Raw genomic sequence first — 51,043 nt, forward strand, 5'->3', positions numbered from 1 at the left:
GTGGTCGGCGTCCACATGGTCGGCGACCGCATGGGCGAGCAGGTCGGCGAGGCGCAGCTGATCTACAACTGGGAGGCACTGCCCGCCGAGGTCGCCCAGCTCATCCACGCCTACCCGACGCAGAACGAGGCGCTCGGCGAGGCCCACCTGGCCCTGGCCGGCAAGCCCCTGCACGTGCGGGGCTGACAGCGACTCTCCAACCCTCCACAGGGCCATTGATCCTGCATATTGCTGGATGCATTGGTTGCGACGAAAGCCGGCGTGAGACGGCTGGGTCCTACTTCTTGTCCGTACGGGAATTCGGAGGAAATAGTGAGCGGTACTGACTCTACGGTGCGACAGGATGCTCAAGTAGCGCTTTTCGAAGCCATCGCGTCTCAAGCACGACAGCAGGCGGAGCACAAGGACCATGGAGCGGTCGCAGCAGCTTTGAAGGACCTGGCAGAGGCGTATGCCTGGGCTGCGAACCAGCACGAGAACCCGAGCGATCAGTGAGGGCTGCCACCCATTTGAAGGGTCGGCACCTATTCAAACTAGGAGAGACGATGTCTGAAGCCGCTGACGACGATGAGTGGGGCCCGCACACTCCAGATGCGGTTCTCCACACGGGAACGGAAGAATTGCCCGACCCCGAAGACGTAGTACTCGCATCCGGCCATGACGTCACGCCGGAGAGGCTTGAACAGGCGCGCCGCCTTCTCGATGAAGAGGGCGCTGCGGGTGTGGAGAAGTTGCTTCCTTGAAGGAGCAGCGCCGCGGCATCCGGGAGCAGCCGGGCTGATCCCGGCCTGCACCGCGTCAGAGAGGAGTAATGAAAGCAATCGGAGTCACCGCACCCGCGGTGACCGACATCGTCCTCCTCGACCTCCCCGAACCTCCGCCGCCCGGCGAGGGTCAGGTAGTCATCGAGGTCGAGGCCGCCGGCGTAGGTCCCGGGGACCGACTGCTGAACACCGGCGGCCGGGATGTCGGTCTGCGGCCCCCGCCGCACGCATCAGGCCCCGCTACCGGGCGGCAGCGGCTTCTGGGCCGAGCAGGTCCTGGTCACCGCCCCCCACACGGCCCCCGTCCCCCGACTCACTGGAATCCGTCGTGGCGGCTGCACCCCGTCAACGGCCTCACCGCACTGCAAGCTCTGGAGGCACTGGGACTCACTACAGGGCAACGCCTCCTGATCACCAACGGAGGCGGCAGTGCCGGCGCCCTGGCCGTTCAACTGGCGGCGGCCGTCGGTGTGGAGGTGACGGCAGCTGCCTCGCCCTCCGCTGCGGAGCGCCTCCGCACGTTCGGAGTAACCGAGATCATCGACTGCCACGACCCGGCGTGGCCCGAGCGAGCACGAGCCGGGTTCGATGCGGCCCTGATCGCCGCGCCCGGCACAGTGGCGAGCGCGTTGCCGCTCGTCCTTGACGGCGGACAACTGTGCTCGGTGACCTCCGACGCGCCGGATCCCGAGCGAGGGATCAACAGTACTGACCTTCTACGTACGTCCTGACGCCGCGCAGCTCACTCAGCCCACCACCGACCTCGCACAAGGGCGGCTCCGCCTCGCTCCCGAACCTGTGCCCCTGACGGACGGACCGGGCGCGTACGACCGGGTGATCACGGGCCGGACGGCAGGCCGCAAGCTGGTGCTCGTCCCCTGATCCGGCTTGCGTCTGTCGGTCACGTGTTGGCGTCGGGCGGCAAAGGGACGTAAGGAATCCGCGAGTCGTGCAGCCAACCATCGTGGGCGCTGCACGACCGCTGTCACAGTGCCCAAGCATGAGGTCACCGTGTCGGACGGACGCGGCCCGGGCCAGAGCACGCTGCACGCGTTCTGGCCCATCGGGTCGAGACGGCGGATTTCACAGGAGGGATTCACAGACATGGCACACCAGAGGGCGATTCTGGCGGGCGGGTGCTTCTGGGGCATGCAGGAGCTCTTTCGGGCCCTGGACGGTGTGGTCTCGACGCGTGTCGGCTATACGGGAGGCGAGACGTCGAACCCGACGTACCGCAACCACGGCAGCCACGCGGAGGCCATCGAAGTCACCTACGACCCTGACCGGACGGACTACCGAGCTCTCCTCGAGTTCTTCTTCCAGGTGCACGACCCCACCACGCTGAACCGGCAGGGCAACGACGTCGGCCTCAGTTACCGGTCGGCCATCTTCTATCTCGGTGAAGAACAGCGGCGCATCGCCGAGGCCACGATCGCGGAGGTCGACGCCTCGGGCCTGTGGCCGGGGAAGGTCGTCACAGAGGTGATGCCCGCCAGCGCCTTCTGGGAGGCCGAGCCTGAGCACCAGGACTATCTGCAGCGCTATCCGAACGGGTACACCTGTCACCGCATCCGCCCGGAATGGCGTCTGCCCGAGGCGTCGTAAATTCGACGCGAACCGGGCCTCATGCAGCCCTGCGGCAGCCGGGCAGCGAACAGATCAGCGTCGTGTGCCGTTCCGAAAGTGGCCCGGGCCACGCAATAGGCCGGGCCGACACAGGAGCCTTCGCTGGCCAGCAAGAGTTCCCCGAGACGCTCACGGAACTCGGTCCGGCGGGAGACGGCTACGAGCCGAGCCGCAGTTCTTCGTTCGCGTCAGCCGCCCGCAAGGAGCGTGGTGATTGCATCTGCGATGCAGATCGATCAGCGAGAGGCAGCACTGTCAGGGCGTGGGCGGGTGCATCGGCTGGCACTGGCCGACGGCTCCCTCGACTCGAGTGAAGCGGACGAGTTCCCTGTGCGGCAGAGCATGTCGTACGCAGGATCTCACGGTAGATGTCGTAGAGACTCGGGCGGCCGTACGCCTTGGCCCGCCAGGTGAAGATCCGCCTGGCGTTCGCCGGGAGGAGATCCATCGCCTCGTTGAACCGGTCGAGTTCGTCGGCGTCGAGCACCGCCCTCAGTTCGGGCGACAGCAGCGCGTGCCACGCTACGGACACGTCGACCACTCCACCGTCGATCACCGCGGCCGCAAAGCGATGCTCGAACACCAGGGCGCGCGGGCCCCAGTAGCCGCTCTGGCTGACAGCGTGGGGAGGGGGCGAGTCGCTGCGGATCGACGTCCGGGCGGTGTACCACCGCGTCGGCGACCGGCCCGATGATGTGTTCCCCGTCGTGCCGGAACGGGATGCCCCGCTCGAACAGCATGCGCCGCTGGCCGGGCCCGGCCAACAAGACGACGTTGTAGCCACGCGCCGCCGCCTCGCTGCCGTAGCCGGGCCACAGATAGCTCAACGCCTCGTCTGAACCGTTGATGACCACCAGCCTCGGCTTCGGCCCATCGCCCCCGGCGGCGAGGAACCAGCCGGGCTTGGTTGTGCTCTCGTAAGGGCCGGCGATCCGTTCGGGCGGACTGTCCAGCGGGCCGAGACCCCGTTCCCGGCACCGCGGGTATGCGGCGAACGTCCGCGCCAGCACGGTCTCCGGCTCTTCACGCGCGTCGACGAGCTCTTCCTCCCCCTCGTTAACGACCAGCACGACGCGGCAGGGACAGACGGAACCGGCCTGACCCATACCCCGAGTGGGTTTGGAGCTCGTCGAGTGACATGCACGTCGTCGTGAGGTAAGGGAACGACGGCCCGTGACGCGAAGTCCGAGAAGGGCTGATGCGGCCACACCCCCAGGAGGCACCTATGTCGGAATACACGAAGAGCTCTGAACGCCTCGCGCAGCTCACAGAACTCCAGTACCGCGTAACCCAGCAGGATGAGACGGAGCCCTCGTTCGCGAACGCCCTGTGGGACAACAAGGCCCCGGGCATCTATGTGGACATCGTGTCGGGAGAGCCGCTGTTCTCCTCCGCGGACAAGTACGACAGCCGCACAGGGTGGCCCAGCTTCACCAAACCGCTGGAGCCCGGCCACGTCGTCGAGCGGCCCGACACCAGCCACGGCATGATCCGTGTCGAAGTCCGGTCGATGAACGGAGACAGCCACCTCGGGCACCTGTTCCCCGACGGACCCAGTGACAGGGGCGGACTGCGGTACTGCATCAACTCGGCCTCCTTGCGCTTCATCCCCGTCGGGGAACTGGAGAAGGAGGGCTACGGCCAGTATCTGAGCCTGTTCCAGATGTCGGAAGAGAGCGCTGCCGAAGCAGAGTGAGCGGTTGCGCAGACGGTGCGAGAGCGGCAACACCACTCCGCTCTGCCGACACCCGTCTGCGCGACCACCTGCCGCCCCGCACCAACTCAGCTCGCAAAGGCCCGCCCGGGGCCATGGGAGGTTCCCGCAGTGAACAAGAAACTTGACGGCGTATCAGTCGAGGACGGCGCACCTGTACCGGCCGGGGAGATCGCCGCCGCTGTCACCGCAGGCCGTCTCGTCTACAGCGACGGAGCGACGCAGACCTTCGACTCCGACGGCACCACGCGCTACGTCGAGGGCGGACGTGAGACCAAGGGAACATGGTCCGTCGACGACACCGGCCACTTCTCCTCGTTCTGGCCGCCGTCCTACCGGGCCTCGTACGACCTGCGCTGGATGGTGGAGGGGGGAGAGGCCGTCGGCCTCCGCTTTTCGGATCTGCGCAGCGGAAGCCGCTTCGACGGCCGATACCAGTGAACGCCGGACACACCCCTGGAGGAAGAGCGACACATGGCCGATGAGACGTCGGCACCGACGCCGCAGACGGTGCTGTGCCCTCTCACCAGCGCGGCGATCTTTCTCGTCGTCACGATCGACCCCGGCGGGGAGGCGGTGGCGCGGGACGTCTTGTCCGACCTCAACTCCCTGCAGCGGTCCGTGGGCTTCCGCGCCGAACCCGAGGGCAGGCTCAGCTGTGTCACCGGTATCGGCTCACAGGCGTGGGACCGGCTGTTCGCCGGACCCCGCCCGGCGGAACTGCATCCGTTCCGTGAGCTGAACGGTCCGGTGCACCGCGCGGTGTCGACACCGGGCGACCTGCTCTTCCATATCCGCGCGGCACGCCTGGACCTGTGCTTCGCCCTCGCTTCGGAGATCATGAGCCGGCTGGGGAAAGCGGTGACCGTACGCGACGAAGTGCATGGCTTCCAGTACTTCGACAAGCGTGACCTGCTCGGTTTCGTCGACGGCACCGAGAACCCCGCCGGCGTGGCGGCGAGCGCCGCCGTTCTGATCGGGGACGAGGACTGCGAGTTCGCGGGCGGGAGTTATGTGATCGTGCAGAAATACCTGCACGACCTGGCGACTTGGAACGCGTTGCCGGTCGAGGCGCAGGAGAGGATCGTCGGCAGGACGAAACTGTCGGACATCGAACTGGACGACAGCACCAAGCCGGCGGACTCGCACGTTGCCCTCACCAGCATCACCGGTCCCGACGGCACGGAGCGCGAGATCCTCCGCGACAACATGCCCTTCGGAACCGTGGGGCGTGGCGAGTTCGGCACGTACTTCATCGGCTACGCCCGTACCCCATCGGTGACGGAGGCGATGCTGGAGCGGATGTTCCTGGGCACGCAGGACGCCGCCCACGACCGGATCCTGGACTTCTCCACGCCCGTCACGGGATGCCTGTTCCATGTCCCCACGGCGGACTTCCTGGACGACCTGCCCGCACCACCCGGCGCGGAATCAGGGGTCACGGACACCGGTCTCCATACCGTCGTCGTCACACCCGGGAATCAACCACGTTCTTCCGATGCCTCATTGAGGATCGGCAGCCTGAAGCGGAGCACCTCCCGATGAACAATCTGCACCGTGGACTTGCTCCCCTCTCCGCTGTCGCGTGGAGCGATCTGGAGGAAGAGGCGCGCCGCACTTTCACCACGCACGCTGCGGCACGGCGCATCGTCGACGTCCCCGAGCCGTGCGGGGTCGAGTTGGGAGGTGTGGCGACGGGGCACCTCGACCGTGTGGCTGCCCCTGCCGATGGCGTGATCGCCCACCTGCGCCGTTTCCAGCCGCTTGTCGAACTGCGCGTCCCGTTCACCCTCGACCGCCGCCAGGTCGACGATGTCGCGCGGGGGGCCAAGGACGCGGACTGGCAGCCCGCCAAGGACGCCGCCCGGAGGCTCGCCTTCGCGGAGGACCGGGCAGTCTTCGAGGGATATGCGGCCGCTGGCATCGCCGGCCTGCGGGAAAGCTCCTCCAACGCACCGGTGAACCTGCCCGCCGACATCCGCGACTACCCGGACGCGATCGGCCAGGCGGTCTCGGCCCTGCGACTGGCAGGTGTTGACGGCGCGTACTCGCTGGCCCTGAGCGCCGAGGCGTACACGGCGGTCAGTGAGACTTCCGATCACGGCTATCCGATCATCGAACACATCGCCAGAATGCTGGTCGGGGACATCGTCTGGGCGCCCGCCATCGACGGCGCCTTCCTGATCTCGACCCGTGGCGGCGACTTCGAGATGCGCCTTGGCCAGGACGTGTCGATCGGGTACCTCTCCCACGATGCGACCAGCGTCACCCTGTACTTGGAGGAGACCTTCACCTTTCTGGCGCACACCAGCGAGGCGGTTGCGGCCCTCGTGTCGCTGCCGACCGACGGCTGACGGGGGAGAAGCCGGTCGATCGCAGCAGCTGGCGTCAGGGACCAGGGACGAGTTCGGCACACCGAGGGCGCAGCCGCCACATGCCGTGGACCGGCAGCGCCCTGGTCACTCCTCCAGGTGTTCGGAGAGTCCCGGCCATTCGTCCGGACCACCTCCCTGCCACTCGATGAGTTCACTCTCCTCGACCTCGATCCGATCGAGGTCGGCAAGTCGGAGAATTTCGGTGACGTCATCCAGGTGGGAGGCGACCCCCAGGATCACCTCACCCTCGGTGACCCGACGGGAGCCGTCCAGCGCCGGGGTGTGCACCACGATGTGCGGAAGCCGGGGCGATATCTGTGTCATGACCAACCTCGTCGTTTCTGAAGCGCTCGGAACGGGGACCTGTGGGACCTGGCAACGGACACTTGCGCATGGATCGTGCGCGATGAGGAGCCGACGTCCCCTCGCGCTCGGCCTCTCGTCGCGCCCGGCCTCTGCAGCCCCCGGCGAGCTTGCGGCCCAGAGAGTGCACCTCATCCCTCCGGCCGCGGGCTCTCGGCACTGATGATGTCGGCCGCGTCGGCTTCCTCGGCTGCGATGTCCTCCGCGATGTCGAGGACCCGATGCAGGCTCGCCGAAGGGATCACAACGCCGCCGGCGCTGTCCATGTGGACGTAGTCGCCGGGGCTCACGCACACGCCGCCGACCTCGACGGCCACTCCGAACGCGTGGGGCATCACCGTGTCGCCGCCCCAGCGGACCGCTTCTCCCGTGCACCAGGTGGCGAAGCTGTACGCGCGCAGCTGGTCGAAGTCCCGCAGGCGGCCGTCGGCCAGGACACCGGCGAGGCCGACGCTGTGCGCCCTGGCCAGCTTGGTGCCCCCGCCGTGCGACACGTCGGGATAGCCGCCGCTGGAGAGCACAAGAACCTGGCCCGAGGCAGGCCTTTGCCCGAGCGCCCCGTAGAAGTAGTGCTTGAAGTTGCGACGCGCTCCTGCCAGGTCTTCACGGTACGGCAGGAACGAGATGGTGGCCGCGCGCCCGAACAGGGGGCGCAGAGGGTCGGGGCTCGACATGGCGGCAATGTGGGCCCGGTGACCGTAGACCCGGCCCACGGCGTCGACGAGCGTGGCGCATCCTAGGCGGACAGCCCGTGCGGCCAAGGCGTCGTCCTCCATCAGCTTCCTTTCGAAGGGCCACCGGCCTTGATCAGTAGGGGAGTTGGGCATCACGTGGGCTCACAGCACGCGATCCCGTACCCGCGCCCGTGCGCTATGTATGTCAGCGTCCTGCTGCAGCGTGTTCTTACCGCCCGGTCCCCGCACCGGTCGCCTCGGGGCGTGGCGCCGCCGGGCTCCGAGTACCGGAACGTCCACAGTTCATCTACGTCGCATCGGCCCGCCGATCCTGGCCGGGCGTGAGATGCAGGACAACAGCCAACAGGGCCGGCAGTGGACGCCGGTTCGTGGATCCGGCGTCTACCGGACGTCTACCGGTGTTCCGCGGTGCCGGCGCGGCACGCAACACTGGCCGGTGTTACCGGCACTTGAGAGGAAGTCGACTCTGTGACGCTTGGTCTGCCTGCTGAGATACGGGCCTGCCTCTTCGACCTTGACGGCGTGATCACCGACACGACCTTCCTGCACGTCGCCGCGTGGAAGGAAGCCTTCGACACGTTGTTGCGACAGCACGAAGGCAACGGGTTCCGCCCCTTTGCCGCGGACACCGACTACGCCGAGTTCATCGAGAGCCGGCCGAGCGCCGAGGGTGCGCGGTGCTTTCTGTCCTCGCGTGGGATCGAACTGCCCGACGGCAGCCCCGACGACTCTCCGGGCCTGGACACCGTGCACGGCCTGGTCCGCCGGAAGAACGGCCTGTACGAGGCCAGGATCCGCTCGCAGGGGGCCGAGGTGTGCCCAGGCACCATCGCCTACGTCAAGGCGGTCCGTGAGCAAGGACTGCTGACCGCTGTCGTCACATCCAGCGCCAACTGCCGCGAGATCCTGCGGGCGGCAGGTGTGGAGACGCTCTTCGACGCGTGGATCGACGGTGTCGTGGCTGCCAGCCGGAACCTGCGGCGCAAGCCCTACCCCGACATGTTTCTGGCAGCCGCCCGCGATCTGGGCCAGCACTCGACTCAGTGCGCGGTCTTCGAGGACGCGCAAGCGGGCATGGACGCCGGACGATCGGGTCACTTCGGTTGGGTGGTCGGTGTCGCCCGGACAGGCCCGGCCGGCGCGCTGTACGCGCATGGCGCGGATGTGGTCGTCAAGGACCTGGGAGATCTCGCCGGCACCCCTGAACGGCGCTCCCGGCCGTGATCGGCCAACCGTTCTGAACCGTTGCACCGCCGAGCCCGGGGCGCCGAGGGAGAACGCGTCCGGGCTGGAAGGAAAAGAGGACCTTGAGGTCCATTCCGAAACATGCTACGGTCCGCAGCGGTAACCTGGCCAATGTGGCGGAACAGGCACGCGTCAAGAACGACTCCCGACTGACCGAGCGCGGGCGGGCGACTCGAGAGCGCATCTTGAGGGCGGCCAGCGACATGATGTACGTCAAGGGCGTCTCCCTCACGACCCTCGACGACGTCAGGGCGGCCAGCGGAACGAGTAAATCCCAGCTCTACCGCCACTACCCCGACAAGGATGCGCTGGTGCGGGACGTCGTCGCGTTGCAGGCCGCTGAAGTGCTCGAACGCCACTCTCAGCTCCTTCGGCGGCTCAATTCCTTCCGCGGGCTGGAGCGCTGGCGGGACGCGGTGGTGGAGCGCAACGCGCTCCGAAACGGGGCGTACGGCTGCCCGCTCGGCTCCCTCGCGAGCGAGCTGGCTGATCAGGACGAAGAAGCACGTAAGGCCATCGCGCGGTACTTCGCCACCTGGGAAGGGCTTCTCGAGGCCGGACTGGTGCGCATGAAGGACTCGGGAGTCCTCCGCGCGGATGCGGACGCGAAAGAGCTCGCCACCGGTCTGATGGCCGCCCTTCAAGGTGGGTACCTCCTCGCGCAGACCACTCAGGACGTCAAACCCATGAGGATCGCCCTCGACATGGCGATCGCCCACGTCAGGACCTATGCCGTGCCCGCCGAGGATGGCCCTGCGCCTGACGGGGACGCTGGAGACGGCTGAGCGTCCGGGGGTGGGGGCGAGGCGGTAGCGGGACGTCCTGGCGCCGCCAGGACCCCTGTGCCGCGATGCGGCACACAAGTGTTTGCGCCGCGGTTCCCCATTCCGCTGGACCTCACCGTCCTCCTGTCGGCGGCCGGGGTGTGATCTAGCCGCCGGACGCATTCGTCCGGCATTCTGTGCCGCCACCCTGGTTCAGCCAAGGGCGAAACGTGTCAATCCTCTCCCCAAAAGACACACGGCTCGACGATAAGAGGACCATTTAGTCCTGAAAAATCGTCCGACCTAGGGTACGTTGAGGGAGGCGTTCCCTCGCGGACGGCCAAGCAGTCAAGCTTCACAAGGGTCCCCAGGGCGGTAGGCACGATGTATACGGGCGTCCAGTTCTCAGTTCTCGGCCCGGTCCGGCTGCACAGGCAGGGGGTCGAGGCCGGCGCTGGTCAGCCGAGGCAGTGCGCGGTGTTGGCCTCGCTGTTGCTCAGGGCGGGCAGACCCGTCAGCCTCTCGAAGCTGGTGGAGGACGTGTGGGGCGATGAGGCCCCACCGTCGGCCATCGGCTCCGTGCGCACCTACATCTACAGACTCAGACAGGCACTGGGGGACCACTGCGACAGCTCCGTACACCTGGTCGACGGCGGCTATCGGCTGCACATCCCATCGGACGCTCTGGACCTGAACAGGTTCAAGGAGAAGGCGGCAAGGGCGCGGGAGGCACGTAGTACCGGTGACCTGGCGTCCGCGGCGAGCCTGCTGACCGAGGGCCTTGAGATGTGGAAGGGAGTAGCCCTCGCCGGGGTCCCGGGGCCGTTCGCGGACCAGCAGCGCAGCGTCCTCGGCGAGCTGCGTCTCGCCTGTGCCGAGGAACAGCTCGCCTGCGAGGTGGAGAAAGGGCGCTATGCCGAGGCCGCCGCAGAACTGTCGGCCCTGCTTGTCGAGCACCCGCTGCGGGAGCGCGTATGCAGCCTCCTCATGACCGCGCTGTACGGCGCGGGGCGGCAGTCCGAGGCCCTGACGATCTACCACACGACCAGTCACCTGCTGCGTCAACGCCTCGGCGTCAGCCCATCGCCTGAACTGCAGCAAGTCCACGAGCGCATCCTGTCCGGGCGATTCGAGCTCCCGCAGAGCGCCGACCGACCGAAGAGCGCGCCGCGCGCACCCTCGCCGCATGCCCCGGCCCAGCTCCCGGCCGCCCTGCCGAGTCTCGTCGGCCGCGAGAGGGAGCAGGAGCAGGTCGAGCGCTTGGTCGCCGATGCCGAGGCATCGTCCTCCGTGGCCATCTGCACGATCGGCGGGCTGGCCGGAGTGGGCAAGACAGCCTTCGCCACCACCGTCGCCCACCGTCTTGCCGACCGCTTCCCGGACGGGCAGCTCTTCGCGGATCTGCAGGGAACCGGACCGGAGGCCGAGCCGCGGGACCCCGGGCGCGTGCTTGAGGACTTTCTGCAGTCCTTGGGAGTCCGCCCCGAGGACATGCCCGAGACCGCCCAGGCTCGGGGGCTCATGTTCCGCGGCCTGTTGGCCAACCGTCGCGTGCTCGTCGTGCTCGACAACGCATGGAACACGGACCAGGTCAAGCACCTTCTCCCCGGGGGGCCGGGTTCCATGGCGCTCGTCACCAGTCGTATGCAACTGCACGCGCTCGTCGCCGCCTACCAGGCGCTTCCCCTGACGCTCATGCCCCTGAGCCAGGCGGACGCACGCAGTCTCCTCGCCCGCCGACTCGGCGCAGCCAGGACAGCTGCCGAGCCAGAGGCCGTCGACCGCATCATCCGGCTGGCCGGGCAGCTCCCTCTGGCCCTGGCCAACGTCGCAGCCCGCGCGGCCTATCGACCGCAGCTGCGCCTGTCGAGCCTGGCCGACGAGTACGAGGCGCCCGAGCACAGAACCCTGGACGCATTCGCGAGCGAGGAGGACCAGGCCCTCGACGTCCGCGCGTCCATCACGCGCTCGTACCGTCTGCTCGACACGGAGACTGCCGCGCTCTTCCGCGAGCTCAGCGCCTGCCCGGAGCCCTTGTTCGCGGCATCGCAGGTCGCAGACCTGGCCGGGCGACCCGAGAATCGGGTCCGCAAGGTCCTGTCGCGTCTCATACGGGCGCACCTCGTCTCGGAGGTCGGCCCGGGCCGGTACAGCTGGAACCGGCTCGTGGCCGCGTACGCAGCGGAGCAGGCGCGGGAGGGGGGCCTTGGCCAGGGTGAATTGGCCGGTTGGTAGAGCGAGCGGACGTCGGCACCATCCTTGCCGGGCACTGTACGACAACGATGTCGCGGACACCGGTCCTGGCGGCTGCCGAACCGGAGCATCCCGTACCGGGTGGTGCAGCCTTACAAGGCGACGGCCGGAAGATCGACAGTCCCCGCTTCCTGCGCCGGGCCGAGAAGAAGCTCAGGCGGCTTCAGCGGGAGCTGTCCCGCAAGGCCAAGGGGTCGAAGAACCGGGCCAAGGCCCGGATCAAGATCGCACGCCAGTACGCCCGCGTGGCGGACCGGCGCCGGGACTGGCACCACAAGGCATCCACGCAGATCATCCGCGACAACCAAGCGGTGTATGTGGAAGACCTCGCGGTGTCCGGCCTGGGCCGTACCCGGCTTGCCAAGTCCGTGCACGACGCGGGATGGTCCGCGTTCGTCGGCATGCTGGAGTACAAGGCGGCCAGGCACGGGCGTACCTTCGCCAAGGTGGACCGGGCCTTCCCGTCCTCGCAGCTCTGCTCGGCCTGCGGATTCCGCGACGGACCCAAGCCCCTGCACGTCCGGGAGTGGACGTGCGGCGAGTGCGGTGCCGTGCACGACTGCGACCACAACGCAGCCCACAACGTCCTGTTCGAAGGACGCCGTATCGTCGCCGCCGGATGGGCGGAGACGCCAAACGCCTGTGGAGCGCCGGTAAGACGGGCACCCGTGCCCGCACAGCGCGGTGAAGCAGGAAGCCCCCGGAAGGGTCACACGACCCAGGCCGGAATCCCTGGACCCTAGGCCAGGGAGCACGTCAAGACATCCTCAAGAGCGCCGTGTGGCTCTCCGCCTGACCGAGGCGATCACGCACGTGCCGGACGGATACGTCAGCGACGAGGACTACGACGCTGCCGCGGCCGTGCTCACCGCGGGCCAGATCTCCGCGGTCGCCTGGCCGGCAACCGTGAGGGAGGCGTTCCATCGCGTCGCGATCACCAGCCGGTACCCCGTCGGCGTCTGACCTTCTTCTGTCCCTGGAGGGGAGCAGACCTCGCACGGCCTGGTGCGGTTGGCGTTGTAGAGGCCTGGTAGAGCTGCTGTAGACCCTGCCGTGGAAGGGTCGCAATCACAACAAGGAGTGTTCGTTCACCATTCAATGGAGTGTGATTCCCATGGCCACGGACTTCGAAGGCAGGAAAATCGTCGTGATCGGCGGTGCCAGCGGTATGGGCCTCAAGGTCGCCGAGAACGTGATCGCCGGAGGCGGCAGCGCGGTGATCGTCGGCCGCCCGGGGCAGAAGCTCGACGACGTCGTGGAGGCACTGTCGCGCTCCGGCAGCGCCTGGTCGGTCGCGGCCGACCTGGCCGACCAGGACCAGGTCGTCGAGGCGCAGAAGCAGTTGGCGGAGGACCACCCCGACGCCACGCTCCTCGTCAACGCCGCGGGATTCTTCAAGCCCAAGCCCTTCCTCGACTACGAGGTCGCGGACTACGACTCCTACCACGACCTCAACCGGGCGACTTTCTTCCTGACCCAGACCATCGTCCGGAGCATGATCGCCAACGGCCAGGGCGGCGCCATCGTGAACGTGGGCAGCATGTGGGCGCACCAGGCCCTCGGCGTGACACCGTCGTCGGCCTACTCGATGGCCAAGGCGGGCCTGCACGCCTTCACCCACAACCTCGCCATCGAGCTCGCCGGCGAGGGTATCCGAGTGAACGCCGTGGCTCCGGCTGTCACCAGGACGCCCCTGTTCGAGAAGGTCTTCCCGGCAGACCAACTGGACGCCGCGATGGACCAGTTGAGCGGCCTGCACCCGCTCGGCCGGGTCGGCACCCCTCAGGACCTGGCCTCGGCGATCGTCTTCCTCCTCTCGGATGCCTCGAGCTGGACCACGGGTGCCATCCTCAATGTCGACGGCGGCGTCATGGCCGGCCGTAATTAGGGTTCGTCTGCAAACGGATCTTGCCCACAGCGGGAACGACGCGAGTGTGACCGCGGCTTCGTAGGAGGCGGCGGTCCTCTCGTAGCAAGTTGCGATGCCGCGGAACCCCTTGAGCCGGTTGAAGCACCGCTCAGCGATGTTGCGTTGTCGGTAGATGAGCCGGTCGACCACGGGTGTCGCCCGCCTTGGCGACCGCGGTTGTACCGGTGTCGCTGCTGGTCGCTCTTCTCCGGGATGGTGCGCGCGATACCGCGTCGGCGCAGGTGGGCGCGGAAGCCGCGGGAGCTGGAAGCCTTGTCCGCGACGACGTGGTCGGGTCTGCAGCGTGGTCGGCCCAGGCCCGCCCGTGCGCGGGACCCGGATGCGTTCCAGGAGAGGGCGGGCGCAGACGCTGTCGTGGCGTTGCCCCGGTGTCACCAGGGTAGCTGGGGGCCGTCCGTGACCGTCGCAGGCGAGATAGACCTTGGTGGTCAGGCCCTCCTCGGGTCGGCCGAGGACGTGATCGTCCGGTTCGTCCGGCCTGCTGATCCCCCTCTTCGGCCAGTGGCGGCGGCGTGCGGCAGCGTCAGCCCGGGCTTGGATCTGCCGCAGGGCCTGGGTGAACACGCCGTCCAGGGCATAACGGGCGGAAGCGGGTGTAGACCGTAGACCGTCTGCCACGGCCCGTGGCGGTCCGGCAGGTTGCGGAGTGAGTAACCCTCACTCCTGGTCGGTGAGTTCATGACGGTGTATCACCTCACCATGATCCACCATCCGATGATCTTTGAGGACGGGCCCTAGAAGCACCCTCACGACCCGCCCGGCACAGCCGCTTACAGCTGCGCCGGGCGGGGCCACCCCAAAGCATCGATCCATGCCGAGAGCGCACGAAGGAGCCCGCATGGCCGAGTGGTGCGGTCCGTGCCGTCTGGTGAGGCCGGTCCTGGAGGCGCTCGCCGCCGAGCACAGTGAAACGGTGGTCGGGGCTCGCCCCAAGCACGCCCTGGAGCAGGAGCTGCGGGAGTTCTTGAGGTGAGCAGGGTCTGAAAATGTGCGCCCGCCCGCCGTGGCGCCTGCCGTGCCCCACAACGGCAGGCGCCACGGCGGCTCAGGCCGGTATCCGGGGCAACTTCCAGTTCACCCGGATGTATTGGCTCATGCGTGCGTCCGGATGGCGCTGAAGGTAGTTCTGATGCTCAGGCTCCGCCTCCCAGAACGTGCCGCACGGGACAATCTCGGTGACCAGCTTCCCCGGCCACAATCCGGACGCGTCGCAGTCCGTGAGCACCGCGAGTGCGATACTTCGCTGCTCCTCGTCCAGATAGAAGATGGCCGACCTATAGCTCAGGCCCACGTCCTCGCCCTGCCGGTTCAACGTGGTGGGATCGTGGATCTGGAAGAAGAACTCCAGGATGCTGCGGTAGTCCGTCCCGGACGGGTCGTAGGTGACCTCGGCCGCCTCCGCGTGGTTCCCGTGGTTTCGGAGAGTCGGTTGCACCACTTCGCCACCGGTGTAGCCAACACGGGTGCCCACCACACCCGGCAAGCCGCGGAACAACTCCTGCACACCCCAGAAGCACCCGCCCGCCAACACGGCATACGCCCTTGCCGTTAACACGCTGCATTCCCTTCTGTGACACCGGAATCGGTCGAGACCCTCCGGGTGCTGGAGCAGCCCCGACAGACAAGACCCGCGCCTCCGCCTGGTCGTGGCAGTTGGACAGGGCCCCAGTGGTGCTGGACCGGCTGAATGGTTCACCATTAGCTGCGGCGATCGCGGAGTCCTTACCCCGTTCGTGAGGACTACGTCACAGGGCAGACGGTCGCTCAAGTCAGGGGAGCGTGCGCGCCGAGCTCGGCCTTGCCAGGCGCCTCAGCACCCGGTATCTCTCGACCGACGCCACCGGTCACGGTCACAAACAATCGGTTGCTCACCAAAAGCACACTCAACGCCACACGTGCGTCGCTCTTCGAAAAGCAATGGAACCTTGTTCGTGAAATCAAGGGGTGCGTGCCGGACGACAGCGAGAATCAGCGACTCCGCGTAGACGGCCTGTAGATGGTCCCGTGGTTGCCTCGTTCGTGAGAGATGACTTGGAGAATGAAGGCAGGCCATGCACTCTACGGATGTCAGAAAAACGCGCCGCGCGGCTCCGAGTGGACCTGCCGGAACCAACGGCAGCGCCTCGGCAACGCGGCCCGTCCATGGGCGAGGGCAACTCGATCCTGAGTCCGCTGCCTGGGTGGACGCGCTGGAGGACGGTTGTGGACCTGAGTACGAGCAGGCCTGCACACGGCTGCACGCGCTGCTGGTGCGGATTGCCATGGACGAGGTGTTCCGCCGCGGTTCGCGTTACCGAATTGCAGGGCCCGAACTGGACGATCTCGCCCATCAGGCGGCCGCTGACGCGCTGATGAGGATCACGCAGAAAATCCATGAATTTCGAGGCGATGCCAGATTCACCACATGGGCGTACCGGTTTGTCGTTCTCGAAGTGTCCAGCAAGCTGGGCCGCCATTTCTGGCGTGTTTCGCATGCCCGTTTCGACTTGGAGGAATGGGCGCAGGTGCCCGACCGTGTCGGCGTGGACCCCGTCAGCTACTGGCAGGCGCGCGAGCTGGTCGATGCCGTGCGCAACGCGGTCGCGACAGCACTGAGCGCCCACCAGCGCAAGGTCTTCGTCGCCGTCGTCAACGGTGTTCCGCTGGAAACACTCGCCAGCGAGCTGGAGACGAACCGGAACGCGCTCTACAAGACGATGTTCGACGCCCGTAAGAAGCTGCGGGCTCAGCTCATCGCCGGCGGACACCTCAGTACCGCGGGCTGACATCCCCAGCGGTCCGAGGTAAGAAGCCACGCCCTACGGACGCTCACCTCCGAAGGGGCCCGCAGGGGCCCGCCCCGGACTGACAAGGACGGCGAGCATGGCGTTCATCTCGCGCGGGTTCCACGGCCGAAGGCCGTCGGCGGGTACGAAGCTGCCGCCCGGGCAGTACGAGACGACCGGCTTCCCGGTGCTGTCCGCCGGACCGACCCCCCGCATCCGGAAAGACGACTGGCAGCTGTCGGTGACCACGGAAACCGGGAAACGGCACGTGTGGGACTGGGCGGGCCTGATGGCACTCCCGGCCGAGTCCCCGACCGTGGACCTGCACTGTGTGACGAAGTGGTCGAAGTTCGGCACCGAGTGGCAGGGTGTGTCCCTGGACGTTCTGCTCGCGGACGTGGAGACGGCAGCAGAGCATGTCCTGGTCACCTCCTACGGCGGCTACACCACGAACATCCCCCTCGCCGACCTGCTCGACGGGAAGGCGTGGATCGTCTACGGCTACGGGGGCAGCGAGTTGGCGCCCCAACACGGTGGCCCCGCCCGGCTGCTGGTCCCGCACCTGTACCTGTGGAAGTCCGCGAAGTGGGTGCGCGACATCGAACTGCGACAGACAGACGTACCCGGCTTCTGGGAGAGCGCCGGTTACCACAACTACGGAGACCCATGGCGAGAGCAGCGGTACCAGGGAGACTAGGCGACAGGCTCCGGTGGCGGACCGCCGAAGTGACGGGCCGACGCGTGGAGTCGGCGACGGCCGTCACCCTGACGCTGGACGTGCCGGACTGGCCGGGGCACGTGGCCGGTCAGCATGTGGATGTCAGGCTGACCGCGGAAGACGGTTACAGCACCGAGCGCAGCTACTCGATCGCCTCCGCCCCCAATGGCCGCAGCCTCGAACTGACCGTCCAGCGCACGCTGGGCGGGGAAGTGTCCCCGTACCTCGCGGACGAGCTCGGGCCCGGAGACCAGTTGGAGCTGCGCGGGCCCGTCGGCGGCTGGTTCGTGTGGACGCGGCAGCAGACGGAGCCGGTTCTCCTGGTGGCGGGAGGATCGGGACTCGTGCCCCTGATGTGCATGGTCCGCACACGGGATGCGGCCGGCAGCCGGGCCCCGTTCCGGCTGCTGTACGCGGTACGCAGCCCGTTGGACATGCTGTACAAGTCGGAACTGCACAAGGGAGCGCCGGGGCTGGACACGACGTACCTCTACAGCAGGCAGACCCCCGCGGACTCACCGCGTCCACCCGGACGCATCACCCCCGAGGATCTGGTCAACGGCGGCTGGCCGGCCGGCTCCGAGCCGACCTGCTACATCTGCGGGCCCACGGCGTTCGTCGAGAAGACGGCCGCCTACCTGGTGCTCCTGGGGCATGCACCTGATCGAGTACGTACTGAACGCTTCGGCTGACACAGGAGGTTGAGATGACGTCTGTAGAGGCCGACGGCCCCGACGCGGACGATGGCCACACCGGGTACGTCGACGGGAACGCTCTGGCGGGACCTCTGTCCGAGGTCTTCGCCGTCGACGTGACCGCGGCGACGAGCCGATGCGCCAACTGCGGCTGCACAGGGCCCGTCGCTCGCCTGCACGTGTACGGGCACGCACCGGGCCTTGCCGCACGCTGCCAGCGGTGCGGGAGAGTGGTGCTGCGCACGACACGCACGAGGGACGCGATCTGGCTCGACATGAGCGGCGCGGCCTCACTGTCAATTCCAGTGTCCGAAGGCTGAGTTCGCCTTGGCGCCGCGCTAAGGGTGCCGACCACGCGGCTGACTGATCGTTTGAGAACGGGGCGGACGGTCGTTCGTCGTTGAAGCGCTGAAGGACCTGCGCGAGGTCACCACCATCGAGCGGTCCGGTCAGCAGCTGCGTGATGTTGTCGATGCGTGCGTCTCGAACGATGAAGCGTCGGAGCACCAGAAGCAGCGACCGTTCAAGTCTTCGCCGTTCCGGGAGCCCTTCTCCATGAGGAGTTCGGCCTCGGCAAGGGTGAACACGGTCGCGCTCCAGCGTGACTCGTCCGCCGTCGGCGGGAGCTCGACGTCGACGTTACGGACGGCGTCCGGAGGCTCGCCCGGGCTGGGCAGGAATGATGCCTGGAACCGATCTGTTCGGACGCGATACCAGGCCAGCGTCATTTACGTGCTGCGCAAGGGCGTGGCCTGGCGTGACGTACCGAGCACGGTCGTCGATTGCTTCGGTGTGACGGCCCGGCGCCGGCTGGGGACTGGACCGAGGCCGGTGTCTGGCCGCGCCCGCACACCGCCCTGCCGGGCGAACTGCGCCGCGCGGACACGCTGGACCTGGACGAGGGCGCCGTGGACGGCTCGCACGTCCGGGCCCTCAAAGGGGGGACCACGTCGGTCCCTCGCTCGTCGACCGTGCCCGTCCCGGATCCAAGCACCACCTGATCGTCGACCGCCACGGAACCCGCTCGCCGTCACGCTTTCCGGCGGCAACCGCCATGACGTCACCCAGCTCCTGCCGCTACTCGACGCCATCCCGTCGATTCGGGGTCTGCCGGGACGCCCTCGCCGCAAGCCCCGGCGTCTGTATGCCGAGCGGGCCTACGACTTCGGCGAGTACCGCCGCCTGCTTTGGAAGCGCGGCAGCATACCGCTGATCGCCCGACGCGGCGCCGCCCACGGTTCCGGACTGGGCAAGCTGCGCCGGGTGGCCGAGCCTACAGCCTCATCTGCCTCCGACGATCCGGGCGGCATTCTGAAACGATCAGTAATGCGGAGACGGGAGCGGGACGCATCGGCTGCGGAGCACGAACGGTTCGCTGCCCGAGGTGAGCGGCGGTCGCGGGGCGGCCGTCAGCGCTGCTCGCGCGGTCCTACCACGCGGAAGTCGGCTTTGCCGATGCGGAGGATGCCGTCTGACAGGGGCGTGCACCGTACGCCGCCCTTGCCGCGCAGCGCGCGCTGTGCTCCGGGTCCGATGACGGCGTCCATCCACGCGCAAGGCCGTGCGGCGCGGTTGATGGCGAATTCGACGGGGCCGTCGCCGGTGTCGAGCTCCACGACCCGATCGATGTAGGCGTCGATGTCGACGCCTCGCAGCAGGATGTTCCGTCGCGTCTGCTGGAGGCCGACCGCGGGATCGATGTGTGTGCGCAGGTTCTCTTCCGACATGATGGTCACGGACGCGTCCCGGTGAGCCGGCTGCGCGAAGTACCGGTCGCCGACGATTCCGAGGTTGCGGCGTACTCGGATGTGCTGCACCAGCCCGCCGACAGGGTCTGGTGACGGCCCCTCAGCGGGCCGTCCGGAGTAGCGGTGCACGGGCGACACGAGGAGTTGCACCACCTGCACCACCTTGTCGTGAGTGGCCTGTGGGGAGCTCAAACCGCGTCAGTTCCTTTCTTCCCCGCGGGATCGTTTCCCCGGGTGCCGAGACGTCTTCTCCTGTGGGCCAGGACCCGCTCTTCCTCATCCATTCCGCCCCAGATGCCGTACTCCTGTGCTGTGGCGAGCGCCCAACTGCGGCACTGCCGGCGGACCGGACATGTCTTGCACACGGCCTTCGCTTCGTCGGCCTGACGCCGACCGGGGCCCTTCGGCCCCGCGGGAAAGAACAGTTCGGTGTCGAGGCCCCGGCAGCCCGCGTTGTCGAGCCATGTCAGCATGCCACTCTCCCGGGGCCGGGGTGTTCCAAAGGGGGCGTCGCTCATGGCCACGTGTGCAATCTGCGCGTACAGGCCTCGAGCCGGGCCTCGGTCGCGGTGAGAAGGCTGTCCCAGGACTCCTGGAACTTTGCCACTCCCTCGTCCTCCAGTTGCTGGGCGACTTCGGAGTAGCAGATGCCCAGGCGCTCGACCGCTTCGAGGTCGGCCCGCGCCTCGTCGTACGTGCTGCGGAGATCGCCACCTGCGCCGTGCTCCTGTGCCTCGACGGCGAGCAGGGTCGCCTCGGGCATGGTGTTCACGGTCTCCGGGGCGATGAGTCCGGAGACGTATTTGGTGGCCTCGTATGCCGTGTCCTTGACCCCCGTGGAGGCCCACAGCGGGCGCTGCTTGTTCGCCCCAGCACGCTGCAGGCGGTTCCAGCGCTCCCCGGAGAACACCTCCTCGAAGGCCTCGTACGCCAGGCGGGCGTTGGCCACGGCGGCTCTGCCCCGGACGGCTCTGGCCTCCGGGCTGCCCAGGGCGTCGAGGCGCCGGTCGATCTCCGTGTCCATGCGCGAGACGAAGAACGATGCCACCGACGAGATCTGTGACAGGTCCAGGCCGGCGGCGCGGGCCTTCTCCAGACCGGCCAAATAGGCCTCGGCAACCTGCCGGTAGCGTGCCAGGGAGAAGATCAGGGTCACATTGACACTGATGCCCTGCGCGATGGTCTCGGTGATGGCGGGCAGGCCCGCCTCGGTTGCGGGGATCTTGATGTAGATGTTCGGGCGGTCTACCAGCCAGGTCAGATGACGTGCTTCGGCGACCGTCGCCGTCGTGTCATGAGCCATGTGCGGGTCGACCTCGATGGAGACGCGGCCGTCCTGGCCCGCAGGGGACACGAGGAAGGTGGGGCGAAGAATGTCGGCGGCGTCGCGGACATCTGTCGCGGTGACGGTGCGCACAGCCTCCTCGGCGGACACGCCGCGCACCGCGAGCTCGCAGATCTGGGCCTCGTACTCGACGCCGTGCGATATCGCGTCCCTGAAGATCGTCGGATTCGTCGTGACGCCCACCACGTAGCGGCCGCTGATCAACTCCGACAGGCTCCCCGACTTGATCCGCCCGCGTGACAGGGTGTCCAGCCACACGGACACACCGGAGTCCGACAGATCCTTCAACATGCTCGTCATGTATCCCACACCTTCCAGGGGTGGCGAGGCGGGCAGCACGGGCCGCCCGGCGTGCTCACGTGTGCGCATCGGTGGCCCGGCAGCGCGACCCATGCGCACCAGACCGTGCCTGCGCCGGCTCGGGCCGCACCACCGGGCAAAATATCTCGCACCGGCGCGCCCCGGTCGGCGCAGGGGCCGTTGGACGGGGATGGTGCCGCAGGCGCCTCGTGGTCCGACCACAGGCGACAGCGCCTTGGCACGGCCCGAGCATAATGCGCCTTTTCGAGCCGGGGCAGAGGGAAGAACCGCACGTCGACGCGCAGTAGACGCGCGGTGGATGCCACCCTCGCCGAAGAGGCGCCGGATCTTGTGGGGCGTGACATCTCGGTGCCGTCGAAGAGACGATCGGGCGTCGCGCGACGGGTTGGTGGCCTGGGCCTTCTCCCACCACTTGGTCGATGGCAGGCCCCCGGCCGCGCAGGGCTGGACCGCCTTGACCGCCGCGCATGTCTTCGTCCTCTTCGTCCTGTCCTGGGGCGTGGTCCTCTGGGTCATGCTCGGCGAGATGTTCCCGAACAAGATCCGCGCCGCCGCGCTGGACGTGGCCGCCTCCGTGCAGTGGATCGCCAACTGGGCCATCACCGCGAGCTTCCCGTCGCTGTCCGCCGGGAATCTCTCCGCGACCTACGTGATCTACACGGTCTTCGCGGCGCCCTCCATCCCGTCCGTCCTGAAGTTCGTGAAGGAGACGAAGGGCAAGGCGCTGGAGGAGATGGGCTAGGCGCTCCGCCGCGCCGCGACCCCGGGCCTGAACGGTCCAGCACCAGGAACACCGCGGGGCGCACACCCTCCAGCCCGTGGTCGTGAATGCTGGCGCCTGCCGACGTGTAGAGGCTGACCAGGTCGGAGTCGGAGGCACGTTCTTGCACCTTGGACAGGCTGATCGCAGAGGTGCCCGCACTGCCGTTGACCTCGATCACCCTTCCAGGATGTTTCGAAGTCGCCGGTCAGGCCCTGGATTTGCCGAATCTACTTCCCGGCACATCCCGTTCGTGCAGGGTGAGGTGGGCCCGGGGCGGACAGGCGAATTAGGCCCGGCCACCTGTCAGGCGCCGTGGTCGCGCGCACCTGCCGCTGCGAGCCGTCGTCAGTGGTGGTCGGGCTCCCTGCGTCGGCGGGCCGCGTGGCGGCGAAGCCGCCGTATCGCCAGTCCCGAAGCTGATCAGCAATTCGGGAGCACCGTCAGCGAGTCGATGGCGGCTCCGGCGAGCGGACCTGCGTAATGCAGAGTAGGGCGGCCACTGGGAAAACAAGGCCCTGAATTCCTTGACAATCGCCTTGCCGTGATCAGCCAGGAGCAGTGATTGGTGCTGGGGGCTAACACCTTCGGCAGTTCGTCGAGCTGCTGGGGCCGATCCCGGAGCCGACCTTGATCCGGTGAATTCCCGGATGCGGAGCATGCCGACAACGGTGGTTTCGACGACGCTCGCACGACCCCTGGAATGGCCGGACGGGTCGGTCGTGGCCGGCGAAGCCGCCGATGTCGTCGCCCGGCTAAAGGAGGAGTCCGGGGTGCCGTTGCGCTCGCACGGCAGTCTGTCGCTTGACCGGGCGCTGATGGCAGAGCTCGTCGATCTCGTCCAGGTGACGCTCTTCCCAGTGATCAGCGGTGGGACTGGGACCGACCCAATCTTCGGGGGTGCGGCCGACTCGGCCTTGAGTTGATCGTGCACCGGACGTTCGACGGAGGCATCCTGGACCTCATCTACCGGCCCACCCTGCACTGCTAAGGCATCCACGCACTACACCAGATCGAGCAGCCGGACGTGCCCCGGAAGCTCTCCGGCGACCGACATGCCGCACCTGTCAGGAACTTGAGCACGTCCGGAAGGATGGCCTGGACCTGACCACTTCGCGTTCCTGGTCCGGCTGACACCGCCGCATCACTTCATGACCGCCGCCCACGCCTTCCTTGCCGCAACGACTGGGCCAAAGTGCCCACGCTGGGTTCGGCTCAGCCCCTACCGGGTCCTCGACACCCTCCAGAACGCCCTGAGCTGCTGGACGGCATCTGCACACCCTGACCAGCCGAAAGACCCCGGATGCGCAATCTCCTTGATCTACAGCTGCCGCGCATACGTCCTGAGTCTTGATGAACAACGCATACGGGGGAACACTGGAGCAATGGCGCGTAGGGAACTTGAACTGCTCGAACGAGAGACAGAATCTGCCCTTATAGCAAACACCATCAAGGGGATTAAGAAGGGTGGCGGTCTGCTCCTGGTGAAGGGAGCGGCCGGCACCGGAAAGAGTCGACTACTTTCAGAGATCCGTACTGCAGCAATCCAGGCCGGGTTCAGCGTGACGGCTGCGCGCAGTACGGAATTCGAGCAAGATTTTGCCTTTGGTGTGGTTCGGCAGCTATTTGAAGAGTTGGCGTTCAAGGCTGACCGGACGCCCCGGGATTCCTTGTGGACGGGAGCAGCCAGGCAAGCGCGAGACGCCATTGATGCCATCTCTAGTGCTGGTGAACCCGGCGATTTCGCAGTTTTGCACGGCCTCTATTGGCTCACCATCAACGCATGCCAAGACCGCCCGCTAGTATTGGTAGTGGACGATCTTCAGTGGTGCGACAGGCCATCACTGCGGTATCTGGCTTACCTCCTGCCCCGCATTGAGACGCAACCGGTGCTGGTAGCTGTGGCGCTACGCACGGGGGAGCACGCTATTGATGAGCGACTGCTGCAGCACATAATCTCCGCTCCAGCGCTTGCAGAGCTGAATCCGAAGGAGCTCAGCGCCCAGGCAACCGCAAGGTTGCTACAGCAGGTAATGCACGGCGAGGTAGAGGAAGAGTTCGCAGCTACCTGTCACAGGGCCACCGGTGGGAACCCTTTGTTGTTGCGCGAACTCGGTCTTACCTTCACCGCGCAGGGCGTGTCTGCCAGCGACAGGAATGCAGGACGGGTGGCCGATCTCGGAGGGCTTGCAGTGGCCCATCTGGTCGCATCCCGTCTCATGGCCTTGCCAGAGGCCTGCGCACCGTTGGCTCGGGCGGTCGCAGTTCTGGGTGACCGCTCACCGCTGATGCGTGCGGCTCGGCTGGCAGGGCAGGATTCAATCAGTCAGGCGCTTGAGTGCGCCATCCTTTTGGAACAGAGGGGAATCATACGTATCGACGAGGTGCACGGCTCTCCGACTCTCTCTTTTGTGCACCCTCTTGTGCGTAATGCCGTTTATGAATCCCTTGACCGCATTGACCGCACCACATCACATCACCGTGCGGCAATGCTTTTGCGGGAGAGCGGCTCTCCTCCGGAGCAAGTGGCATACCATCTGATGAGAATACCGGCAACCATGGATCCGGTGGCTGTTACGGACCTACGTGCTGCCGCCGCTGCTGCAGCAGCACGCGGCGCTCCAGAGAGCGCTTATGTCTACTTGCGTCGAAGTCTTGACGAGTCGCTAAAAGGCGACGAGCGACAAGCGATTCTACTGGAAGCCGGGAAAACCGCCCTACTGTTTGATGTCGTGACGGGGGCTCGTCTTCTGCAAGAAGCGTGGGACGGCAAGGACCCCGTTAAACGCGCGGACATTGCGCCCTATTTGGGAATGGCCTATATCTACCTCGGGAGGCCAGACGCTGGAGTTGATATACAAAAATCAACGATTTCAGGTCTTCCGGACAATGATGACGATCTCAGGAAGCGCCTTCAGGCCAGCCTTCTCAGTTCCAGTACTTGGTATGTCCCTGGCAGGGAAGACATAGTGGATTGCTTGCCAGAGCTACGTCAACTCCCTCACGGCCACGGCGTCGGAGACCGCCTGCTTTATTGCGCAGTTGCCGGTCGCAATACTGCCCTTGGCGACCCATCCGGAGTACTTCGCGCGCGCGAGACTCTCGCGGATGACACGTTCGTCGACCAAGCAGACCCCAACGGGCCGCTGGCTTGCGGGTGGTGGTCCCTGGCGGCGGCCGACGACGATGCGTCAATAGCCAGCCTGGACAATGCTGTGAAGCGAGCCCACGTCGGCGGGTCCCTCTTTACGTTGGCCTCCATCTATATTCATCGCGGCTACACCTTGTTGTGGCACGGTGATCTTGCGGGGGCCGAACAAGACGGACGCGAGACTATTCGGGTGGGACAACTCAATGGTTCGGGAGTCGCCCGCCTTTTGGGCAGCACGGTTCTGGCCGAGGCCTTGATCGAGCAAGGACGTCTCGATGAGGCTGAGCAGGCTCTTGCAGAAGTCGGAGTGACCGTAACAACCTGCCCTCCAGGACCGGTGTACCTGTCCCTGACTGTGCTCAGTCGGCTGCAAAGGGTCCGAGGCCACTATGAAACGGCTCTTGAAATCGCCCGACAGGCAGAGGAAGCATGCCGTCTCTATCAAATTCAAAACCCGGCGGTCGCGGACTGGAGGACACTGGCTGCACTGGCTCTGCACTACCTTCATCGCGGCAGTGAGGCTCGCGTCATCGCGGACGAAAATCTCAACCTCGCGCGACGGTGGGGTGCGCCTCGCGCTCTGGGTCGGGCCTTGCGTGTGTCGGGCCTCATTTCCCCCGAACAGGACCGACTCGAACTGTTCAAAGAGGCAATAAAGGTACTCAAAGACTCCCCTGCGCACCTCGAGTATGCAAAGGCCCTCGTCGACCTCGGCGCCGCACTACGTAAGGCTGGTCACCGCAGCGACGCTCGTCCGCCGCTACGACAGGCGCTTGATCTCGCCACCCGCTGCGGTGCCGTGCCCCTCGCAGACCGGGCCAGTGCTGAACTTGCCACCGCAGGAGCCCGCCGACGCAGAACAGCACTCACCGGTCCAGGCGCGCTCACGCCCTCCGAACGAAGGGTTGCGGACTTGGCAGCGAAAGGCCAGACAAACCGGCAGATCGCCCAAATCCTCTTCGTCACCCCTAAGACTGTCGAGGTCCACCTCTCAAACTGTTATCGCAAGCTATGCGTTACCAGTCGCGTACAGCTTTCCGCCGCGCTGGGTGTGTCATGAATGAAATGGGAACTTCATCGGAGTGGAAATCCGGTGACAATGTCAGTTCCGCGCGCATCCAGCCGAGTTGGGTCACAGGCGAAACATGGGCCGAACCGGACGCCGTCGACTTTCTGGAACGGTCAATGCCCCGAAGACAGCCGCACTGTGTGATCAGAGATCACTCGATGGATCGTGGCGGGCGGCCTGGTCGGGTCCTTTCAGTCCTGTCCGAGCCCGCTTGCTCTGCGGCGTAGGCGGCCACGAGGCGGTTCCAGTTGTACCTGCCCGGCACGATCTCTGAGACGAGGTGTGCGTGGATCAGCCGCATAAGGGTTTGGCGTACCCGTTGTTCGGACTGCGCGGCTGTGCTCGCGGCATCAGACGTGGCGAACACGCTCCCGGGCCAGGCGCTGAGGGCGCGGAAGAGGGAGGCGGCCTCCGGGTCGAGCAGGCGGTACGACCGGGCGATGGAGGCACGGACGTCGAGTACGGGGTCCTCTTCGCTGGTGAAAGGATCCAAGGCGTTGTGCTCGGACCGTGCGTACTCATCGGCCAGGCTCGTCAACGGCATCTGAGGGCGGTAGGCCGCGCGGGCGGCGACATTGGCCAGTGCGAGGGGGAGGTGCCCGGCGAGGTGGATGATGCGGTCGACGGCCGCGGGCTCTGCAGCCGTCCTCGCTGTTCCGAGGCGGCGGGCGAGGAAGCTGCGCGCGTCCGCCTGGCTCAGTGGAAGCAGGGTCAGGGGGAGTGCCTGGTAGGCAGCCACCAGCGCGTGGAGCTGCATGCGGCTGGTGATGAGGGCCATGGAACCGGGGTTCCCGGGGAGGAGATGCTTCAGCTGGTCTGCGTTCCAGGCGTTGTCAAGCACAATCAGCATGCGGCGCTTGGCCAGCAGGTCGCGGAACATGAGTCCTCGAGCCTGCGTGGTCTCGGGCACGGCCTCGGGCCGTACCTCCAGAGTCTGCAGGAAGTCCGCGAGGACCCCTGCCGGGTCCCTCGGCTCGGCTCCTGGCCCTTCCCCGTGCAGGTCTGCGAAGAGCTGACCGTCCGGGAAGCGGTCGGAAAGGCGGTGGGCGACGGTGGTGGCGAAAGCCGTCTTGCCGACGCCTGCCACCCCGCCGACCACGCAGATGGCCACCGAGGACGAGGCCGCAGCATCGGCGACCAAGCGCTCGACCTGCTCCTGCTCCCTCTCGCGCCCAACGAGGCTGGGCAGCGCTGCCGGCAGTTGGGCCGGCGCCCGGGGCGAGGTGGTGCGTCGCCCGCCGACCGGGCGGCTGGTGGTTGTCGGAAGCTGGAATCGTCCGGAGAGGATGCGCTCGTGGACTTGCCGCAGTTCAGGCGATGGACTGACGCCGAGGCGTTGACGCAGCAGATGACTGGTCGTGTGGTAGATCGTCAGGGCCTCGGACTGCCGCCCGGCGCCGTACAGCGCGATCATGAGGAGGCTGCATACGCGCTCCCGCAGCGGATGCTCGACAAGGAGAGCGGAGAGTTCAGCAGCAGCCTCGGCGTAGCGCCCCATTTCCACCTCGCAGGCGAGCTTGTCCTCGGCGCACGCCAAACGCAACTCGCCCAGCACGTTGCGCTGCTGGCTTGCGAACGGCCCCGGCACCCCGGCGAGGGCCTCCCCTTTCCACATCGCGAGGCCCTTGGACAGCAGGTTCGCCGCGGCCGCCAGCTCACCGGCGCTGCGGGCTTCTCGGGCCTTGGCCGTCGTCTCCTTGAAAATGTTCAGGTCCACGGCGTCCGGTTGGACGTGCAGGAGATAGCCCCCGTCGACCAGGTTCAGTGAGCCGTCACTCCGCTCGCCGAGCGCTCGCCTGAGCCGGTAGACATACGTGCGCACGGAGCCGATGGCCGAAGGTGGAGCCTCGTCTCCCCACACGTCCTCCACGAGCCTTGAGAGGCTGACAGGCCTGCCCGCCCTGAGCAACAGCGAAGCAAGTACAGCGCATTGTCTAGGCTGGCCGGCTGCCTCCTCCAGCCCGTTGCTGTGCAATCGGACCGGGCCAAGGACTGAGAACTGGATGTCGGCGTGCATGACGTCTACCGCCCTGATTGCTCTTCAAGGAAACGGTCGATGTCCAGGAGGACGGTCTCGCTGACGGCGGGGACGGCCTCGTGGGTCTTGGCGATCCATGCTTCGACCGGGGCGACAGGGCCTTCCAGGCGTGCGTAGCCGTCTGGAGGTTCGAGTTCGATGCTGAAGTATTGGCCCCCCTGCTCGATGGGGGTGATCCTCACGTCGCCGAGTCCCGCGACCGTTCTCATGCCCTGGTCGAGTAGCTCTCGGGCGAACGTCCAGTGGACCATGTGGTCAGGTGTGACCTGAAAGGACAGCTGAACCGCGTACGGGTCGGTGCATGCATACGAGAAGCGCACGGGCACACGTATGTGCAGGTCAGGGGTGACTACGAGTGCCAAGTCGATGTTGAGTTCCAGGTCAGGAGAGCTCATGGTGATTCCTGTTCTGTCGATGTGCAGGGTGGAGCGGGTTCGGGGCCGGCAGCCCTGCCCGACGTTGATCTTGGATGCGTGCTTTCGGTGACCTCACGCCCTTTTCAGGCGGACTGTGATCAGGCATGCCGGGCAGGCGGCCGCTTCAGGCCTCTGTTTCGTGAACGGTCAGGAGGGCCCAGTGTGTGGCGGTGCCGCCGGGGTAGGTGTGGGTGCCGTGGCGGGTGGCCAGCACCTTGACGACCGTCAGGCCCCGGCCGTGCTCCTCCTGGGTGCAAGAGGAGGTCCAGACGCCATCGTTCTGGGTCGGCCCGCCGTCGGTGACACCGACCCACACATGGTCTTCGGCCGGATCCCGATACAGGTGCAGCGCCACCGGTGGCAAGGCATGCTCGATGGCATTGGTGACCAGCTCGGACACCACCAGCAGCACGTTCTCCGCGGCGTCCTGGTCCACGTGCCAGTCCTCAAGGAGGGCGCGGGTGATCGCTCGTGCCGCGCCCGCTGCGTTCGGCCGGTGCTCCAGCGCCTGGGCCACCACGCCACCGGCCGGTGCACCCGGCCTGGACACCGCGGTGTCCGAGCGGTCACGCGTCTGGCCCGTGTCCTGGGCTGGGCGAACCAGGTCCTCGACGATGGCGTACATAGCGATCACTTCCCGTGCTGCGGGAGACGGCCTCACCGATCTTGGGCCCTTTCGGCGAAGCCCTTACGCCCTCTGTTCTACGAGCCCCGCTTAAGCCGGGCATTAGGGTTGACCCCCAATGTTTTGGGGCTCTGACCCAAGGCCGGGTAGTTAGCGTATTTCCGCTGGTGGCAAGGGAGTTCGGTGTCGGGTAGGAACGCGGCCATCGGGGCCGCGTTGGTCAGGTAGTCCGCCAAGACTTCCGGCCGTTGAAGAGCCCCGTTGCCCACGCGTCATTGTGCCCTGCCACCCGGTCTGGCGAGGGTCACCCGCGAGTTCACCGTGGCCGAAGGCCGGTTCGCGCCCGGTCATCTGGGCGAGTTGACGCAGGTCATACCGTTCGACCTCGTCGATGCCGTTCTGGATGAAACCCGTTGCGTGCAGCGCCGGTTACGGGATCTGCCCTCGCGGGTCGGGGTCTACTTCCTCCTCGCGATGTGCCTGTTCCCGGAGGTCGGCTACCGGCTGGTCTGGCACAAGCTGACCGCAGCCCTTACGGGCGTCGGGATCGAGGTCGCGGAGCCAACTGCGAAAGCCTTACGTGACCTGCGCAGACGGCTCGGTGCAGAACCGATGAAGCGCGTGTTCGAGAGCCTGGCCGGCCCGCTCGCCCAGCCGGTGACTCCCGGAGTGCGGTTCGGGCCGTTCCGGATGGTCTCCTTCGACGGCTGCAGCTCGATCAAGCTCCCCGATGCCGAGCGCAACGTGGAGTGGTTCGGACCCGGCAGCCGTGGCGGGTATCCGATGCTGGAACTGATGACCCTGGTGGAGACCGGCACTCGTGCCCTGATCGGCGCCGTGTTCGGCACTCCCAGCGACGGGGAGACCTCCTACGCTCGCAGGCTCCTGCACCACCTGGGCCCCGGCATGCTGGTCCTGTGGGACAAGGATTTCGACGTCAACGCCTTCCTCTCCGCCGTGCACGACACCGGAGCCAGGTTCCTGGGCCGGCTGCGCGCCAACCGACGCACCCCGGTCCTGAGCCGGCTCACCGATGGCTCCAACCTCTCGGTCATCGGCACCGTCCCGGTACGCGTCGTGGAAGCGCAGATCACCGTGACCTATGACGACTGCTCGTTCACCAACTCCTACCGGCTGGTGACGACGCTGACCGATGCTCGTCGTTACCCCGTCCCGGCTCTCGTTGCCCTTTACCACCAGCGGTGGGAGCACGAGTCGGCGTATTTTGCTCTGCGTCACACGATCACAGACGGCCGGGTCCTGCGTTCAGGTGACCCGGCCGGGGTCGAGCAGGAGATGTGGGCCCTGCTCGCCCTCTACCAGGCGCTTCGGACCGTGATGCTGGAGGCCGCCGAGTCCCGGCCGGGCACCGATCCGGACCGCTGCGGCTTCACCATAGCCATCCAGACCGCCCGCGACCTCGTGGTCCAGGCCGCCGACGTCATCAAGCCCGGCAACCCGGGCACCCGCACCACCGGAGTCATCGGCAACCGGGTCCTGGCCGGGCTCCTCCCGCATCGGCGACCCCGCATCAGCACCCGAAAAGTCAGGTCATCGGTCTCCCGGTACGCCGAACGCCAAGACGACGGCCGCCCCGACACAAGCCGCCTGGTCACCGACCTCGACGTCACCATCCTCGAACCCGATCCCGACTTGCCCATCGTCTCGCACGACGATCGGCACACACCGGCCGCCGACCGGCGCAGACAGCGCGTCCTGGAGCTCCTTCACGCAGAACCCGGCCGCCAGTGGCACACCCGCGACCTCGCCCGCCACCTCGGCGACATCACCCTCAGCACGATGTACCGACAGCTCGACAGATGGGCCGTAAACGGACTCATCACCAAGACCGGCCCCGCCACCTACAGCAGCCCGAGAACTCGCTCAACCCTCTTGCCACCAGCGGAAATACGCTAACTACCCGGCCTTGGGCTCTGACCCCTGATCTTGGACACACGAGACACCGGATCCTGACGATCGGAGACCGGACATCTCGTGGTCATGAAGGACCGTCCGCCGCAGTTCAAGGTGGATGCGGTTGTGCTGTACCAGTCGCGGCCCGAGATGTGATCCGGCAGGTCGTCCCTTTCTGGGCATCAATCCGCCGCCCACCCGGTGCCGGGCACCATCGTGATCGCGCACGCTTGGCGGCCTCCGGACTGTCCGAACACTGCCAGGGCACGAGCACGGCCTTCTGTAACACGCTTCAGCGGACCTGACGCGATGGATACGAACAAGATCGCGACAGTGTCGGTAAGACCGCGTGACGAGCCGACACTAACTGGCTGCACGATGACGCCGGCCGCTGTGCACCACCGGACCGGAGCTCCCGCAACACGCGCCGAACGGCTCGCAGAAGGGGCAAGTCGATGAGCGACACCAACCAGTCGGCCACTACATCGCTCAACCGCTGCCCTTCAAGGATCTCGCGGTGCACGAGGTCAAGATACGTATACCCGGATGTTGCGCTGATCCACGGCCGGTCCACGTACACCATGCTCGCCGACGGAGCGGAGAAGGAAGCTCTGGACACGGACGCGTACCAAGAGCGTGAGGGCACCTGGGTCTGTGTCTCGGCCTGTGCGATCGCTCCGGGCACCTGACCCGTCCCCCGCGGGGTCCAGTCGCGAGACAACCGTGCACGCGGACGAGGACCCCGCAGAAGCCCAAGGGTGGCTCAGGACAAGAGAAAGACGTGGCACGATGCAGAACACAGCAACAGTGACCGACCCTGTCAGCAGGGTCGGAACGCTCCGGCTGGCCTTCTTCTCCGCGGTGATTTCGCTGGTGGCGGTGTTCGCCGCGGTGGGTTCGACGATCCCGCTGTTCAACGTCTACCGGGCCGAGGACGGGTTCACCAACGCCGACATCTCGATCACCGTCGTCGTCTACTCCGTCGCCACCCTCGCCACTCTGTTGTTCCTGGGCGGCCTGTCCGGTCACCTGGGTCGGCGGCCCGTCTCGATCGCCAGCCTCAGCCTGCTCCTGCTCGGCTGTCTGCTGCTGTTGGACGTCCACGAGATCGGCATGCTGATCACCGGTCGGCTCATGATGGGCCTGGGCGCCGGACTGGCCAGCAGCAGTCTCACCTCTTACATTGTCGACGCCGCACCCCCCAAGCCCGCCTGGCTGGCATCGGTCGCCTCCAGTCAGACAGTCATGCTCGGCCTCGCCGTCGGCGCCATCACCTCCGGCGCCCTGGTCCAGTACGGGCCATGGCCACGCGACTTGATTTACCTGGTTGTCATCGGCCTCCTTCTCCTGTCTGTCGCACTCATCGCCCTCAGCCCGGAAACCGCGACTCCGAGGCCCGGCGTCTGGCGATCACTGCGACCCCGGGTTGGCGTACCGGCCCGAGTCAAGCGTGTGCTCCCCGTCGCGGCAGCGGTGTTCCTGGCTACCTGGGCGGCGGGGGCCTTCTACCAAGCGTTCGTGCCCGCGCTTGTCGAAGACCAACTGCACACCCACAGCACACTCATCCTCGGAGTGGCATTCGCCGCCTACATGGGTCCCAGCGTCCTCGGCGCTCCCTTCGGCGGCCGGTTCACACCCGCGAGAGCCCAGCGCCTTGGCATGATTGGCTTCCTGGCCGGAATGATCGGCGTCATCACAGCCATCACCACCGGAATACTGGCGCTGTTCATCGCCGCGACCGTCGTCGCCGGCGCCGGTCAAGGCATCGCCATCAGCGCCGCCACCCGAGGCCTGCTGCACGGCAGTACCCTGGCTGACCGGGCTCCGACCTTCAGCGTGATCTACCTTCTCTCTTACAGCGGCGCGACGATCCCCGCTCTCATCGCCGGCCAGCTGACCCACACCTTTTCGCTGCCACAGATCTCGCTCGGCTACGGCGGACTCGCCCTCGTCTCCACCCTGTTCACCGTCCTCGGTGCCCGCAACCCGCGGGCGACTCCGATCACGAAAGGCCAGGACGTCCAGTAGCCAAACGGACGACGGGCGGCTATCGCGGCGATGACCCGTTCGCCGTCACCGCGGGTGTCTCACCGAACTTCATTGCATAAGGAGAACGCACACATATGTTCAAGCGGATACTGGTCGCGGTTGATCCCAGCCCCTCTCGTCTCACCTCCGTACGTATGGCCGGTGAGATGGCCCGGCTGACCGGTGCTTCTGTCCACGTCCTGCATGTCGCCGCAGCGACCGCCACGCTCGACACCGTCGTACGCCTGGAGAACGACGCTGAGGCCAAGGCGATCCTGGACGAGGCCATCGCCGCTCTGCGCGACGAGGGAGTCGAGGCGGACGGCACGCTCGTCAACGGTTTGCTCAACGATGTGCCGACCCTGATCAACGAGACGGCCGAGCAACTTGGCGCTGATCTCATCGTCCTCAGCCCGCACCACCGCGGAGTCGTCGCCGCACTCTTCAATCCCCGCGTGAGCGACATCGTGACGCACGCCAGCAACACGGCGGTCCTCCTCGCTCCGGAAAGGCGCGAGGCCGCCAGCAGCTGAACCAGGCCGAGACGCCTTGATCATTCGATCCCGGGGAGGATGTCGAGCGTGTGCCCTGCTGTGCCATGGGCAGTGGCCCATGGCGCTGCGCCTGCAGACGTGGCCACGCATCAGTCGGTTACCGGGACTCTTGCAGAAAGCCCCGGCGTTCACGCCGGGGCTTTCTGCAAGAGTCCCGGTAACCGAGCCAACCTCACGTTGAGCGAGGGAAACCCGCTTGCGGACTGACGTGAGAGGCGGAGGTCTTCCCGCGCCAGAGCGTGAACGTCGCCACGTCAAAGAGAGCATGGCTATCTCGTCAGGTAAGCGATGCCCTCTGTGGTGGCTCCAACACAGTGGCAGGTACGGCATAGCGACGTACCACGATGCTCCGCACCCATCGGCCGACCTGCCCCGCCCCAGGCCGTCCAGCGGTGGGGCGGGGGTCTTCGGAATCACCATGGTCGGCGCACCGGCCGAGTCACTCCTGGATCGCGGCAGCCGTCGAGCAACTGAAGGCGGACCGACCCTCCGCGTCCCTGGCTGTCGAGTTCGGTCGAGTGGCGGAACTTCTCATCAGGATGCCGCAGTGGTCGGTGCTGTCGCCGTTGGCATCAACACGGCCCGGTCATCATGGTCGGGACCGCTCCTGCGAGAGGAGCCGCGATGCTCCAAACGCCGAGGCTGCTCGGACAGAACGAGGCTCGCGACCTCTTCGCGGCGGTGTGGTGGCGCGGGATGCTGCGGCTCGGATACCAGGCGGCGTTCGACGAAACTCTGGTGCTGCGATCGGTGGATGTGCTCGGTGATGCCTCGACTCCGACGAAGTTCGCGACGGGGCGCTCTGCGTGGTCTACGGTGAACGGGCAGGCGGGGTGGATTGCATCCGGATCGCCCTCTTCGAGCCGACGACGAGCACCGTGGCGGCCACGGTGTCCGCACCCCACCTCCGAGGCTCCAGGCACCACCGCGATCTTCCACAACGAGCCGGGCCTGCACGTGGCCGTCAAGCAGGAAGACCGCCAAGGATTCGGCCCCTGCCCCGCCCGTACCGCCCCAGTGACCTGGCGAGGATCGGCGACAGCAACCGTTCGGATCGCCGTCGAGTGTCTCCATCACCAGGCCGTGGGCGAAGAGGTGGTGGGCGAGCGCGGTGAGTTCCGCGGCCTCGCGGTCGAACCGCGTCATCTCGTGCACCGTGAGTCAGGCCCGCCGGTCGGGTTGTGGCCGTCCGCTCCTTACGGGCGTACGCGGATGATGGTCTTCCCGTTACGTCGCGTGGTCGGGTTGAGGGCAGCAACGGCATCATCGAAGCTTGCGACGGCACCGATGTTTGTCCGTAGCCGTCCGTCGCGCACGCGCTGCACGATCTCACCCAGTTCGGCGCGGTCGGCCTCGACAACGAAGTCCACCGCCAGGCCGTCGGCGGGCCGCGCCTCGACCGGGCCGACGACTGACACCAGTGTTCCTCCAGCCTTGATCAGGGCGGCGGACTGATTCTGAACGTCGCCGCCGATGACGTCGAAGACCAGATCCACGCTGCCGATGTCTTTGAGCGTGTCGTTCTCGAGGTCGATGAACTCATGCGCGCCGAAGTCGAGTGCCTTCTCACGGTCGGCGGCGCGTCCGGTACCGATGACGTACGCGCCGGCCTCACGTGCGAGCTGGGTGACCATCGTCCCGACCGCCCCGGCAGCGCCATGGGCGAGGACGGTCTGGCCGGCCTGAAGGCGGCCGTGCTGGAACAGTCCCTGCCACGCGGTCAGACCCGAGATCGGCAGGGACGCGCCGACCGTGAAGTCGACGTCGCCCGGCAGTGGTGCGAGGTTGCGTGCTTCGATCGCCACGTACTCCGCCAGGGTGCCGTCGCGGTGCCAGTCGGCGAGGCCGAACACCCGCTGCCCGACCGACAGTCCTGTCGTGCCGTAGCCGAGGGCCGTGACGACTCCGGCCAACTCGTGGCCGGGGATCGACGGTGTCTTGTCATGGCCGGCGCGATCGGTCCAGGTCGATGGCCACTCCATCTCGGTCGGGACGAAGCCCGATGCATGAATCTGAACGATGACGTCGTTGATCGCCGCGGCGGGCTCAGGCCGCTCCGTGAGCGTCATCCCGGCCGTCCCTGCAGCCTGGTCGGTCACCACAATGGCTTTCATTGAGATTGTCCCTTTCTCGCGAGAGCTCTTAACACGATCATGAGTGGTGTTTCTTCAGAATGAGCCGCGTGCGTCGCGCATACTCAGGTCATGGACTTGGTGCGCGTGGCGGCTCGGGTACCTTCCGGTGGCCGGTGGCCGATCGCCAGTGCTGTGTCGCGCGTTCTGCCCTGGAGATTCTCGCCGTTGATGGGCATGACGACGATCAGGCGCGGCGGCCGTAGGTGTGCGGATCGACGGGCCGCTCGGACTTGGGAAGCCCGCCGACCACGAGACGGTAGGAGTCGATCACGAGCTCCTTCACCAGCTTCTCGTCGATGGTGCCCCCGCCTTCCAGCGTGATCCAGTGCCGCTTGTTCATGTGATAGCCGGGGGTGATGTCTGCGTACTGCACACGCAGGGCAGCGGCGTCGTCCGGATCAGCTTTAAGGATCACGACGGGGCGCCCTGGCATGTCGGTCATGAGCATGAAGACCTTGCCACGCACTTTGTGGAGTTCCCAGTTGGGGTCGGAACGATGCTCCAAGTCGGTGCCGGGCAGTTCCGCGGTACTGTCGTGCGCGATCTTCTGCAGCTCCAGTCCGTCCACGGTGTTCAACTCCTCTGTCGACCCGAGTGCCCTGACCGTTCGGCCAGGACCCAAGGCGGCGTCCCGCGCGGCCGCCTCGAACGGTGGCGCCCGCACGCCGGCAACGCCAACGAGGTCGTGTTACGAGCTCTATGTGTTGTGTGTGTTGGTCTGGCGGGGTGGGTGTTTAGACGAAGGTGAACAGCTGGTCGGCCTCGAATCGTGAGATCGGCGTGGTATACACCCTCTCCGGGTCGGGGTAGCCGAGGGCTAGCAGCACCGTTGTGCTGTGTCCGGTCTCGCGGATCTTGAAGGCCTTGTCCACGCTTGTCGGGTCGAATCCCTCCAGCGGTGTGGCTTCGACGCCGAGTTCAGCGGCCGCCATCATGGTCAGGCCCACGGCCATGTAGGTCTGCTTCTCCATCCAGTGGTTGAGGTCCTTGTAGCCGTAGTTTCGCAGACTGAGGAAGTCTCGGGTCATGGATTCCCACAACTGCTGCTTGGACGGGTCGGGGAACCGGCCATCCGCCCTTTCCTTCGTGAACACCGCCTCGAGGTGGCTGTCGGGCAGATCCGCCCGGGTGGTGAGCATGATGGTGTGCGACGCGTTCAGGATTTTCTCGGCGTTGTCCTGGAACCGTTCGCCCAGGTTGTTGGCGAGGTGCTCTTTGCCTTCGGGCGTGGCGAGGACGTAGAAGTGGTTGGGCTGTACGTTCACCGATGTCGGCGTGGAGCGCAGGAACTTCAGCAGCTGCTGAAGGGTTGCCTCCGGGATGGTCTTGCTGGGATCGAAATAGCGGGTGAGATGCTTGCTCATGAGCTTGTCGAGATTCATGGCAGTCTGCCTTCTTTCTGCGATGAGTGGGTGAGGAGCGATGGTTCGCGGGGCCTGGGCTAATTCCTGCCGCGGGCAAGGAGTTCGCTGATGCGCTCGAAGCTGATTCCTGTCGTCGCGGCGGTGAGATCCCCCGCGACGAGCGCCTGGGTGGCCTGTTCGAGCGCCTGCATCGCATGGGTGTAGAGCGCGGGACCCGTGCTGATGCGTTTGACTCCGGCCTTCCGTAGTTCTGCGACGGTCAGCACCTTGTCTGCGGGTGAGATGAGGACGTTGACCGGTGTCGGCGCGACGGCGGTGACGATGGCGACGAGTGCGTCGAGGTCGGGTGGGTAAGGGGCGTGGAGCACGTCCGCTCCGGCCTCGGCGAAGGCCGTCAGACGCCGGATGGTGTCGTCGAGATCGGGCCGTCCCTGGAGGAAGTTGTCGGTGCGGCCGGTGATGACGATGCGTCCCTTGGCCGCGTTGACGGCGCTGCGTATGCGGTTGACGGCCTTGTCGAAGTCGCGGATCGGTTGGCCGGGGTTGCCCGAGGTGTCCTCGATCCCGATGCCGGCCAGGCCGGACTTGACGGCGGCTTGCACGGTCGTGGCGACGTCTTCGGGCGTGTCGCCATAACCGTCCTCGAAGTCTCCGTTGACGGGCAGTCCGGTGAGCCCGCTGAGCAGCCGCGCATGCTCGAGGTGCTCTTCGCGGGTGACTTCGTGACGTCCGTCGGACCGGCCGAGGGTGGTGGCGAGTGCCGCCGATGATGTCGCGATTGCCTCGAAGCCGGCATCGGCCAGTATCAGCGCCGAGAGGCCGTCCCATGCGTTCGGCATGACAAGGCCACCGTCACGGGTGTGCAGCGCCATGAACTTCTCATACAGTTCGGAGCCGGACATCGAGCCTCTCCCGAGTGATCGTTTTGGGTGGTGAGGGGTTTGCCGACGGTGGGCGCGGCCTCGGCGGGAGTTCCGGCGGTCAGCCGGGCGTACCGGCCGGGCTGACAGCGGGGATGTCGATGTCGGTCTGGTTGACGTTGTTGAGGAAGTTGGTCAGCAGGACCTGCACCACCACCGTGACGATCGCCAGGATCTGCGGGTCGGTGTACCCGGCGCCTCGCACGACCGCGAGGTCGGCGTCGCTCACCTGACCGTGGCTGTCCACCACCTGCTGGGCGAAACGAGCGACCGCGGCGCGCTTGGGGTCGGTGGAGCTCCCGGCCCGGGCCAGGCCGATGTCTTCGCTCGACATGCCGCCGAGTTGGGATGACACGTACGTGTGCATGGCCAGGCAGTAGTCGCACCCGTTGGCCTGCGACACGGCGAGCGCGATGGTGTGCCGCGTCTTCGCGTCCAGAACCCGGCTCAGGGTGCTCTGCAGTGTCATGACGACGTCGAGGACGGTCGGGTTCGACGCGAGCGTCGCGAACATGTTCGGGACGAAGCCGAACTGTGCGCCGACGTTGTCGAGGATGCCCTTCGCGCCGTCCGGGACTTCGTCGGGAGAGGGAGCGTGCAGTCGTGACATGGCGAATCAACTTCCGGTGAGTGTGTGAGGAGTCAGCGTCGAGCCCAGGTCGGTTCTTACTGCCTCAGAGGTCCAGTCCTCGTTGTGACCACGAACTGCTGCCGAGCAAGTTTTGGGCTGCGTGGCCCACTCGCAGGAGTGAACATCATTCGAATCTGGGCTGTCAAGCCCAATCTGGGGTACCATGAAGCATGACCAGCACTACTGCAGCTGCGCAGCCTCACAAGCTCACGTCCAAGGGGCAGGCGACGCGGGCCCGCATCCTGGAGCACGCGGCTGAGCTCATCTACACCAAGGGCGTCCACGCGACGAACAACGAACAGCTCCGCCGCGCTGCCGGCGTCAGCGGATCACAGCTCAACCACTACTTCCCGACCAAGGAGAGCCTCGTCCTGGCCGTGATCGCCTGGCAGGCCGAGCGCGTCCTCACCTTCCACCGCAGTGAGCGATTCGCCTGCTTCGACAACCTCGACGCGTTTCGGGCGTGGGCGGATTTCTACGTCGGCTACGAGCGCGCCTACCAGGAAGGCTGCAGCCTCGGCTCCCTGGCGAGCGAGATCATCAAGACGGACCTTGACGTTCACGACGAGCTCGCGAGTGCGTTCGACCAGTGGAGGGACGTCTTCCGGGATGGAATCGAGCGCATGCAGCAACTTGGGCGCATCAGCGCTGAGGCAGATCCCACGCAGCTGGCCAATCTGCTCCTTGCTGCCTTCCAGGGCGGCATGCTCCTCGCCCAGGTCGCGCGGGACATCGCTCCACTGAAAGACGCGCTGCAGACAGCCATCGACTACATGCAGACCTTCGCCACATCTCCCGACAACGGCGTACTCCAAGCTGGATAGCCGCTTCCATGGTCGAACTGGTCAGCAGCGCCATCAAACATGCCTACACCGACACCCCAGCCAGCGCACTACAAGACGCCGTGGTGGGAGTGTCTAATCAACGACCCTGTCTCGCTTTCGGTGGTGACGGAGTGTCATGACGCGTCGTTGGCATTCATGTAAAGGATGTCAATGAGCTTGTCCAGATGGTGTTTTCGGGCCTGTTCCCGCTGGTCATAGACGACGTGGTCGACGGGGGTGAGCGGATCGCGGTGCGGGCGAGGACGCCTCAGAACATGGCGCCGTGTCCGGTGTGCGGGGTGCCGTCGGTGCGGGTGCATGGCTATCACTGGCGGACCGTGGCCGACGTACCGATGGACGGGCGGCGGGTGGTGGTCCGTGTGCGGCGTCTGGTGTGTCCCACCCGCGGCTGCCGACATACCTTCCGCGAGCAGGTGCCTGGAGTCCTGGACCGATACCAGCGACGCACCACCCGTCTGACCAGGCAAATCAAGGCCGTGGTCAAGGAGTTAGCGGCCCGGGCCGGGGCACGTTTGCTGGCGATACTCGCGGCGGGCATCTCGCGCCACACGGCCCTGCGCACCCTGTTGCGCATCCCGCTACCCGCAAGGCGGACGCCCCGCGTGATCGGCGTCGACGACTTCGCTCTGCGCCGGCGCCACCGCTACGCCACCGTGATCATCGATGCCGATACCCATGAGCGGATCGACGTGCTGCCCGACCGCACAGCCGACTCCCTGGAGGCGTGGCTTCGCGAACATCCGGGCATCGAGGCCGTGTGCCGCGACGGCTCCGCGACCGACGCCGAGGCCATCCGCCGGGCGCTGCCCCGTGCGACGCAGATCGGCGATCGGTGGCATCTGTGGCACAACCTGTGTGAAGCCGTCTTGAGCGAGGTCAAAGCGCACAGCACCTGCTGGGCCACCGTGCTGGACGCCCCCATCTATGACGGGCCTCGAGCCCAGACGACGCTGGAACGCTGGCATCAAGTCCATGGCCTGCTCGACCAGGGCGTAGGTCTGCTCGAATGCGCCCGGCGCCTGCAACTGGCCCTGAACACCGTCAAACGTTACGCCCGAGCCGACCGGCCCGAGCGGATGCTCCGTGTCCCAAAGTACCGCGCCAGTCTGGTCGATCCGTTCCGTGAGCACCTGCGCCAACGTCGGGCCGAGGACCCAGGCGTCCCGGTCAACCATCTCTTCGAAGAGATCAAGGCCCTGGGGTTCACGGGCTGCCTGAACCTCCTGCACAAGTACATCAACCAGGGCCGTGCGGACGCCGAGCGCAGTCATATCTCCCCGCGCCGGCTCGCCCGGATGCTGCTGACCAGGCCCGACAACCTCAAGGCCGAACAATGCGAAGCTCCTGGCCAAGCTCACCGCGGCGTGCCCCGAGATGACCCAACTGGCAGCAGCTGTCAGGGGTTTCGCTCCGCTCCTTGCACCTCACGCCGACAATGCCGACGCGCTGTCGCGCTGGATCAGCCAGGTCCGCGGCGTCGACCTGCCCCACCTGCACGCCTTCACCCGAGGTCTGGAGCGAGACCTCGACGCCGTGATCGCCGCCCTCACGCTTCCGTACAGCAACGGCCCCACCGAGGGCGTCAACACCAAGACCAAGCGCATCGCGCGCCAGATGCACGGCCGAGAAGGCTTCACCCTGCTCCGCCATCGCATCCTTCTCGGATGACGGCACGCTCCGTCACCACCAAAAGCGAGACAGGGCCGTTGATTGGACAGACCCTAGCTCGGCACGAGCAAGGCCCGCGCCTGCCGCGGGCCTACGTGTCGGGTTCCTGGTCCAGGAAGAACCGCAGCCGGACTCCGGGTTCGCCGGGCTCGCGGGTTGTACGGTCCGCCGGCGCGATGGTGCACTGCGCGGCGAGCAGGTCCTGGATGGCGAAGGCGGTTTCGTCATCGGCGACCGCGACCTCCACCGCGGCCAGGCCCGGCACGGCCACATGCGTGTCATTGATCTGCCTCATGCACGGCATGACGTGCCGACGTCCGCAGAAGTTCTCCCGCCTGAGCGTGATCACCTGACCGGGTACGCGGTCAGGTGCGCGTGCTGATGTAGCGCACGGCCGGGCCCCACTGCTTCATGACCGGTCCCATGCACCACTGGCACAGTGGACAGCCGCCGCTGCCGTACTTGTGGGTCTTGCGCTGGCACCCGGCGCAGAAACCGACCCGGTCAGTGGGGCAGGTCAGCGCGGACGGGTCGGGCTCCGTGATCAGGGGCGGGGGAGTGGTCTTCATGGATCCTGTTCCGGGTGACGTTTTCCGGCCACCTCACCCGCAGAATATCGGCCTGTCTGACACTGTTGTTCGAGCCACGTCCGGCGCGGTCGGCAACATCTCCTGCGCCAACCCTTGCGACTTCTCTTGCGCGAGGCTCGCCGACGCCGCCGCATCCGCGCAGGTCACCCCTGCCGCAGGGGCGTGGTCGGGGGTCTGGCATCCCCGTTGCGGCCGCTTTCGCCCCTGCCCTGGCTGGAGTTGAGGGTGAGGGAAGGGCTGGATGGGCGGCGCGGACGCAGCCGGGGATCGGGGCGCGCTCGCCATGGTGCGCGTCGGCGCCGCCGCCGCGCTGCCCGGGCCGCCGCCAGGGCGGCTAACTGATCATTTCAGAATGACGTGGCGGAGCCGTCGAAGGCAGATAATGCTGCAGGCGAGTTCGAGTAGTCCCTGGTGGAGGTCGGCTCGTTGCTCATAGCGGACACGGAGTCGTTTGAACTGATGGAGCCAGGCGAAGGTCCGCTCGACGACCCAGCGGGTGCGGCCGAGGCCGGAGCCGTGGGCAACGCCGCGTCGGGCGATCAGGGGTCTGATGCCGCGTTTCCGTATTAGCTGGCGGTACTTGTCGTAGTCGTAGCCCCGGTCGGCGAAGAGCCGTTTGGGTCGGTTGCGGGGACGTCCGCGCACTCCTCGGATGCGGGGTATCGCGTTCAGCAGGGGGATCAACTGTGTGATGTCGTGCCGGTTCCCGCCGGTCAGGGAGACGGCCAGAGGCGTGCCGTGGCGGTCGACGATCACATGGTGTTTGGAGCCGGGGCGGCCGCGGTCGACGGGTGAAGGGCCGACGTGAGCCCCCCTTTGAGGGCCCTGATGTGGGAGCCGTCGATGGCCGCATCGTCCATGTCCAGCAGGCCGGTTGCCCGCAGCTCGGCTAGGAGTGCCTCATGAAGGCGAGGCCAGACGCCAGCCTCAGTCCAGTCCCGCAGCCGACGCCAAGCGGTTACCCCCGAGCAGCCGACGACCTGGACTGGGACGTCGCGCCAGGCCACTCCCTTGCGTAGTACGTACACGATGCCCGCCAGCGCAACCCGGTCCGGCACCGGCAGCCGTCCGGGATGACGGTGACGTCGGGGCGGCCGCTCCGGCAGCAGTGGAGCTATTCGCTCCCACAAGTCGTCGGAGACAAGATCGATAGACACCAGCCGGACCCTGCCCAGACGGACCTTCAACCACCAGCCGACACGCCGATCTCACCTGAGTGCTCATCGGCCCTCTTCCGGCGCTGACCGCCGGTCGGTGAGGCGCTCCTGGTCGGCGGCGTTACCGGCACGAGCCTCGGTGCGGTGACCCCGTGCCAGGTAGTCCCGGACGATCAACTCGACAGCATCCTGAGGGCTCCTGGTGCCGGCCAGCAGCATGACCTCGATGGCCAAATCGCTGTCCAGGCTGATGGTGACCTTCGCCATGACACCTCCTGAAGGGTTAGCGAGGACCCTATCCAAGCGGCTAACGGTCGGCGATGGGTAGGTTGCCGCAACCGGGAAAGAGGGACGGAGCCGGAAACCCGGCCGGTCACGAACGGCTCATTCTGTAACGAGCTTTAAGTCGAGGATGTGCAGCCGGACGTCGGGCTGGCAGTGACTGCACGCCCGCAGCCCTGCAGCGAGCAGCCGCCGGGCTTCCTCGTGGCTGACCGCACGACGTCGCTTGCCCGCCATGTGGCAGTCGCCGGCGTGAACCTGGGACGGGTGGCCGGCCCGTGCCGATGCGCAGTTCCACGATTCAGTCCGGAGACCGTGGACGGTTGCGCTTGCCGTATTCGTGTTCGGCCTGCCGCCGCTCCAGGGCTGCGATCTTGCGGTCGATGTGGGCCAGCCATATCGCGTGCCACACCCGCATTCTGTGGAATGAAGATTGTCAAGGTTGCCTGGTGTCAGTCCGCGGAAGGCGCTGCGGCAGCGGACGCCACGCAGCCGGGGATCGGGGCGCGCTCGCCACCCACCGCTTCATGACCGGTGCGTCGATAATCCTGAGCGCTGTATTCGGTAGTTTGAGGCAACTGCTCTTCACGCTCCGTGACCGTGAGATGCGGTGGCGGCCTGAGCTCCGGCCTCGTTGTCGCCGCGGCCGGCTACCCCGTTCTCGCCCTCACCGGCGGCGTCCTGGCCCTCGCGATACTGCCGGTGAGCTTCTAGCACACCCAGGTGTGAGGTGGTTGTGTGCGCGTTCGGTGTTTCCTTAATTCTCTGACAAATTTTCTACAACCATTCGACTCAGGTGTCCGTCTGGTTAACACAAGGGTGTGTAGGGGTTGATGTAGAGGAGCTCAGAACGTGACCGTGCGTTCCTTTGCCCGGCGGATGCGACCGCGAGTCGAGCGGCAGGTCGCCGAGAAGGTCTGGCAGCTGCGCACCATGCGGCGGCGCCACATGGCGGCGGTCACGGACCCGGTGCTCCGCCCGGTGGCGGTGCGCGGCCAGCAGCTCTACGGACGGGTCGTGACCCGGTTCAGCGCTGCCGAGGCGGCCGCCGCCAACCTCGGACTGGTCCTCGCCGCGCTGGAGCAGGACGGCATCCCCTACTTCCTGGTGCCGGCCTCGCGCACGCGCCACACGGTCGGTGTGAATGCCGTGGACCGGGAGCGTCTTCTCACCGCCCTGGAGGCGCAGAACGCGGGGAAGGCGGTGTTCATCGGCAGACCGCTGCCCGGCGGAAAGCTCAGGCACCCCGCCCTGTTCATGGACGGTGTCCTGCCGGCCGCGCTGCGTACGGCCCCGGTCCTGCGGATCGGGGAGAACCACCTGGGCCCCGCGGGCCAGCTGCTCGCCGGGCCGGAACTCGCCTGCGACGTCGAGTTCTGGGAGGACGGGGCACAGCTCCTCGCCTCCGCCGCAGGGCCCCGGCGCCTGGCCTCGGTCCAGCCGCAGGCCTCCGAGGACGTCTTCGCCGAGTCCCTCGTCGCACCCCGGAACAACGGCATCACGGACGTACTGCCGGCGTCCGAGCAGACACCGGCCGTGGTCCGGATCGGCGACCGGGAGCTGCCGAGCTTCGCCGCGCTCACCCTGCCGACCGTGAACGACGTGACCTTCCCCGTCGACGTCGTCTACACCTGGGTGGACGGCGAAGAGCCGGAGATGCGGGCCAAGCGCGCCCGCTACCAGGAGCGCGGCACCGCCGAGATCCTGGACAAGGAGACCAACGCCTCTCGCTACACCAGCCACGACGAGCTGAAGTACTCACTGCGCTCGCTCGCCATGTACGCCGACTTCGTCCGCCACATCTACCTCGTGACCGACGGCCAGAAGCCGCACTGGCTCGACGACACGGCCCCGGGGATCACGGTCGTCGACCACCGCGACATCTTCCCGGCGGACGTCCTGCCGGTGTTCAACTCGCACGCGATCGAGACCCGGCTGCACCACATCCCCGGCCTGTCGGACCACTACCTCTACTTCAACGACGACGTGTTCGTCGGCCGCCGGGTCACCGCGGAGCACTTCTTCCACGGCAGCGGTCTGATGAAGATCCCGGTGTCCCCGCTCAAGATCGGGGTCGGCAAGCCGCACGCCGAGGAGACCGCCACCAACTCCGCGAGCAAGAACGTCCGCCGGCTGCTGCTGGAGAAGTTCGGGCGGATGACCACGAACAACTTCATGCACACCCCGCTGCCGCAGCACCGCGAGACCCTGCGGGACCTGGAGGACGTCTTCCCGGAGGACATCGGCCGCACCACGGCGTCCCGCTTCCGCTCGCCGCAGGACATCGCTGTGACGGCCCCGCTGCTCTACCAGTACGCGCTGATGACCGGCCGCGGTGTGCCGGGCCGGTTCGGCTTCCGGTACGTCAACATCAGCCGTCCGGACGCCGAGGCCCGCCTGGCTGACCTGCGCCGCACCCGCCGCTTCGACTTCTTCTGCCTCAACGACGTCGACGTGCCGCCGGAGGAGCGGGAGCGGGTCGGCGTCCGGATGCACGAGTTCCTGGAGGACTACTTCCCCTTTGCGAGCCCCTTCGAGAAGCCCGTCGAGAAGCAGAACTGACGGGGGCTGGGGGGCATGGACATCCGTCACCGCTTCACGTTCACGGCGCCCGCGGGCCTGCGCGCCGCCCGGGACCTGCTGGCGCGCCTGTGCGCCTGGCTATCGGCCAGGCTCTGGGCGCTGCGCGCGACCCGGGCCCGACGACGCCTGCGCGCCGCCGTCCCCGGGCGCGGGATCACCTTCGGACCGACGCGGCTGTACGGCCGTACGGTCGACGCCTACACGGCCGCGGACGCCGCCGAAGCCGATCTCGAACGGGTCTGCACCCTCCTGGAAGGGCTGTACGTCCCGTACTTCCTGGTCCCCTCCGACCACGGACACGGCGCGCCGCGGCAGGTCGTCGGCGTCGAGGAGACGTACCGCGACGCGATCCTCGCCCGGGCCGCCCAGCGCTTCGCCGGCACCGCCGGGTACGTCGGCGCCGTCGGACCGGGCGGCGCCGTGACGACCGCGGTGCTGTGGGCCGACGGCAGGCTGCCCCAGGCGGTGCGGCGGGCCGCCGTACTCCGCACCGGCGTGGTGCGCCTCGGCCCGGTAGGGCAGGTGCTCAGCGGCCTGGAGACGGGGTGCGACATCGAGTTCTGGCGGCACGGCCGGGACCTCGGCGCCCCCTCGGATTCAGCCGGGGGCGGCGCCGGCGGCACCGATCCCGCCTGGCTCACCGTGCCCGGCAGTCGGCTGCCGGACGTCTTCGGGCCGGCGCTCGTCGCCCCGCGCCGCAACCCCGTGGCGGAAGTGCTCCCGGTGACGGCGCGGCAACCGGCGGCGGTGGCGGTTCGCCGCCGCACCGTCCCGACGTTCGCCCCGTTCGCCGAGCCCGGCATCGACGAGGTGCTGTTCCCTGTTGACGCCGTGTACACCTGGGTGGACGGGGACGACCCGGCGATGGCCGCGAAGCGCCTGGCCCACCAGGAACTCTCCGACAACGTCATCGCTCCGCGCGAGACCGGCGCCTCCCGCTACACCAGCCATGACGAACTGAAGTACGCGCTGCGCTCGCTGGAGATGTACGCCGGGTTCGTCCGGCACGTCTACCTGGTCACCGACTCCCAGATCCCGTCCTGGCTGGACCCGGAGGCGGAAGGCCTGACGGTGATCGACCACCGGGAGATCCTCCCGCCCGACGCGCTCCCGGTCTTCAACTCGCACGCGATAGAGAGCCGCCTGCACCACATCCCGGGCCTGTCGGACCACTACCTCTACTTCAACGACGACGTCTTCATCAACCGCCCGGTACACCCCGAGCACTTCTTCCACGGCAACGGCATCGCCCGCATCCCCCTGTCTCCCCTGAAACTCGGCGTAGGCGCCCCGCACCCACTCGAACCGGCCCCGAACTCCGCCGGCAAGAACGCCCGCGAGGTGATCAGGCGCTTCCACGGCAGACACATCACGCACAAGTCGCTGCACACCCCGCACCCCCAACTGCTGTCCGTGATGCGCGAGATGGAGAGCCTGGGAATCGAGGAACTCGAACGGACGTCCCATTCCCGTTTCCGCTCCACCTCCGACGTCGCTCCGGCATCCACGCTCCACCACCACTGGGCGATGGCAACGGGCCGGGCCGTCCCCGCCGACTACCGCTTCCGCTACGTCCAGCTGGGCACACCGGACATGCACCGCCGTCTGGCCCGCCTCGCGGCCGGCGAGGACATCGACTTCTTCTGCCTCAACGACGTGGACACGCCCCCGGAGGCCAGACCGGCTGCCCAGGCCGCCATCCGCAGGTTCCTGGACCGCAAATACCCCTTCCCGAGCCGCTACGAAGGAGCCCCCCGCACCAGCACCCGCCCCATCGCACCGCTCACGACGAGAATCCCGTCCCAGCCCACACGGGAGGAAGCACAGCGCCGCGAGGCGTAGACGACCCGGGCCGGACCGGGCAGCGAGGCGGCACCGGGGCGCCGTGCTCACGCAGGTGTGTTCCACCCCTTGGGCGGGCTCAGCTGCGAGAGGACAGCATCGAGATCACCGGCGAGTTCTCCCACTGTCCAGCGTCGCGCGCGGCCCCGCCGTCGCGCGCGAGGACCACCGGCGGCGCCCGAGCGGGTGGTGCTCTTGTCGTGGTAGCCGAGCGCCTGGGCGATGACGAGGGCCGGGGCCTGGAGGACGAGTTCGCCGACCACGCCGTGTCCATCGCCGGCCGCGTGATCTTCCTGGTCACTGGCGAACTGACAGCGACACAACCATGACCATCGCCAGTTCCTCCCGTAGTTCGCCGTTCGAGGACAAGTCCTGCCGCTCCGAATCGCGAGGGCTGAGATTCAACTCGCGGACCGTGACGAGCTGAAAGATGTATCCGGAGCGCATCCATCCACGCAGGACGGGGACGGCGAACGGCGGGGTGCCCTTGCTGGCCGACTCATGCTCGCTGCCCAGGGTTGCGTCGCTTCGGTCGCTGTCGACCCGGTGGCCTGACCGGCCTCGGCGGCCGTAACCACGGGGTGGAGGAGTGGTGGGGGGAGTTTCCCATGTGGTCAACAAGCGTAGCGAACGGTGGGGGTGCGGTTGTCTCGTTGGCGCAGTTCTCCAACCCCCACATTCCTTGGAGAACTTCATGTGCCGCGCCGTCTTCGGCCTGCCCGCCACCACCCTGCTGCTGACCGTGTCAGCGCCGCCCCGGCACTTGCCGAGCCCCTGCGCCGCCGTCGACGGCGACCGCCCGTGCAGAACTGGCCGCCCTGACGGTCGCCGTGCTGCAGGCGCGAAGATTCCCCGTTGTGCGGAACTTACTGAGTGACAGCGGGAAACCGAACCGATGCCGACATTTTTCACGTGATCGAGCACGCACTGTGACGCAGAAGATCACGATGGCTATACGGCATGAAACCGGACAAACAGCGGAAAGTTCGCGCCCCGGATCTTGTGTGACGCCTGTGAACCCCCTGAGGATGGGCGGCGGTGCAACACGTGTTCGATTTTCCTCAGGAGGAAAAGTGAAGGCACGTGTTCTGTTCCCGCTGCTCGCCACGGTGGCACTGTTAGCGCCAGGTGCCACGGCGTCGGCCAACGACGGCGGCCGTGACGTCTTGGCGCGCCCCGCCGCCCTGAGCCCCAACGCCTGCAAAGGCAAGGACAAGGGGCACATCGTCAAGTGGTACACAAGATCGTGCAGCTCTGGTCGGAGAATCCCGGCGCAGCTCCGCCCTGTGCCGGGAGGGCGAAGTGGCCTGGTGAGCCGGGGCGGTGACGCGGCAGGACCCCTCGTCGTAAGCGGGGTCAAGCGGCTCGAAGTGGGGTCTCTCGACGTGACACCGCGGCACTGGGGTGGATGGTGATGGAACATCCAGCAGTTCGGCGCGAACTGGCACGGCGCCGGCGCCCGCGAGTTCGTTGAGGCGCTGCGTGCCTGGAAGAAGCGCGAAGAGAGCCTGGAGTACGCGCACCACACCGAACAGATCGTCTACTTCGACACCTGCCAGGGCGGAGGCTTCTACACCCTCACCGCCAATATCGCCAGCCACCGCTTTCGGTCGGTCTACCACTGCCATCTGTCTTCCAGCTGCCCGGAATCCCCGTGGACCTCCAGCCGATCGGGCACCTGTTCGAGCAGTTCGACGCCGCTATCCAATATCCAAACCGCAGCCAGGACGGTATGTCGGCTCCGGAGGAGTGGCCGGGCAGGGTCGAAGAAAGCGAGCTGCTCGTTTGTGCACTGCGGTCGCACCACCAGCTCGATGAGCCCAAGGAGGCGTACCACTTTTACCGGGACTCTTGCGGAAAGCCCCGGCGTTCACGCCGGGGATGAATGCATCTCAAGACTGCTCTGACGTTCACTTCAGAGCGGACGTTTCTGCTGCTCGATGTACTGGCGGACGATCGCCAGTGGTGCTCCGCCGCACGACGCGGAGAAGTACGAGGGCGACCACAGGTGTCCGTGCATGACGGCGCGGTCGATCCGGCCGGTGAACTCCTGCCGTATCCGCCGGGCGGAGACGCCCTTGAGGCTGTTGACCAGCTTCGAGACGGCGACCTTAGGCGGGTAGTGCACCAGCAGATGGACGTGATCGCGCTCGCCGTTGAACTCCTTCAGCTCCGCCTCGAAGTCCTCGCAGACCTTGCGCATGATCTCTTCGCAGCGCGTCAGCATCTCGTCGTTGAACACTCCGCGCCGGTACCTCGTCACAAAGACCAAGTGCACATGCATCGCCGATATTACGTGTCTGCCACGTCTGTAGTCGTCAACCTCACCCATGAGACCAATCGTAGTAGGATCCCGGTCATGCAGCTCCGCTACAACTACCGGGCCTACCCGGACGCCTCCCAGCGCCGTGCGCTGGCGAGTGCATTCGGGTGCGCCCGCGTGGTGTGGAACGACTGCCTGCGCGACCGCAAGGAAGCGCACGCGGCGGGGCTGCCGTACGTGACGTCGGCGGAGTTGTCCCGGCTGCGTATCACCCAGGCCAAGCGCACCAGGGAACGTGCCTGGCTCGCCGACGTCTCGGCGGTCGTCCTGCAACAGTCCCTGCGGGACCTCGATGCCGCCTACAAGAACTTCTTCGACTCGGTCAGGGGCAAGCGGCAGGGCCGCAAGGTCGGCCCTCCCCGCTACAAGTCGAAGAAGGACACCCGGCAGTCGATCCGTCTCAACACCAACGCCTTCTCCCTCAAGGACGACGGCACGGTGTACGTGGCCAAGGTCGGCAACCTCAAGGTCACGTGGTCGCGCCGGCTTCCGGCGGCCCCGACTTCTCTCACCGTCACCAAGGACAGTTCCGGCCGGTACTTCCTCAGCTTCGTCGTGGACACCGAGCCGGACATCCTCCCCGGCTTGGAGACCGACACCGGTCTCGACCTCGGCCTGTCCGCCTTCGCCGTCCTGTCCGACGGCCGGAAGATCGACAGCCCGCGCTTCCTGCGCCGGGCCGAGAAGAAGCTCAAGCGCCTTCAGCGGGAACTGTCCCGCAAGGCCAAGGGGTCGAAGAACCGGGCCAAGGCCCGGATCAAGGTCGCACGCCAGCATGCCAAGGTGGCGGACCGGCGCCGGGACTGGCACCACAAGGCATCCACGCA

General features: G+C 66.9%; 46 protein-coding genes and 9 pseudogenes. 31 read left to right on the forward strand and 24 right to left on the reverse strand.

Annotation, left to right across the window (positions count from 1 at the left end; translation table 11 throughout):
• The 4 genes and pseudogenes from AB0I54_RS43370 to msrA (AB0I54_RS43385) all read left to right on the forward strand — a co-directional run.
• Window positions 1–186 (forward strand): annotated as a pseudogene (locus tag AB0I54_RS43370) (dihydrolipoyl dehydrogenase); the annotation flags it as partial.
• Window positions 187–545: 359 nt separating this feature from the next.
• Window positions 546–743 (forward strand): hypothetical protein, encoded by a 198-nt coding sequence (locus tag AB0I54_RS43375; RefSeq protein ID WP_363301893.1) that lies wholly within the window; start codon window positions 546–548, stop codon window positions 741–743.
• A 68-nt stretch (window positions 744–811) separates the two neighbouring features.
• Window positions 812–1,495, forward strand: coding sequence for a hypothetical protein (locus tag AB0I54_RS43380; protein ID WP_363301894.1), 684 nt, complete (start codon window positions 812–814; stop codon window positions 1,493–1,495).
• Window positions 1,496–1,868: 373 nt separating this feature from the next.
• On the forward strand, window positions 1,869–2,369 hold the full coding sequence (gene msrA, locus AB0I54_RS43385) for a peptide-methionine (S)-S-oxide reductase MsrA (RefSeq protein WP_363301895.1): 501 nt from the start codon (window positions 1,869–1,871) through the stop codon (window positions 2,367–2,369).
• A gap of 29 nt (window positions 2,370–2,398) precedes the next feature.
• Here the strand turns inward: msrA (AB0I54_RS43385) and AB0I54_RS43390 are convergent.
• Window positions 2,399–2,614 (reverse strand): annotated as a pseudogene (locus AB0I54_RS43390) (DUF6000 family protein); the annotation flags it as partial.
• The gene (locus AB0I54_RS43395; RefSeq protein WP_363301938.1) at window positions 2,548–2,973 is read right to left on the reverse strand and encodes a hypothetical protein; all 426 of its coding nucleotides are present in this window, start codon (window positions 2,971–2,973) and stop codon (window positions 2,548–2,550) included. The pseudogene AB0I54_RS43390 and the gene AB0I54_RS43395, both read right to left, overlap by 67 nt.
• Window positions 2,974–3,615: 642 nt before the next feature.
• Here AB0I54_RS43395 and msrB point away from each other — a divergent pair.
• The 4 genes from msrB to AB0I54_RS43415 all read left to right on the forward strand — a co-directional run bounded on the left by msrB (window position 3,616) and on the right by AB0I54_RS43415 (window position 6,458).
• Window positions 3,616–4,086, forward strand: a complete 471-nt coding sequence (msrB, locus tag AB0I54_RS43400) for a peptide-methionine (R)-S-oxide reductase MsrB (protein WP_363301896.1) — start codon at window positions 3,616–3,618, stop codon at window positions 4,084–4,086.
• 129 nt (window positions 4,087–4,215) lie between these two features.
• Window positions 4,216–4,545, forward strand: coding sequence for a hypothetical protein (locus tag AB0I54_RS43405; protein WP_363301897.1), 330 nt, complete (start codon window positions 4,216–4,218; stop codon window positions 4,543–4,545).
• Window positions 4,546–4,578: 33 nt separating this feature from the next.
• Entirely contained in the window at window positions 4,579–5,649 is a 1,071-nt protein-coding gene (locus tag AB0I54_RS43410) for a Dyp-type peroxidase (RefSeq protein ID WP_363301898.1), read from the forward strand.
• Window positions 5,646–6,458, forward strand: coding sequence for a family 1 encapsulin nanocompartment shell protein (locus AB0I54_RS43415; RefSeq protein ID WP_363301899.1), 813 nt, complete (start codon window positions 5,646–5,648; stop codon window positions 6,456–6,458). The genes AB0I54_RS43410 and AB0I54_RS43415 overlap by 4 nt, the downstream gene beginning before the upstream one ends.
• 105 nt (window positions 6,459–6,563) lie before the next feature.
• Here the strand turns inward: AB0I54_RS43415 and AB0I54_RS43420 are convergent, their stop codons facing one another.
• Window positions 6,564–6,803: a hypothetical protein gene (locus AB0I54_RS43420; RefSeq protein WP_363301900.1), complete on the reverse strand. Its 240-nt coding sequence runs from the start codon at window positions 6,801–6,803 to the stop codon at window positions 6,564–6,566.
• Between the two features lie 170 nt (window positions 6,804–6,973).
• Complete coding sequence (locus AB0I54_RS43425) at window positions 6,974–7,618, reverse strand: RraA family protein (RefSeq protein ID WP_363301901.1); 645 nt, start codon at window positions 7,616–7,618, stop codon at window positions 6,974–6,976.
• A 387-nt stretch (window positions 7,619–8,005) separates the two neighbouring features.
• On the opposite strand from AB0I54_RS43425, the gene AB0I54_RS43430 reads away from it, so the two are divergent.
• The 7 genes and pseudogenes from AB0I54_RS43430 to AB0I54_RS43460 all read left to right on the forward strand — a co-directional run.
• Window positions 8,006–8,761: an HAD-IA family hydrolase gene (locus tag AB0I54_RS43430; RefSeq protein ID WP_363301902.1), complete on the forward strand. Its 756-nt coding sequence runs from the start codon at window positions 8,006–8,008 to the stop codon at window positions 8,759–8,761.
• Window positions 8,762–8,895: 134 nt separating this feature from the next.
• Window positions 8,896–9,567 carry a TetR family transcriptional regulator C-terminal domain-containing protein gene (locus AB0I54_RS43435; RefSeq protein ID WP_363301903.1) on the forward strand — a complete coding sequence of 224 codons (672 nt, stop codon included), beginning with the start codon at window positions 8,896–8,898 and terminating at the stop codon, window positions 9,565–9,567.
• 363 nt (window positions 9,568–9,930) lie between these two features.
• Complete coding sequence (locus AB0I54_RS43440) at window positions 9,931–11,781, forward strand: BTAD domain-containing putative transcriptional regulator (protein WP_363301904.1); 1,851 nt, start codon at window positions 9,931–9,933, stop codon at window positions 11,779–11,781.
• Window positions 11,782–11,900: 119 nt separating this feature from the next.
• Window positions 11,901–12,542 (forward strand): annotated as a pseudogene (locus tag AB0I54_RS43445) (RNA-guided endonuclease TnpB family protein); the annotation flags it as partial.
• A 37-nt stretch (window positions 12,543–12,579) separates the two neighbouring features.
• Window positions 12,580–12,762 (forward strand): hypothetical protein, encoded by a 183-nt coding sequence (locus AB0I54_RS43450; RefSeq protein WP_363301906.1) that lies wholly within the window; start codon window positions 12,580–12,582, stop codon window positions 12,760–12,762.
• Window positions 12,763–12,913: 151 nt separating this feature from the next.
• Entirely contained in the window at window positions 12,914–13,687 is a 774-nt protein-coding gene (locus AB0I54_RS43455; protein WP_363301907.1) for an SDR family oxidoreductase, read from the forward strand.
• 883 nt (window positions 13,688–14,570) lie between these two features.
• Window positions 14,571–14,702, forward strand: a pseudogene (locus AB0I54_RS43460) (thioredoxin domain-containing protein); the annotation flags it as partial.
• Between the two features lie 72 nt (window positions 14,703–14,774).
• Here the strand turns inward: AB0I54_RS43460 and msrA (AB0I54_RS43465) are convergent.
• On the reverse strand, window positions 14,775–15,284 hold the full coding sequence (msrA, locus tag AB0I54_RS43465) for a peptide-methionine (S)-S-oxide reductase MsrA (RefSeq protein ID WP_363301908.1): 510 nt from the start codon (window positions 15,282–15,284) through the stop codon (window positions 14,775–14,777).
• 625 nt (window positions 15,285–15,909) lie between these two features.
• Here msrA (AB0I54_RS43465) and AB0I54_RS43470 point away from each other — a divergent pair.
• The 5 genes and pseudogenes from AB0I54_RS43470 to AB0I54_RS43490 all read left to right on the forward strand — a co-directional run.
• Window positions 15,910–16,494, forward strand: a complete 585-nt coding sequence (locus tag AB0I54_RS43470; RefSeq protein WP_363301909.1) for a sigma-70 family RNA polymerase sigma factor — start codon at window positions 15,910–15,912, stop codon at window positions 16,492–16,494.
• 97 nt (window positions 16,495–16,591) lie between these two features.
• Window positions 16,592–17,191: a molybdopterin-dependent oxidoreductase gene (locus tag AB0I54_RS43475; RefSeq protein ID WP_363301910.1), complete on the forward strand. Its 600-nt coding sequence runs from the start codon at window positions 16,592–16,594 to the stop codon at window positions 17,189–17,191.
• The gene (locus AB0I54_RS43480; RefSeq protein ID WP_363301911.1) at window positions 17,161–17,904 is read left to right on the forward strand and encodes a ferredoxin reductase; all 744 of its coding nucleotides are present in this window, start codon (window positions 17,161–17,163) and stop codon (window positions 17,902–17,904) included. Before AB0I54_RS43475 ends, AB0I54_RS43480 begins: the two co-directional genes overlap by 31 nt.
• A gap of 14 nt (window positions 17,905–17,918) precedes the next feature.
• Complete coding sequence (locus AB0I54_RS43485) at window positions 17,919–18,227, forward strand: DUF6510 family protein (RefSeq protein WP_363301912.1); 309 nt, start codon at window positions 17,919–17,921, stop codon at window positions 18,225–18,227.
• Window positions 18,228–18,535: 308 nt separating this feature from the next.
• Window positions 18,536–19,179: pseudogene (locus AB0I54_RS43490) on the forward strand (transposase); the annotation flags it as partial.
• A 137-nt stretch (window positions 19,180–19,316) separates the two neighbouring features.
• On the opposite strand, the gene AB0I54_RS43495 reads toward AB0I54_RS43490, so the two are convergent.
• Genes AB0I54_RS43495 through tal form a run of 3 tightly spaced genes read right to left on the reverse strand, consistent with a single transcriptional unit; the run spans window position 19,317 to window position 21,300 of the window.
• Complete coding sequence (locus AB0I54_RS43495; RefSeq protein ID WP_363301913.1) at window positions 19,317–19,847, reverse strand: molybdenum cofactor biosysynthesis protein; 531 nt, start codon at window positions 19,845–19,847, stop codon at window positions 19,317–19,319.
• Complete coding sequence (locus AB0I54_RS43500) at window positions 19,844–20,128, reverse strand: WhiB family transcriptional regulator (RefSeq protein WP_363301914.1); 285 nt, start codon at window positions 20,126–20,128, stop codon at window positions 19,844–19,846. The genes AB0I54_RS43495 and AB0I54_RS43500 overlap by 4 nt, the downstream gene beginning before the upstream one ends.
• A gap of 41 nt (window positions 20,129–20,169) precedes the next feature.
• The gene (gene tal / locus AB0I54_RS43505) at window positions 20,170–21,300 is read right to left on the reverse strand and encodes a transaldolase (RefSeq protein ID WP_363301915.1); all 1,131 of its coding nucleotides are present in this window, start codon (window positions 21,298–21,300) and stop codon (window positions 20,170–20,172) included.
• A 406-nt stretch (window positions 21,301–21,706) separates the two neighbouring features.
• Between tal and AB0I54_RS43510 the strand changes: the two are divergent.
• Window positions 21,707–22,063, forward strand: a pseudogene (locus tag AB0I54_RS43510) (MFS transporter); the annotation flags it as partial.
• Between the two features lie 25 nt (window positions 22,064–22,088).
• On the opposite strand, the pseudogene AB0I54_RS43515 reads toward AB0I54_RS43510, so the two are convergent.
• A pseudogene (locus AB0I54_RS43515) lies at window positions 22,089–22,262 on the reverse strand (toxic cation resistance protein); the annotation flags it as partial.
• A 324-nt stretch (window positions 22,263–22,586) separates the two neighbouring features.
• On the opposite strand from AB0I54_RS43515, the pseudogene AB0I54_RS43520 reads away from it, so the two are divergent.
• Together AB0I54_RS43520 and AB0I54_RS43525 are read left to right on the forward strand one after the other, a co-directional pair.
• A pseudogene (locus AB0I54_RS43520) lies at window positions 22,587–23,072 on the forward strand (dihydrofolate reductase family protein); the annotation flags it as partial.
• Between the two features lie 394 nt (window positions 23,073–23,466).
• Entirely contained in the window at window positions 23,467–26,292 is a 2,826-nt protein-coding gene (locus AB0I54_RS43525; protein ID WP_363301916.1) for an AAA family ATPase, read from the forward strand.
• Between the two features lie 160 nt (window positions 26,293–26,452).
• Here AB0I54_RS43525 and AB0I54_RS43530 read toward each other — a convergent pair whose 3' ends face one another.
• The 3 genes from AB0I54_RS43530 to AB0I54_RS43540 all read right to left on the reverse strand — a co-directional run bounded on the left by AB0I54_RS43530 (window position 26,453) and on the right by AB0I54_RS43540 (window position 29,380).
• On the reverse strand, window positions 26,453–28,318 hold the full coding sequence (locus AB0I54_RS43530) for a BTAD domain-containing putative transcriptional regulator (protein WP_363301917.1): 1,866 nt from the start codon (window positions 28,316–28,318) through the stop codon (window positions 26,453–26,455).
• 5 nt (window positions 28,319–28,323) lie between these two features.
• Complete coding sequence (locus AB0I54_RS43535) at window positions 28,324–28,734, reverse strand: SsgA family sporulation/cell division regulator (RefSeq protein ID WP_363301918.1); 411 nt, start codon at window positions 28,732–28,734, stop codon at window positions 28,324–28,326.
• Window positions 28,735–28,879: 145 nt separating this feature from the next.
• Window positions 28,880–29,380 carry an ATP-binding protein gene (locus AB0I54_RS43540; protein ID WP_363301919.1) on the reverse strand — a complete coding sequence of 167 codons (501 nt, stop codon included), beginning with the start codon at window positions 29,378–29,380 and terminating at the stop codon, window positions 28,880–28,882.
• A gap of 261 nt (window positions 29,381–29,641) precedes the next feature.
• Here AB0I54_RS43540 and AB0I54_RS43545 point away from each other — a divergent pair, with 261 nt between their 5' ends.
• The 3 genes from AB0I54_RS43545 (at window position 29,642) to AB0I54_RS43555 (ending at window position 33,855) form a co-directional block, all read left to right on the forward strand.
• Complete coding sequence (locus AB0I54_RS43545) at window positions 29,642–31,297, forward strand: IS4 family transposase (protein ID WP_363301920.1); 1,656 nt, start codon at window positions 29,642–29,644, stop codon at window positions 31,295–31,297.
• A 786-nt stretch (window positions 31,298–32,083) separates the two neighbouring features.
• A complete protein-coding gene (locus tag AB0I54_RS43550; RefSeq protein ID WP_363301921.1) occupies window positions 32,084–33,322 on the forward strand; it encodes an MFS transporter in 1,239 nt (412 codons plus the stop codon).
• Window positions 33,323–33,417: 95 nt separating this feature from the next.
• Window positions 33,418–33,855 (forward strand): universal stress protein, encoded by a 438-nt coding sequence (locus AB0I54_RS43555; protein ID WP_363301922.1) that lies wholly within the window; start codon window positions 33,418–33,420, stop codon window positions 33,853–33,855.
• Window positions 33,856–35,072: 1,217 nt separating this feature from the next.
• Here the strand turns inward: AB0I54_RS43555 and AB0I54_RS43560 are convergent.
• The 5 genes from AB0I54_RS43560 to AB0I54_RS43580 form a co-directional block, all read right to left on the reverse strand.
• Window positions 35,073–35,990, reverse strand: a complete 918-nt coding sequence (locus tag AB0I54_RS43560) for an NADP-dependent oxidoreductase (RefSeq protein WP_363301923.1) — start codon at window positions 35,988–35,990, stop codon at window positions 35,073–35,075.
• A gap of 205 nt (window positions 35,991–36,195) precedes the next feature.
• Complete coding sequence (locus AB0I54_RS43565; protein ID WP_363301924.1) at window positions 36,196–36,579, reverse strand: MmcQ/YjbR family DNA-binding protein; 384 nt, start codon at window positions 36,577–36,579, stop codon at window positions 36,196–36,198.
• Window positions 36,580–36,745: 166 nt separating this feature from the next.
• A complete protein-coding gene (locus tag AB0I54_RS43570; RefSeq protein WP_363301925.1) occupies window positions 36,746–37,393 on the reverse strand; it encodes a nitroreductase family protein in 648 nt (215 codons plus the stop codon).
• A gap of 59 nt (window positions 37,394–37,452) precedes the next feature.
• Window positions 37,453–38,277: an isocitrate lyase/phosphoenolpyruvate mutase family protein gene (locus tag AB0I54_RS43575; RefSeq protein ID WP_363301926.1), complete on the reverse strand. Its 825-nt coding sequence runs from the start codon at window positions 38,275–38,277 to the stop codon at window positions 37,453–37,455.
• A 79-nt stretch (window positions 38,278–38,356) separates the two neighbouring features.
• A complete protein-coding gene (locus AB0I54_RS43580) occupies window positions 38,357–38,905 on the reverse strand; it encodes a carboxymuconolactone decarboxylase family protein (protein ID WP_363301927.1) in 549 nt (182 codons plus the stop codon).
• Window positions 38,906–39,096: 191 nt separating this feature from the next.
• Between AB0I54_RS43580 and AB0I54_RS43585 the strand changes: the two genes are divergently transcribed.
• On the forward strand, window positions 39,097–39,750 hold the full coding sequence (locus AB0I54_RS43585) for a TetR family transcriptional regulator C-terminal domain-containing protein (protein WP_363301928.1): 654 nt from the start codon (window positions 39,097–39,099) through the stop codon (window positions 39,748–39,750).
• 152 nt (window positions 39,751–39,902) lie between these two features.
• Window positions 39,903–41,439 (forward strand): annotated as a pseudogene (locus tag AB0I54_RS43590) (ISL3 family transposase).
• Window positions 41,440–41,530: 91 nt separating this feature from the next.
• Here AB0I54_RS43590 and AB0I54_RS43595 read toward each other — a convergent pair.
• The 5 genes from AB0I54_RS43595 to AB0I54_RS43615 form a co-directional block, all read right to left on the reverse strand.
• Entirely contained in the window at window positions 41,531–41,734 is a 204-nt protein-coding gene (locus AB0I54_RS43595; protein WP_363301929.1) for a DUF6207 family protein, read from the reverse strand.
• Between the two features lie 70 nt (window positions 41,735–41,804).
• Window positions 41,805–42,008, reverse strand: coding sequence for a hypothetical protein (locus AB0I54_RS43600; RefSeq protein WP_363301930.1), 204 nt, complete (start codon window positions 42,006–42,008; stop codon window positions 41,805–41,807).
• A 363-nt stretch (window positions 42,009–42,371) separates the two neighbouring features.
• Window positions 42,372–43,186, reverse strand: a protein-coding gene (locus tag AB0I54_RS43605) for an IS5 family transposase (protein ID WP_363301931.1) whose coding sequence is annotated in 2 segments (ribosomal slippage) — window positions 42,372–42,847 and window positions 42,847–43,186 — 816 coding nt in all. Because the reading frame shifts where the segments join, the coding sequence is not laid out codon by codon here.
• A 63-nt stretch (window positions 43,187–43,249) separates the two neighbouring features.
• Window positions 43,250–43,453 (reverse strand): hypothetical protein, encoded by a 204-nt coding sequence (locus tag AB0I54_RS43610; RefSeq protein ID WP_200698015.1) that lies wholly within the window; start codon window positions 43,451–43,453, stop codon window positions 43,250–43,252.
• Between the two features lie 117 nt (window positions 43,454–43,570).
• Window positions 43,571–43,705: a DUF6233 domain-containing protein gene (locus tag AB0I54_RS43615; RefSeq protein WP_363301932.1), complete on the reverse strand. Its 135-nt coding sequence runs from the start codon at window positions 43,703–43,705 to the stop codon at window positions 43,571–43,573.
• 615 nt (window positions 43,706–44,320) lie between these two features.
• Here AB0I54_RS43615 and AB0I54_RS43620 point away from each other — a divergent pair.
• Together AB0I54_RS43620 and AB0I54_RS43625 are read left to right on the forward strand one after the other, a co-directional pair.
• Complete coding sequence (locus AB0I54_RS43620; protein ID WP_363301933.1) at window positions 44,321–46,030, forward strand: stealth family protein; 1,710 nt, start codon at window positions 44,321–44,323, stop codon at window positions 46,028–46,030.
• A 15-nt stretch (window positions 46,031–46,045) separates the two neighbouring features.
• The gene (locus tag AB0I54_RS43625) at window positions 46,046–47,893 is read left to right on the forward strand and encodes a stealth family protein (protein ID WP_363301934.1); all 1,848 of its coding nucleotides are present in this window, start codon (window positions 46,046–46,048) and stop codon (window positions 47,891–47,893) included.
• A 47-nt stretch (window positions 47,894–47,940) separates the two neighbouring features.
• Here the strand turns inward: AB0I54_RS43625 and AB0I54_RS43630 are convergent, their stop codons facing one another.
• Both AB0I54_RS43630 and tnpA read right to left on the reverse strand, forming a co-directional pair.
• Window positions 47,941–48,156: a hypothetical protein gene (locus tag AB0I54_RS43630; protein WP_363301935.1), complete on the reverse strand. Its 216-nt coding sequence runs from the start codon at window positions 48,154–48,156 to the stop codon at window positions 47,941–47,943.
• A gap of 1,652 nt (window positions 48,157–49,808) precedes the next feature.
• Window positions 49,809–50,225: an IS200/IS605 family transposase gene (tnpA, locus tag AB0I54_RS43635; protein WP_363301936.1), complete on the reverse strand. Its 417-nt coding sequence runs from the start codon at window positions 50,223–50,225 to the stop codon at window positions 49,809–49,811.
• A 27-nt stretch (window positions 50,226–50,252) separates the two neighbouring features.
• Here tnpA and AB0I54_RS43640 point away from each other — a divergent pair.
• On the forward strand, window positions 50,253–51,043 hold a 791-nt coding region (locus tag AB0I54_RS43640), incomplete at its 3' end, for a transposase (RefSeq protein WP_363301937.1).

The organism is Streptomyces sp. NPDC050625 (assembly GCF_040654755.1).
Lineage (GTDB): Bacteria > Actinomycetota > Actinomycetes > Streptomycetales > Streptomycetaceae > Streptomyces.

Bases quoted from the DNA above. Each gene is read 5' to 3' on its own strand.
- AB0I54_RS43415 (WP_363301899.1), top strand. From the start codon at position 5,646: ATGAACAATCTGCACCGTGGACTTGCTCCCCTCTCCGCTGTCGCGTGG.
- AB0I54_RS43485 (WP_363301912.1), top strand. From the start codon at position 17,919: ATGACGTCTGTAGAGGCCGACGGCCCCGACGCGGACGATGGCCACACC.
- AB0I54_RS43575 (WP_363301926.1), bottom strand. From the start codon at position 38,277: ATGTCCGGCTCCGAACTGTATGAGAAGTTCATGGCGCTGCACACCCGT.
- tnpA (WP_363301936.1), bottom strand. From the start codon at position 50,225: ATGGGTGAGGTTGACGACTACAGACGTGGCAGACACGTAATATCGGCG.
- AB0I54_RS43375 (WP_363301893.1), top strand. From the start codon at position 546: ATGTCTGAAGCCGCTGACGACGATGAGTGGGGCCCGCACACTCCAGAT.
- AB0I54_RS43560 (WP_363301923.1), bottom strand. From the start codon at position 35,990: ATGAAAGCCATTGTGGTGACCGACCAGGCTGCAGGGACGGCCGGGATG.
- msrB (WP_363301896.1), top strand. From the start codon at position 3,616: ATGTCGGAATACACGAAGAGCTCTGAACGCCTCGCGCAGCTCACAGAA.
- AB0I54_RS43380 (WP_363301894.1), top strand. From the start codon at position 812: ATGAAAGCAATCGGAGTCACCGCACCCGCGGTGACCGACATCGTCCTC.
- msrA (WP_363301895.1), top strand. From the start codon at position 1,869: ATGGCACACCAGAGGGCGATTCTGGCGGGCGGGTGCTTCTGGGGCATG.
- AB0I54_RS43475 (WP_363301910.1), top strand. From the start codon at position 16,592: ATGGCGTTCATCTCGCGCGGGTTCCACGGCCGAAGGCCGTCGGCGGGT.
- tal (WP_363301915.1), bottom strand. From the start codon at position 21,300: ATGACGAGCATGTTGAAGGATCTGTCGGACTCCGGTGTGTCCGTGTGG.
- AB0I54_RS43615 (WP_363301932.1), bottom strand. From the start codon at position 43,705: ATGGCGGGCAAGCGACGTCGTGCGGTCAGCCACGAGGAAGCCCGGCGG.
- AB0I54_RS43600 (WP_363301930.1), bottom strand. From the start codon at position 42,008: ATGAAGACCACTCCCCCGCCCCTGATCACGGAGCCCGACCCGTCCGCG.
- AB0I54_RS43625 (WP_363301934.1), top strand. From the start codon at position 46,046: ATGGACATCCGTCACCGCTTCACGTTCACGGCGCCCGCGGGCCTGCGC.
- AB0I54_RS43425 (WP_363301901.1), bottom strand. From the start codon at position 7,618: ATGGAGGACGACGCCTTGGCCGCACGGGCTGTCCGCCTAGGATGCGCC.
- AB0I54_RS43540 (WP_363301919.1), bottom strand. From the start codon at position 29,380: ATGTACGCCATCGTCGAGGACCTGGTTCGCCCAGCCCAGGACACGGGC.
- AB0I54_RS43550 (WP_363301921.1), top strand. From the start codon at position 32,084: ATGCAGAACACAGCAACAGTGACCGACCCTGTCAGCAGGGTCGGAACG.
- AB0I54_RS43585 (WP_363301928.1), top strand. From the start codon at position 39,097: ATGACCAGCACTACTGCAGCTGCGCAGCCTCACAAGCTCACGTCCAAG.
- AB0I54_RS43530 (WP_363301917.1), bottom strand. From the start codon at position 28,318: ATGCACGCCGACATCCAGTTCTCAGTCCTTGGCCCGGTCCGATTGCAC.
- AB0I54_RS43480 (WP_363301911.1), top strand. From the start codon at position 17,161: ATGGCGAGAGCAGCGGTACCAGGGAGACTAGGCGACAGGCTCCGGTGG.
- AB0I54_RS43535 (WP_363301918.1), bottom strand. From the start codon at position 28,734: ATGAGCTCTCCTGACCTGGAACTCAACATCGACTTGGCACTCGTAGTC.
- AB0I54_RS43440 (WP_363301904.1), top strand. From the start codon at position 9,931: ATGTATACGGGCGTCCAGTTCTCAGTTCTCGGCCCGGTCCGGCTGCAC.
- AB0I54_RS43500 (WP_363301914.1), bottom strand. From the start codon at position 20,128: ATGCTGACATGGCTCGACAACGCGGGCTGCCGGGGCCTCGACACCGAA.
- AB0I54_RS43455 (WP_363301907.1), top strand. From the start codon at position 12,914: ATGGCCACGGACTTCGAAGGCAGGAAAATCGTCGTGATCGGCGGTGCC.
- AB0I54_RS43580 (WP_363301927.1), bottom strand. From the start codon at position 38,905: ATGTCACGACTGCACGCTCCCTCTCCCGACGAAGTCCCGGACGGCGCG.
- AB0I54_RS43555 (WP_363301922.1), top strand. From the start codon at position 33,418: ATGTTCAAGCGGATACTGGTCGCGGTTGATCCCAGCCCCTCTCGTCTC.
- AB0I54_RS43595 (WP_363301929.1), bottom strand. From the start codon at position 41,734: ATGAGGCAGATCAATGACACGCATGTGGCCGTGCCGGGCCTGGCCGCG.
- AB0I54_RS43570 (WP_363301925.1), bottom strand. From the start codon at position 37,393: ATGAATCTCGACAAGCTCATGAGCAAGCATCTCACCCGCTATTTCGAT.
- AB0I54_RS43420 (WP_363301900.1), bottom strand. From the start codon at position 6,803: ATGACACAGATATCGCCCCGGCTTCCGCACATCGTGGTGCACACCCCG.
- AB0I54_RS43410 (WP_363301898.1), top strand. From the start codon at position 4,579: ATGGCCGATGAGACGTCGGCACCGACGCCGCAGACGGTGCTGTGCCCT.
- AB0I54_RS43610 (WP_200698015.1), bottom strand. From the start codon at position 43,453: ATGGCGAAGGTCACCATCAGCCTGGACAGCGATTTGGCCATCGAGGTC.
- AB0I54_RS43525 (WP_363301916.1), top strand. From the start codon at position 23,467: ATGGCGCGTAGGGAACTTGAACTGCTCGAACGAGAGACAGAATCTGCC.